The following is a 42,740-nucleotide window of genomic DNA, read 5'->3' as shown; positions in this document are numbered from 1 at the left end:
CTGCCACCGTGGCGCATTGACGCCTCGGCTTGGGCGAGTCCATCCAATTACAGGTGTGCGCTACGGCTTAACTACCCTGCATTACTCAACTAGCCATGATTTTCCAGGCGCGGTGGATCTTGCCGTTACGGGCGAAATCCGGATCGATGGTCTTGGCGGTGATTTCTTCTACCGCGTAGCGCTCGCTCAGGTTGGGCTCGAGTTCGAACTTGCGGAAGTTGTTGGAGAAGTACAACACCCCACCCGGCGCCAGGCGCGCCATGGCCAGGTCGATCAACTGCACCTGGTCACGCTGCACGTCGAAGATGCCTTCCATGCGCTTGGAGTTGGAGAACGTCGGCGGATCGATGAAGATCAGGTCATACTCGTCACGGCAGGCGTCCAGCCAGACCATCACATCGCCCTGCTCCAGACGGTTCTTGTCAGAGAAACCGTTCAGCGACAGGTTGCGGCGCGCCCAGTCCAGGTAGGTTTTCGACAGGTCGACACTGGTGGTGCTGCGCGCGCCACCCTTGGCTGCATGGACGCTGGCTGTCGCGGTGTAGCAATACAGGTTGAGGAACCGCTTGCCGGCCGCCTCTTTCTGAATCCGCATGCGCATTGGCCGGTGATCGAGGAACAGGCCTGTGTCGAGGTAATCGGTAAGGTTCACCAGCAGCTTGACGCCACCTTCGTTGACCTCGACGAACTTGCCCTGTGCCGCCTGACGCTCGTACTGCTTGGTGCCGCTCTGACGTTCGCGGCGCTTGACCACGACACGGCTCTTGTCGACGTTCAGGGCCTGGGGAATGGCAGCCAGGGCATCGAACATGCGCGCCGAGGCTTTTTCCGGATCGATGGATTTCGGCGCGGCGTATTCCTGAACGTGGACCCAATCCTGATACAGGTCGATGGCCATCGAGTACTCAGGCATGTCGGCATCGTAGACGCGGTAGCAGTCAATACCTTCACGCTTGACCCACTTACCCAAGGCCTTGAGGTTCTTTTGCAGACGATTGGCGAACATCTGCCCGCCTTCGCTCAAGCGCGGTTGCTCGATCACCACAGGAACAGGTTTGATCGGGTTGCCGTTCTTGTTGTACTTCTCGTACTTGCCCGGAGCCACGTCATTGCCGGCGACTTCGACTTCAGCCTGCTCGCGCTCTATCTGGCGTTGTTCCGGGGTGCGGCGCTCGCCTGTGACGAACTGATCCGGCGTGACCTTGATCAGCAGCAACTTGCACGGCAAGGCGCCGTTCCAGAACGAATATTGCTTGTGGCTGCGGATGCCCATGCGCTTGCCCAGGTCCGGGGCGCCGGTGAACACGGCGGCCTCCCAGTTCAGGCACGCCTGACGCAGACGTTCGCCGAGGTTCTGGTAGAGATAGAGCAAGCTCGCCTCGTCGCCCAGACGCTCGCCGTACGGCGGATTGCAGATGACCAGACCTTTCTGGTTCTGGTCCGGGCGCGGCTCGAACGTGCCGACTTCGCCCTGGTAGATCTTGATCCACTCGCTCAGACCGGCACGTTCGACGTTGTTGCGGCCCGGTTGAATCAGGCGCGGGTCAGCTTCATAACCACGAATCCACAGCGGTGGCTTGGCCAGACCGGCAGCCGCACGCTCGGTGGCTTCTTCATGCAGTTTTTTCCACAGGGCCGGGACGTGGCCCAGCCAGGCCGTGAAGCCCCACTGCTCGCGACGCAGGTTCGGTGCCATATCGGCGGCAATCATTGCCGCTTCGACGAGGAACGTACCCACACCGCACATCGGGTCAGCCAGTGCGCCGCCCTCGGCTGCAATGCGAGGCCAGCCGGAACGGATCAGGATCGCTGCCGCGAGGTTTTCCTTCAGCGGCGCAGCACCCTGCTGCAAGCGGTAGCCGCGCTGGTGCAGGCTGTGGCCCGAGAGGTCGAGAGAGAGGATCGCTTCGCCGCGGTCCAGGCGCAGGTGAATGCGCAGGTCCGGGTTGAGCTTGTCGATCGATGGACGATCGCCTTGCGGCGTGCGCAATTTGTCGACGATGGCGTCTTTGACTTTCAAGGCGCCGAAGTGGGTGTTGTCGATGCCAGAGCCGTGACCGCTGAACTCAACCGCCAGGGTGCCGTCGTTGAGCATGTGGTCTTGCCACTCGATATCGAGCACGCCGTGGTAAAGGTCTTCAGCGTCCTTCATCGGGAAACGCTTGAGCACCAGCAGCACCCGGTTCGCCAGACGCGACCACAGGCACAGACGATAAGCGGTTTCCATGGTGGCCATGCCGCGCACGGCAGAGGTGTGTTCACGTGCTTCTTCAAGGCCAAGCCCGACGGCTTCCTCGATAAGCAGGCCTTCAAGGCCTTTTGGGCAAGTGAGGAAGATTTCAAATTGGTCGGACATTGGAATTTCAAAGCCTTTAGCGAGTGAACGGGCAACGCATTGCCGGTCCGGTTTTCAATCAGGCGTTTTTCTAAAAGAACGCCCGCGTGGCACGAAGGTGTGCCGTCCCACCCTTGCTGCTCGGTTAAAAGAGCTTAGATGCAAAGACAGGTAAAAAAGTTGGGGAAACAAAATGTCATAAGGTGACCCTTCGTCGAATAATGCCTCATCGCAACGCGAGGCGTTCTCGTTAAAGGATTAGCACCGTCATCCTGCGCGGGGCCGATCATACCGGGGTTTGGTCAATAAACGCGTGTAAACATCGCGTTACTTATGGCTATACCACCTTAATGGTTACGTCCTTATGACAAAACGATCATTCCCTCGATGTGACGCATTGGTTAGAACTCAACACAGGTTGACGCCGCAACGACGTCAACAACTTGGCTCGCGACGCCGGCAGCGAGCCCCCAACGGCAGGAGTTTTTTCTGCCAGACCTCAATTGAGGTCGACGCGATAAATACAGTCAACAAGTGAGGGCAACACCCTATGAGAAGACTTAAGCGTGATCCGTTGGAAAGAGCATTTTTGCGCGGATATCAATATGGCGTTGGTGGCAAATCCCGTGAGCTTTGCCCATTTACTCTACCGTCGGTACGCCAAGCCTGGATTAACGGCTGGCGAGAAGGACGCGGCGACAACTGGGACGGTATGACCGGCACTGCGGGAATCCACAGACTCAACGAACTTCACGCCGTCGGCTAATTTACAGGGCCTAACACTCCGACACGACAATCTGATTACTGAACACCTTAACCACGCACGCCCCATCCGGGCGGCGGGCTCCGGCCCAGGGGCTCCCTCGAGGAGCCCTTTTTTATGCCTGCAAATTCACCGTAACCACAAATAAATCCCCTCACCAAACCAGCGCCCACAAGGATCAACGCAAAGCAGCGATCGCATCCACCGACTCACGAATCAATGCCGGGCCTTTATAGATGAAACCCGAGTAGATCTGCACCAAACTCGCACCCGCGGCGATTTTCTCTGCCGCGTGCTTGCCTTCGGTGATGCCGCCTGCGGCGATGATCGGCAAACGACCGGCCAATTCCGCCGCCAGTACCTTCACGGTGTGGGTGCTCTTCTCACGTACCGGTGCGCCAGACAGACCGCCCGCCTCGTCACCATGTTCCATGCCTTCGACGCCAACGCGGCTCAGGGTGGTGTTGGTCGCGATGACGGCGTCCATTCCGGTTTCGATCAACGCTTGCGCAACCTGAACGGTTTCTTCGTCGGTCATGTCCGGCGCGATCTTGATCGCCAGCGGCACATGCTTGCCGTGACGCAGCGCCAGCTCAGCCCGGCGTGTGGCCAGATCGGCCAGCAGTTGCTTGAGCGAATCACCGAACTGAAGGCTGCGCAGGCCCGGCGTATTGGGCGAGCTGACGTTAACGGTGATGTAACTGGCGTGGGCGTAGACCTTGTCCAGGCAGATCAGGTAGTCATCGACGGCCCGTTCAACCGGGGTATCGAAGTTCTTGCCGATGTTGATGCCCAGCACACCCTTGTACTTCGCCGCCGCCACACGGGCCAACAGATGATCGACGCCAAGGTTGTTGAACCCCATGCGATTGATGATCGCCTCGGCTTCCGGCAGACGGAAAATCCGTGGTTTCGGATTACCAGGCTGCGCACGCGGGGTGATGGTGCCGATTTCGACGAAACCAAAACCCAACTGGGCAAAACCGTCGATGGCCGCGCCGTTCTTGTCCAGGCCAGCCGCCAGCCCCACCGGGTTCGGGAAATCCAGCCCCATGACCGTTACCGGTTTTTTCGCCGGAGCCTTGCACAGCAAGCCGTTAAGCCCCAGACGTCCGCCGGCACCGATCAGGTCCAGGGACAGATCGTGGGAGGTTTCCGGGGAGAGTTTGAACAACAGCTGACGGGCCAGGGTGTACATGGGCGGGTTTGACTCTGGGCTGGGAAAAGTGGCGGCGATTATAGCCGGGGTGGAGGGGCGTGCGCGAGGGACTGCATCAAACGAGCGCCCGATCCACCCCAAACAAGAGAGCACTATGGCGTAGGCTGCTCCCTCAGTTGTTCAGGTGACCAGCTCCGGTCACTGCGCTGTGAACACGTCCAGATAAACGGAAAGTAGATCAGCATCAGCATTCCCATCAGGCAGATATTCAAGATATGGCCCTGACTGGTTTCACCATAGTCGGAAAGCGCCAAATCGACTGCCACCGCCCCGACAACAAGATTGATCGCCTGAAAGGCTGATGTTCGGGACGCATTGACGTTCAGAAGAGCATCAGCCAGCTGTTCACGTGAAGGCAAGCGTGCTCCCGCGCGTACTTCCAGGACACTGCGCTGCAAGGACTCCGGATCCGACAATGCTGAATCCAGACCCGCTGTCGGGGACAGCAAGGGCCAGCTTCGGCACAGGATGAAAATGAAATCGTCAATGACCGCGCCTGCCGCGTTGAGGCCACCCTGAATTACATCCGCTCCCAAACTGTAACCGAGGTCGGCCGAAAACCGTCCGGCACCACTTGGTGGCATCAGGGCACCGACCTCCGCCAGCAGAAACTGCACGGCCCCGTAGGACACCGTCGTTACCGCCGTAGCGCTCGTCGTGGCGTCGCCGGCGTTGCTCTGCAAGGAAAAGAACGCATTCGTGACATCTCGAGCGACGGTGTACACATTCGTTGCAATTACGCTGGTGAGCATGGAGGAAGATGCACCGGTCAAATGCGCCGCAATCAACGACCCCATGGTGATGCTGGCCATACACACTCGCCCAAGCCGGGTTTGCAGGTTTGCGGTTCCGGCACATTCGTCGCGTATCGCCCCCATCAGGCTCATTGCCGGACCGATCATTGTGACGGCTGCGACGGCCCATGCCTGGGAGGCTTGGGGCGAGTCGCCTTCCTGAATGGCTTGCTCAATGTAATAACTGGCGACCTGGCGCAGCACCGTGGTCGCCGCGACGATCAGGCCTGTACGAGCGGTGATGTTAAGCAGATTGAGTAATGGCTCCCTAGCGCTCCCAAGCGACTCTAAAGCCGCGCCAAGAATCGATTCCATTCGGCTTACAGGGGTTTGCTGAATATCCGCCCTGTTTAATTCGGCAGCTCGCACAAACAAATCCTCGTGCTGCGATTGCGAAGGCAAGCCTCCTTGAATGAAGAGTTTGATGTCATCCGCAAGACGTTGCGCTGTTTCGCCCAGATCTGCCTGGCAAATGTTTAACTGACGCTGCACCGCGCGATCAAGCACCTGCATCCCGATTCCGATTTGCCTTGAAGTGCCCAAAGCGCTCAGTTCGAAGTTCGGACACGCTAAGTCAAGCGCGTCTATCAATTGGCTGCGAATCGGGTTGATGGCGGCGGTTTCAACGCCTTCAGAGGCTTTAAAGATAGTTCCTGTCGACCCGCTAACCGAATTTAACATTGTGATCTCTCTATTTTAAGAAGTACTTTCCCGGACCATTCAGCCCCCCCCTCACCACTCACTCTTCTCCCACGCATCGTCTTCCATCGGCTGGAACACATCACGCATGTAGCTCTTGACGAACACATCCATAGCGAACGCCAACCCGTTGGCGCCCTTGATTTCCTTGAACAGCTGGGTCTTTTCCAGCCCTTCCTCTTTCAGCTTGACCAACACCTGAAGCGTCACCGCCAAAAGCGCTTTGGCACTGGGATAAGCAGGCGTGACGCCGTCCTCTCCCCGTAACGACCTCAAGTAGTCATAGATCGCCTTCTCTCCCTGCCCTTCCATGCTGAGCAGCTGATGGTAGAGCCGGTCAAACTCGGGGTCCGGGCGCCTTCCTCCGGCAACGTCCGGATTGGCACGCAACACACGTGACTCCAGCGTTTCAACTTCGCCAATACCGCTGTTCTGAACATTTCGTGAGCCCAAGATCGCGTCGATACTCATCGTGTCCCCGCTCCAAAACCCTTGAACAAATCATTGAGTCGCTGGATCGACGCGTCGTCGAGGGCACGCACCGACGCTGGCAAGCTTTCCAAAAGGGACAACAACCTGGGGTGCAATCGCTGGCACGTCGTCTCGATATCGAACTCGAGCAACTGATCGGCAAGGCGCACCACATACCGCTCTTGCGGTTGATACTCAAGCACCAACGCGCCGGGCCAAATGGCCTGCAACCGCTGGCGCAGATCACTGCCTTGAGGTTTGCAGCGCAGGGGTACCAGCACCTGCAAAACCTGGTCTGTGTGGCTCGCTTGATTCGCCAGCCAGCGTGCGAGCATCTCGTCCAGCCATTCGCCGCGACTCAGCAGATCGCCGAGCAGCTGGCGAGAAGCCTGAGCGAGATCCCTGCGCAGTTGCTCGCCCAGCGATTGCGATTCGAGCAGCCCCCTCGCCAGGTCTTGCGCCGCGCGCATTACACCCTCGGCGTAACCCTGATGAAAGGCCTCGGCACGGACCGCTTCGGCCTGATCGCGAGCCTGATCAACGCACGCTCGAGCCCAGCCCCGAGCCTGGTCAGCCAGGACACGACGCTGTCGCGCCGCCACGATGTCTTCGCGCGCCATGCGTGCCTCACTCGAACAGGGCAGGTCAGTCAGGGTTCGGATGGAGTCGAGCATGCTGCACCGCCAAAAAGAAAAGGGTCGGGTCGGGTTTCGCGACAGGCCATTGCTTGTGCAGGTCAACCACCTGTGGAGAAAACTGCAAAGCCAGCCGATCGAACAACGGCAGCGGCAGGTCAGCCGACCAACCTGACAATGCGTTGAAACCGGCAGCTTCAACCTGCTGGATCGGCGAGGCCGAAGACGGAATCGGCAGGCTGACGCGAGCGCCAGGATTGCAACTGGCGAAGGTGCGCAACGACCTCGGCAAATGCTGCAAAGCACCGCCTCGCGCCAGCTGGGGGAACAGCCGCCAGGCCCCCATCAACGAAGCGATTCGGGGCAGTTGTCGCCACTGCCGAACCCACATGTGTGCGATAGCGGTCTGCGGCATCGCGGGCCACGGACCTGCCTGCGGAAGGCCTTCAAACAGGATCTGATTGATTACCCGCCGGGCATCAGCTGCCTCGAACCCCGAAGGAACAGTCAGCCGCTGCGCGTGCAGGTAATCCAGCGGTTCTGTGAGAATCCGCTGCCAACGCTCAGCGCTTGACGTCACGGATCACTCCATTCAACTGCCGATACCCGAATACACCCGCACCGATAAAAAACAGCACGGCTACAAAAGCCATGACCCACAACCAGCGCGAATCACTCACTGCTGCACTCACTAGCGGCGCGACATGCTGTGTCGGCGAACGTTTAGTCAGGACCACTGATATGTTTTCGTACTCAACGCCGGCAAAGCTGTTTTTCAGGAAGCGCTTGATGTCAGAGATCAACAATTGCGGCTCGACATCTCGCTCATGAACCGCCACGGCGGACAGATGAATGGGCGCAGCCTTCCGCCCTCCTTCTCCGGCATCCAGGTCGTAACTGACATGCACCCGCGCCGACACCACCCCTTCCAGCACCCCCAGCGACTGTTCGATCCGCTGCTCCAACGCTGAGTAAAGCCGGGCTTTCTCGGCTCGAGGGGAAGCCACCAGCGAGTCACTGGGGAACATTTCCGCTACTTGCATGCGAGGTCTGGAGGGTAATGAATAGAGGTTGAGCAAGTCGACGGCCGCCGAAAAGTCGACCTTGTTGATTTTCACCGAATAGCCGGTTTTGCCAGCGTCCACTTTGGTCGCCGTAATGTTGTTGCGCTGTAGCACCGAAAGCACTTCGTTCGCTTGTTGCTGGTCAAGCCCTTCAAGCAGGCTGGGCTGACGACACCCCACCAGCGCCAGGCATATCAACATCAGCAGCGCGCCTGCCTTCATGACGCGCGCAACAGCGTTTCGGCCGCACTCACGGCTTTGCGCACCAGAACGTTGAGCAAATTGATGTCCACGTTGTACTGCCCCATTTGTTCCTGCAGCCGGGCCAACGCTTCAGGGCTGGTGATATCGGGGCTCTCAATCAGCCGGTTGATCGAAGAAACCTCCTGCCCACTGGTCACCGCGGAACTGGCGAAGGCGTCGAGTAAACGACTTTCCAGGGACACCGTCGGACCTTCCTGAGGGCCGCGCAATTCGGTGATTGCGGTCCGTTCGACAAAAGAAGAAGAGAGGCTTTGGATAGACATGCACGACACTCATCAAAAATGGCCATCGCCAGGCGGCGATGACCCGTAGGGAAAAATCAGCGAGCCGCCTGGATGATCGCCATGTCGATGTCCTTGAAGCCCTTGATCGTGTTGGTCTGGGCGTTTCGGAACACGGTATAGGAGGAAAACGCCGCTTGGTAAGCCGCGAGTTTTCCTGGATCGGACGCGTCCTTCTCGAGGTCAACCAGCGCCGCATCCAGCGCCTCTTTGAGGGTCTTTGCACCGTTTTCGAATGCTTCGGCTTGACGACCAAGGAAGTCATCGGGGAATTGAATCGGTAAGTCGATACCAGGGCCAGCCATAAATCACCTTCTACAGTTTTGTCGGAAAATGCCAAGACGATGAAGTCGTCTTGATGAAGCCCTGAGGGCCGGTCTGGAACGACTTGCCCTTGAGCGAATCGTCTTTGAGCTCGACAGTGAAGTGCACGTAACGATCACCCCATTGCCGGTAAAACCCGTCGACGTAATGGCGCGCCGCCGCCAACTCGGAATCCTGCAAGTTGCCTGCGACGGCGAACGTGACACTGTCACCGTACTCAACACGGTTGAACCCCAGCGACAGACGTTGCAAACCCTGTTCGGCGAGATCGGCCAGCAAATGGTCATCCTGCATCTGCACCGCCACATCCCGGGCATAGGGCGCCGCCTGGAGCACGACCTCAAGCAAGCGTGTTTGAGCATCAGGCGAGAGCACATTGCGCTGCGCACTGACCAGCAGCCGCGGAATCGAGGGGTTCTTCAGGTCCAGTGAGTGCCAGGCCAGTTGCGGATCATGGTCGACCAGCAGCTTCTCCAGCCGACGACGCTCCTGATCCATCACCAGCACTTTGGCGCTCAGCAGGTTATTGCGCATCAGCACCTGCCGGCTCCAGCCAGCGTCCCGTTCGGAAGCCACAAAGACGTACACCGTTTTGTCGCGCCCATGCACGACCTCAACCTCGGCGCTGGCGCCGGCGATGAGTTGGCGTACATCGGTTTCGGGGGCGTGCACCGGTACCGACCACACGCCGACCGAGGCCACCAGCAAGCTCAGCGCCAACCCGCCACTGAGCCATTTCACGAAGGTTTTTCGCGGCCACCGACGAGCGACGTCCTGATGCAAGGGGCCAGGCTGTAAAGCAACATGCTCAGGCTCCCAACGCTGATCGTGCGCATGTAAACCTATGTGCAAACCGCCCACGTGTTCGCTGCGCTGAAAAACAAGGTGCCGCGCTTGTGCCGACTCATCGAGCAGTCGCACCTGCACGCCGCTTTCATCCAGCAGCACTTCGAAATTGCATCCTCCGTGTTCCAGAGGAACGAAGATCGCATCCGCTGGCACGCTGAGCGGGCATTTCGCGTCTCCCAGAAGGTTCAGCGGTGCGACGATGAACAAAGTGCGTGGCTCACTGATCGGGAACTCGCACCCTTGCAACGGACCGTTCAAAATCCGCAGCACACAAGGTTGCAATGGGGGAACCGGCATATCCGTCACCATTCAGACTCCAGACCGTGAGTGAGCCCCCATCCTAAAAACATCAAGCTGGATGATCCTGATCGAATTCTGCTGATCGCGAATGCTCTCGATCAGAATTACCCTTCCACGCCTGTGGCGGCGACCTTGCGAGTCAACACCTGATAACGCTGCCAAACCTTTTGCGCGTAGCGAAGGCGTGCTGTCTGGCGGTCCGGAGCATGGCCGGCGTTGTACGCGCCGACGGCCGTCCAGTTGTAGCCGTATCGGGAAATAAAACCGGCCAGCACCGAAGCGCCTACTTCAACCGAGAGGCAGGGCTCATCCAGCAACCGCTGCTCGGTAATCCCTTGGGTATGCAAACGAGGCAGGTGCCAGCTGTTAATCTGCATCAGCCCGATATCGCGACTACCGTCGGCATTGGTGTTCATCGCGTCTGCGCGTTGCTGCGATTCCACGTCGGCAATGGCCTGAAGCAGTTCGGGCTCGATCCCGTGCAACTGACCGGCTCTCCCCCAACAGAACGCGTGCGCCTGCCCGATACCAAGACAGGTAAACACCAACAAACCTATTGCTCGCTGCCATGTCATGCCTGACGCATTCCACTGCCGAACGAAGCCACCTTCCGTACAGGAGAATTGGAGACCGGTGTTTGCCGCTGCAACGATCTCCAGCGTGGTGAGACCAACGCTCCCTCCACCCCGCCAGGCCATAGCGGCAAAGGCAACACAGCGACCGTTCGAGAGCGCGCCGAACGCAGCCAGTTTGCATACTGATTGCGCGCAGTGAGCGGGTTGACCCCGAAGAGTACATTCCAGGCGGCCAAGCCTTGCTCGCCGACCGCGATGTCAGTTAATGCGGCCCGTTCAAGCTCATACCAGGCGGCCTCGTACTGACCGAAATACGCCAATGTCGCCGCATGCAACATCACCAGCAAGGGATGCCCCGATGCGCCTTGCTGCAGACGCTGGCGTGCCATCAGCGCCGCGTTTTGCGGGTTGCCTGTCATCGCGATACGCACTTGCAGGACCTGCGCCCGCACGCAATCGGGGTCCAGCCGCAAGCACTTTTCAATGCACAGGGTCGCTTGATCGTTACGCCGCCAGAACCAGTGATGCCAGGCGTGAAAGTAATGAATGTCTGCCTGATCGGAGGCCAGCAAGCATCGACGGAACAGCACCTGCGCCGCATCCTCGCAACCACGCAAACTGGTGAGCAGGGCAAGACGAGACAAGGCTTGCGTGCAACAAGGGTCCAGTAACAACGCTTTGGAGATGGCCGACTCCGACTCTTCGACCGCGAGTTCCTGCTCACAGACACCCAGCATTGCCTGCCCCAACCAGGCATCAGCCAACCCACAAAGAGGCGGCGTATAGCGACTCGTCAACTGCAAGCACTGCCGAAACTGCACGATCGCGTCGCGCAGGCTTTGAGGGGTGTGCCGCTGCACACTGCACACACCGTTCAGGTAGGCCACTGCAGCCGGGTACGATGTACAAGCCGTGCCCACAATGCGTACTCCGGGCAATCGCTGCGCAATTTGGCAGGCCAACTCCCCCAGATGCGTATCCAGGCCACCGCCCTCTAAAACCTGCCCATGAATCAGCGCATGATCACCGCCACGAATCAGCTCGATCGACCATTGCCCCAACTCACCCTGGCGAATACAGCGGCCGCTCAAGTAATAATCCGGGGATAACCGCGACACCAGGTATTGCGCGTCAACGGGATAGTCATAAGCCGCCGTCAGGCTGGCTGGCATAACCCGTACAACGGTGTCGAAAATCGAAGAAAACTGCCGAATCATCGCCTCTTGCAAGTCCAGGGCGTCACCCTCGTCCATGCCACGAAAGGGCAGAACCGCGAGCGACGGCGCCGCGAGTGCCGACTCGTCAGGTGACCGGAGCTCAACCACAGGACAACTGAACCTGTAACCCTGACCGTAGACCGTGGCAATGAAGCCCTTGTTTTTCTCGAGCAACTTGCGCAATGCGTAAATGCAACGCGTCAACGACTCCTCGGCAGCATCGGCCTCGGGCCATACGGCATCCAGCAGATGATCCTTACTGATCACCGTGCCGGCCGATCCGAGCAGCAGCCGCAGCACACTCAGTTCTTTGGGAGGGACGTGTATTCCTTTACCTTCTTGCATCAGCGTTCCATCGCTTTGCAGTAGCCATTGGCCAAAAACGAACGACCTGAACGGCGTGGGATCAGTTGCACTGTCCATACTCGGAAAAATCTCTATAGGAAGGTACTGAATCGCGATCAAGCCTGTGCCTGGTCAGGCTTGGTGATGACAAGCGCCGGGACTATAGGAAGTTGAGATAAATTAATAAGTAGGAATTCTCGTATACGCACCGCTGAATATTCGACAGAAACTGTAGGAAATATCCACACCTACCTCGTACTAGAGGAGCCTCGTCGACCGTCAAAGCCCTTTCAAATTAGAGCGCTTTTTAAAGAAAAGCCTTTCCCGACTCAATAGCTTGCACTGAGCAAAGCCAGATGAGTGACAAACTAATTCACACTTCAATTCATGTAACAAATTCAGTCGCACACTTTCAGTTTACGGTATCGACGATAATTCAAAACCCTTAAAGGACGTTAGCCCTCCTGAGTCCCCGACAGTGTTTGCTCATCGTAAAATGGAGGGCGATTATAATCTTGAGACGGGCCTGTACATTTCTGATTCTCGAAGCGGAGATGGTTATGGAGACTTTAACTTTTATCAGGGGCGCGGAACAAAAAAATACCAGACAAACCTTGTCGCCCGATTAGAATTTGATCAACACAGCTTGAAAAAACTCCAAGAAACGTACCGCGAAGTCAAGGGACCTACGGCGTTCCTGAGCGAACTGCTTGCCATTCGACCTGGAATAGATCTCGACCTTTACCTAAAGAACCCTGATTTGTTTTCATACCTCTCGCCGGAGAGTCAAAACACAAACGGTTTTTTGATATCCCCCAATCTCCCTTATATTTAAACCCCTCTCACCTTAGTGCACCTAGCGAAATGAAGTACACCAAAGAGGGCATTGCCTTATGCGCATATGCTATCCATCCAAATCAAGACCTTTCGCTCATCAACATCTTTAACAAAGAAATGATGAATAGCCTTGCCCACCCCCCTTTAAAAGATACACGCACGGCCGTCGAAATTGAATTTGGCTCCCCTGTCAAATACCTTTCGAGCATTCTTGATCTGAGCGATGACGATATTCCAATGTTGACCCGGCTAGGTGAGCATCTTTTGGAGCATTTGAGTGAGGTATACCAAGTCAATCCGCTGGAGGACAAGGTGCAGCTATTTTTTCGCTTTCCAGTTGCCGAAGAGACCGCAACATTGCACCTTCATGCACGTATCAATAAAGCAGACCACCCGCTAAACGAAGCCAGATCATTTGCTTTATCAGAGGTCATCAATGCATTAAGTAATGGCAGCAATATGATTGACATGATTTTAGCCAGAAACGATGGGATCTATCACGTCGGTGCAGATGAGCCCGCCGCAAAAATAAAACATATCCCACATTCGGGCACCGTCAACAACCCTCACGCGCTTTCACTTAAGCAACCATTCGAAACCTACCGGAGTTAAACGCACCAACAACTCGATTAACTCTAATACGCAAACGGGACTGCGCTTGCATTTAGCTTTGCAAGCCAGCCCATCGACTTCTAAACCCGAAAAACTATTGGGCGCAACCAACACAACGCCGCACCGACCCACAAATATCTGAAACTACTTTCCAACTGGTTACTTCATCGGCCGGCACCACGATATGAAAATACTCATTGAGCGCCATAACCAGTTCGATGAGGCTCATGGAGTCCGCATAGAGATCCTCTACTAAACGGGAGCCATTTTCTATTGTCCGGCGGCCCGCCGAAAAGTAGCCAGATACTACCTCTACCACCTCAGCCTCTATACATGCGTTAGCATTTCTAATTTTCATAAAAGGTTATTCCCGCCGCAAAACAATCGACGCCGCACTGGTTTGAACCTCCGGTGTGGCGCCTTGTTTTCTATCAAAAATCCATTAAATATTAACGCCTATTAGAAATTCAACATCGCCTTCAACATGTCGGCAAACTGGCTAAGGTGCGACGACAGCGTCTTGTTGAAATTGTCATGGTAAGAATTGGCGTTTGAATACTTCTGCGTGAACGACTGCAGCATGTTTTTCAAACGCTCTTCCTGTGCATTGAAGCCGGTTTGCCATGCCTGAAATTTTGCAGTGTCCCAAGTGACCCAAGTTCCACTTGTCGGGAGGCTGCCCAACATGACCGTCAGGGGCCCCATGTCCATGACCACACTGTAAGTGCCATCGGCGTTTCGCTTGAGGCAGCTTTCCGGCAGGCCCAGCGCCTTGCGCCAGTTGTCGGCTTCTTCTCTGGTTGCTCCGTCCATGCCAGGCGCCGGAAACAATACGGATGCCGGGTTTGGATGTGAGTACTTCTGAATAAGCGCCTGCAACGCCGAGCGCATCTGACCCGCATTCAGCTTGACCTCTTTGCCGTCATTCGCGCCCTCGATCCACTCTTTCATCTTTGCAGTGATTTCTTTATTGAAGTCTGAAAAGAAATCCGAGTAAGCCTTAATCAGGTGCTCATAACCGGCCAGATAACCGTTTTTGATCAGGTTGATCAGTTCAAGCAGCTTGTCAAAGAAGTCGTTCGGCGAATTGATAATGGCATCAAATGCATCTGCCACCTCTGCGGGAACGGGATCGGGAATGTTGTGCAGTTCACTCAAGATACGGTTTTGCTCGTGTACCACCTGCTGATGCTGCTGATCTGTCAGCGTGCCGATCACCCCCCTCATCACCGAACAGCAGTCACTAAACTTCTGAGCCCAAAGTTTAGATCGCATGCGCTTGAGCTCAACCTGCTCAACAAACTCTGCAATTGCACTTTCTGCCGTACCGCCACTCAACAGTTCAACCGCTACTTTCATGATGTTCGGCTGACACCTGAGCATGCTTTCAAGGTGGCGTGCGAGCACTGCCAACGATCGATCAAGCGATTGGGCATGCGTGAGTCCCACTGGAACATCAGACGGTAGCTCAACCGGTGCGCCAGCGTTCATTCCGTCGCCGCAGTCGTTGAATGGGCGCCCGGGAGGCTGCAAGTTATCAGGTATTCTCATGCTCAGACTTTCCCTATGACTTCAATGCGGGACTGGAAAAGCTGCATCACCATGTCCATCAACTTTTGCAGCAACGCCGCATCAGCCGAGTCTTTCTGGCCGACCTCATCGCTCAGGCTTTTCTGCGTGTTCTGCGCGCTTTGCTGCAGCACCTCCTCTTCCCTCGCAGCGTGCTCCTTCATGCGGACGATGCTCGACACCACCTGGCTCAGACTGATGGACATCGCATTGAGCGCGCGACCGATTTCGAGTTTCTTTTCAATGCCTTTCGCGCCGATCTGGCTCAGCCAATCCGACGTCTGACCGACCTTCTGGGCCTTGAGGATTTCAGCGTCAAACCAGGCTTGCTCTTTAGGTGTCAGGACAGACCCCTGGGGTTTGAAGTCCACGATTTTTGGCCTGCCGAAATCGTCGAACACCTGAATTTTGTAAGTTGTCTCGGGGTTCCACTCATCGATCGCCCGATCGCGCTTCAAGTCTCGCTCGATGGTGTTGGCATCCAGGGAGTTGCGCTTATGCAGGTTGATATCCGCATGCTTCAGATTCTGCCCCTGAAAGGTTTTAACCATGGCAAAGCCGGCGATTGCACCGGACACCACAGCGGCTGTAATGGCGCTGTACAGTGCCGCTTTTCCCGACTCCACAATGGCAGCACCCTGAGACTTGGCGGCATCGGCAGCCATGATGCTGAAGTGCCCGCGCAGCTCGGCGTTGGTCACCCGTGCGATGTTCAGCGCGATGATGGCGGCAACCAATACATTGGCGTGTTTCTCCCAGGCGCCGGGGTCGAACGCCAGGCTGTCGCGCACCTCTTCCTTTTGCATCAGTGTGGCCGCGACGAAGTCTTGCCAATCGGACGCTGAGGGTGGGTAAGCATTGATCGCGCTTTCCAGTTGGGCCGCTGTCGGGGTGACGCCGCGGCTCTCAAGAATCTGGTTCTTCGCGATGACCTCAAGCAACCCCGGGTCACTCAACGCTATGTTTTTTCGATCTTTCGAATACTGCTCTTGGGCGACCAGCTCATTGAGACCCGCATCCAGCGGATCAATTTCTCTGGTATGAGCCGGAGGCTGTGCAGCGCTAATCGAAAACATGACGAACTCCTTCTATCTCTGATTTCAAACGTGACGCACCATTTGCAGATTGACCGAATGGCTACGCTGCATGTCCGCAAAGACCTGTTCGATCTGTCGGGTTCTATCCCGCATCGAAGTGCCATAGTCCTCGACCAGGCGAGTCAGGTAGGAGGTGATTTCTTCGCTGATCGCCATGCGCACCCGCACATCTGCCAAATGCTCAGCGGCCTTGGCCTGATGATTGCCGCTGGCAACCTGCAACCCTCCCTGTACAGCCACGCTGCCGAACTCTGTGACCGCCTGGGCGATTTCAAGATTGGCCGCGTAGCGAGCCAGGGCCACAGGGTCAGAACTGATGAAGCTGCGCAGCTGCGTCAGCAACTGGGTCAGTGTATTGCCCAACGACGATGCCACTTGCTTGAGCGCCTGCATCGCCGCAGGCGCAGCCTGAGCAACCACTGACGCCAGTTTCGAAGCGACTGCACCGACAATTGGTCCGATCACCGCAACCCCGACAATAGCCACCAGCACAACGGCCGCCAAGGTTGCGGCGATCCCCTGGATCATGCCGGCAATTTGCGCGATGTCCTTCGCCGTTTCAGGGTCAACGCCAAGGCCGATCAAGAGCCTGGTGTAGAGGTCCGTAAACAGCTTGATGGCCTCCTGCATCACGGTGGTCAGGGGTTTCATGGCTTCGGCCATGAACGACACCCCTGTGTTCTCCTTGACCACCGCATCGGCAATCATCAACGCAGCACCGATGACGCCCACCGCGATCAGCATCGGGTTGGCCGTAAGCACACCGGCGACGATGGTCGCAACGGTCAACAAGGCGCCAACAATGGTACCGATGCAGCCCATGGTTTTTTGCAGGGCCTCGGCTTTGCGCACCTCTTCCAGGTACTTATCCGACTCCAGCTTCATGTGCTCCTGAAGCCTGGCTTGCAGCTCAAGGAACAGCTCCTGATTAAGTTCTTCCTTGTTCTGCGCCGACTCACCCAACAGCTCGATGATCTTCAATCGGTTGAGCAATGCCTGCGCGCTGCTGCTCAGTGCCTTTTCCTGCGCCTCTTTGATTGCAGGGCCACCTAGCCCGGCTTCTTGCACTTTTACCGTCGCGCCCTGCAAGGTTTTTGCCGCAGCGTTAGCGCTCTCGATCAGCTTCACGTGTGCATCGACGGCTTTTTGCAAGGTCTGCGTGTGGCTCGCCAGATCGCCTTTGAGCAGATCGCGAAGCGCCAGTTCTTTTTCATATTCCGGCGATTCTGGATCAAGTTCGGCCAGACGAGCTTCACTGTCATTGAGCAGCCCCTGGAAGTGCTGTACACGCTCACGCAGTTTCTCAAGCTTTTCCTGACTGCCGCCGACGGCATCTTCTGCGGCCGCCAACGCATCGACAGCGGCCCGGTATTCAGCGCTCAGCTTGTCATGACCTTGCTGTTTCGCGCCGGCCATGGCTTGCAACATTGACAGGCGGTTTTTCAGTTTGTTGACGTCAACCTCGTTGAACAACTCACTGATCATCGCCATCAACAGCGTGAACAGGTCACCGTTGGTTTCCTGCTTGTTGCCATCCGCTCTCGGAAGTGGCGCATGAAGCTGTGGGCGCCCCGAAACCGTGGCGGAGGAACCATGCTCTCCCGCGTAGTTCACCGACATCAACCCCGCCAGTGCCTCTTGACCGGCCTTCTGGTAATCAACCGTTCTAGCCGCCTGACTGGCAGCTTTCCCGTAGATTTCAAACGCCTCGGCACGTCCGTGTGCACCTGTTGAAAACGGCATGGATGTGCTTCTTATTTCACTCATGTTCAGTGTCCTCCGAACAGTCTTTTTCTATTCGACTCAAGGCATCCAGATAGACCTGGGCCTGTTTTCGCAGATCGTCTTCAGGGGCCTGCTCGAGTACATACTCAAAACACAGCCGAGCTTTGCCGACCCTGCCCAAAGCGAGTTGACACTGGCCGGTATAGAGCATTGGCCGGTACTCATTCTTGCCTTGAGCGAACGCAATGGCGTACAGATCGATGGCTTTCTGATGGTTGTGTTTGAGCTGGTGCACGGCGGCCAGGCCCATCCAGTAATGGCTGTTGTAAAAGTCATAGATGCACAGGAAGTGAAAGAACTTTTCTGCATCGTCCAGCCGCCCCTGCTCATAGAACTGGTAGGCAAAGGCATACAAGCCATCCATGTGTTCATCACTGATGCCTTGCACGTCCTTCAACGGCGCGCCCGCCAGCACTGCATCGACGATCTGCAGCGCCACTTGTTCATCTTGTTGTTTGTCGCGACTCATCAGCCACACTCCTGAAAAAACGTCAGCGCCGCTGACGCCTGCATTGAGCCAAAGCGCCGGCCTGCACGCTGCCAAATAGCGCTCATGTCGGCGTTCGGGTGGAAGGAAAATGGGTGGGATCAGGCTTGTTCGACCTGTTCAAGCCAGATCAGCAGGCGCAGGACTTCTTCGACTTCCTGCACCTGGAGGAAGCTGTAACGCTGGTGGGTTTTGAAGATCCGTCGTGCCAGAGCGACGTCGTTGATGACGGGTACACCCACCTTCTCGGCATACGCCCGCACGGCGAGCGCGCGCTGGTTGGTTTCCATCAGGGAGATGAAGGGCAGCAGGGTGATTTCAGGACGGAAGTACACGCCGATTGCGATGTGCGTCGGGTTAGCGATGATCATGCGCGAGTTGCGCACATCGGACTTGACCTGTTCCGACAGCAACTCCCTGTGCAAGTCACGTCGGCGACTCTTGATCTGCGGATTGCCGTCCTGCTCCTTGTGTTCGCGCTTGACTGCGTCCTTGTCCATCATCTGGTCTTTCATGAACAACCAGTATTCGCTGAGCGCATCAAGTACCACGATCAGCAGCGCGCACCCCAGAAACGACAGCAGCAGTACCAGCAGTAAACGCCCCCAGATCGCGAACAGATCCGGTGCCTGGGCATACAACTGGGCGAACAGCAGTTGCCGTTGGGTGACCCAGACTATCCACAACGCCAGGGCGAAACTGCCGAGGTACAGCAGCGCCTTGACGGTGTCCTTGACCGTGCGCAGGCTGAACAGCTTCTTGAACCCATTGATCGGGTTCAATGCGCCGAGATTGAGCTTCAAGGCTTCACTGGCCAGCGCAAAACCGCTTTGCAGCAACGCGGGTAACGCGCTAGTCAGGACGCACACCAGCAGCAGGGGCAGTAACGCCTTCAGACCCACCAGCACCAGCGTCGCCGAGTACTTTTGCAGGTCGGCATCAAAGTCACTGGCGATGATGCGCCGATAGACCTCCATGACTTCCAGCAGCGAGCTGTTGAACACCATGTAGGTGATGCCACACATCGTCAGGCAGGTGACCACCAGGTCCTTGGCCTTGAAGGTCTGGCCCTTGCGCGCGGCATCGCGCAGCTTTTTACTGGTGGGCTTTTCAGTCTTGGAGGCGCTGGACGACATCACGGCCCTCCGCTTCCAGGTAGTGCTCCAACGAGTGGGATTTAACCCCCATGCGCAGGATTTCATCCGGCAGATGCGCGCCGAAATACAGCATCAACACCACGAGCGCCACCAGGCTCTTGACCGTGAGCGATACCGAGAAGGCATTCATTTGCGGCGCATAGCGCGACAGCAATCCCAGCAGCGCCTCGCTGATCAGCAACGTGGCAACCACCGGGGAGCTGATCACCAATGTCTTGCTGACCAGGGCATCGAGCAAACTGATGATCGAGGGTAGGTTCACGACACAGCCATTTACCGGCGCGCAGATGCGGTAACTGTGGCCCACGGTCTCCAGCATCAACAACATGCCTCCGCCTTCGAGGTAGACCGCTGCTGCAAACAGCTGCAGAAAATTCGCCAGTTCCGAGGTATCGACGCCGTTAGCCGGATCTACCGTGCTGCTGAGCATCGCACCGCGCTGATTGTCGATCAGGTTGCCCATGGCGTGCAGCACCCAGAATGGCCAGCACAACAGGCACCCCAGCAACACACCGATACCGGCCTCGCGCAACACCAGGCCAAAGAACGCCAGTCCATCGAGCGCGGGGAGTGGTACGCCGACGTACGTCCAGAACCCCAGCGCCACCAGCACGATGACCGCCTGACGCGGCGCGCCGGTCAGCACGCCACTGTTCAGGAACGGCAACATAAAGAAAATCGGAGCCAGCCGAGCGACCCCCAGCACCGCTGCGGCCATCAGCGCGTACAGATCGAAAAACAGTGTCACCGTCATGGGCCTAACTCAACGCCAGGCGCATGACTTCGCGGCTGAAATCCAGCAGGGTCTCGCCGTACCAGCCGGACAACAGGAACAGACACCCGGCGACCGCCATCAATTTGAAGCCGAAGGGCAGCGTTTGCTCCTGCAATTGAGTGACGGTCTGAACCAGACCGACCACCAGCCCGACCACCGTCGCGACGATGATCGGCCAGGCGACCATCAGCAGAATCAGGTACAGGGTTTTGTTGCCGGCATAAACCAGATCGTTCATCGCGCGCGCCTATGTCAGCAGGGTCAGGTATTGCTTGACCAGCCCGGTAGACAGCAGCGCCCAGCCATCCAGCGCCACAAACAACACCAGTTTGATCGGTACCGAGATGATCACCGGACTCATCATCATCATGCCCAGTGCCAGCAGGATGCTGGAGATCACCAGATCGACGATGACGAAGGGCAGGTACAGATAGAAACCGATCTTGAATGCGCTTTTGATTTCACTCAGCGCATAGGCCGGCAACAAGGCGAACAGCGACGGCTCAAGCGCCTCATCGTCAGGCAGGCCTGCTTCGGTTTCATCCTGCGCCATTTGCGCCCGCTCGAAAAACAGCGCCAGTTCCGGATCGGTGTATTTGCGCAGATAGTCCTTGTAGCCACCCAGGCCGTTCTCGGCAAAACTCACCACGGACTCAATGTCGGTGAAAGCCACCTGCTCGTCCTTGTAATAGCCGTAACCCTGCTTCATGACCGGCGTCATCACGAAAATCGCGAGCATCAGTGCGATCGCATTGAGGGCCATGTTCGACGGCACCTGCTGCAAGCCCAACGCGTTGCGCACGATGACAAACACGATGGAAAACTTGATGTAACAGGTGCCCGCTGCCACCAGGAATGGCAGCAGCGAAGCAAAGGCCAGCAACGCAATCAGTGAGACGTCATTCATCGGTGACAGTCCGATAAACCTCGAGCAATTCGACACCCAGTTGACCGTCCAGCTGGACCAGTTCACCTCGCGCGACCCGCTTGCCATGGCAGCGCACTTCGATGTGCATTTCGGTGCCGGCGGCCAGCGGGATAAGTTGGCCGGCGATAATGTTTTTCAGGGTGCCCAGTTCGATGTCGTGGGTGGCCAGAACGAACTCCAGACGTACCGGTAACTGCTCCAGCTGGCCCTCGCTGCCAGCTAGTCGGCTTGGATCGTCAACCGTGAACTCCATGTGTAACCCCTCTTTCGTGAACGAGAAAACGCCGATGCTGTGGTTCGCCAGCCGACACTGGTGAGTGAGTTGAGTGATCCGCAGCACGTCACCCTGCGCAAGGCGTGCATGGCTTGCGCGGCTGATGTCACTGCCCCCCAGAATCAGTTGCAGGCGCAGCGGCAAATCCCTCAGCCATGTACGTGATTGCGGTGATTTTTGTCGCAACGGCTCAGGTGGCAGAACCGCCACCCACAGCCGACCCGCAACGGTTTCGATCCAGGGCAACGCCTGCACGGGCAACACCTGTGGTTCGATCAATTCAATGTCCAAAAGACTGGCGCAGTGCAGTTCGTCAAGCATCTGGGGCAGCGGTCGAGGGACCGCTCGAAACAAAGAGGCGATGCTCGTCAGCGAGGACTCGACCATCAGCAGTGACGCCAATTGCGGCAGCGAATGATGCAGCCAGTCACGTGCCAGAATCAGGCCCTGCCAGCCGCCCCGCTCGCCTTTGACGCTAAACCGTAGATAACCGGACAGCGCCTGAGGCACGTCCAATCCGACGCGGTGGCCCGCGCTCAGCCAGCGCTGCACAGCCTGGGTTCGGGCATGCATCAGTTCATCGACGCGGCGTAATGCGAGCGCTCTCACGGAAGGGTTTCCGATGGTTCTTCCTGGTCGTCATCAGGCGATGGGTGTGACCCTTGATGCTGTTGTTGATTCGGGTTGTCGTTCAGCTGCCAATGGGCATTGCGGACCTGTTCAAATGGCTCGCGCAGGTGTTCAAAGACTTGAGCACTGCTGGGGCTGAGCACCAGGTTTTGTACTGACTCACCCGGCAGCCGGGTGATCGTGACTTGACCGTTGGTAGCGCCTTTGTGGAACGGAACCTGGAGAAAATCACGGTTCGGCGGCGGGGCTTTTTCCTGGGCAATGTTGGGCAATGGCAGTGGCAACGGCAGCGATGCAGGGCCTGGGACTGGCGCCGCGCTATGGACCGGGACCGGGACCGGCGCTGTGGCGGGCAAAACCACTGTCGGGGTGTTGCTCAGGCCATGAGCGAAAGGCTGTGTTTTCGAAGGGGATTCAATGGGGCGATCGGGGATTGCCGGCTCGCTTGGCGGCAAGGGTAGATCAGCCGTCACGGGCTCATTGAGCGTTACCCTGACTTCGATCGGTGGCGGTGCAGGCATCGCCACCTCAGGTTTTGGGGCGGGCATCACGCGCCTGTCGACCTGCGAGACCGCCAGGTGCAGACGTTGCAGTGTCAGCAGTTGTTCGAGGGCCACCGGCTGTGTGCGCGGCTCTTGCAACAGACGCTCACCCGCGCCCTGATCTGGCGCACGGCCCTGGAGTGTTTCCCCGCGCAACATTGCGGTCAACGGTCGTTGACGCCAGAGCATTGCTGCGACCAGGTCCGCCACGCCTTGTGGCAATTGCTCCTCCTCAACCGGAACGAGCTTTTCTTCGAGCGTTTCAACGTCCCCCTCAGCACCTGACTCAATGGGTAGGACCGATAACTGCGGCACCACGGACACTTCACTCATCGCTGCACTCCGGCCATGTCTTCCACTTCCCGATCTTCCCGGCGCACACGTTCAAGCTTCTGCGCACGCGTCATTTGCTGAACAACCCGTTCATATTTGTCGTGTTTTTGCCGAGCGCAACGCAGTTGTTCGCGTTGCGTTTGCAACGTTTCATCGACCTGTCTGCACTGCTGCTCCACGCGGTCGCGCTCCAGCTGCAGCACATGAATCTGCCGGCGGATGATGGCCTGACGTCGCAACAGCGCCAGCAGTTGCCCGTGATCCAGCGTGCAATCTTCAGCGCGATGGCTGGCCAGAAGGTTGTGCAGCGCGGCGGCCTGCTCGGCGAAATCCGCCAGCTCCTGACGCAGCGGTTGCAACTGCTGCTGCGTGCGCATCAACCCCTGCTCGAAACGTCGCTGGCGCCTCTCGCTGAAACTCAACAATCGGCGTGTGTCAGGCAATGAGTTCATTGAGGCTCCGCAGGGTCACTTCCGGTTCGCTGCATTCGTCCGTCGGCTGACGCAGCCACCGGTCCAAGGCCTCGCGGCGCTGCATGGCGTGGTCATTAGCTGCATTGGCGCCCGGGGTGTATTCCCCGAGGTCGAGAAAGATCTGCAACTGCTCAAGGCGCGCCAGAACGTCTCGCGTTGAAGACGCCAGTTGCCGGACCTGCGTATTGGTCACTTGCGTCGCGACACGGCTGACGCTGCGCAGCACATCGATGGCTGGAAAATGCCCTTTGGCGGCCAGATCACGGCTGAGGTAGACGTGCCCATCGAGGATCGAGCGAATTTCTTCGGCCATCGGATCCGGTTCATCGTCACTTTCCAGCAGTACCGTGTAGAAGGCCGTGATGCTGCCTTTGGCGGTCACACCGGGCCGTTCCAGCAAGCGCGGCAAGGCATCGAACACCGACGCGGGATAGCCGCGTCGAGCCGGCGCTTCGCCAGCGGCCAACGCCAGATCACGGCGAGCCCGGGCGTAGCGGGTCAACGAGTCCAGCAGCAGGACGACGCGTTGTCCCTGGTCACGAAAATACTCGGCGATGGTCGTCGCCTGCAGCGCTGCGTTGCAACGATCCACCGAGGAAAAATCCGAGGTCGCGAACACCACCACGCAGCGTGCTCGCTTGTCGGACTGGCGCAGATGCTCGACAAACTCGGTCACCTCGCGTCCCCGCTCGCCGATCAGGCCAATGACGAAGACGTCTGCTTCGGTGTGGCTGATCAGCATGTTGATCAACGATGTCTTGCCCGATCCAGCGGCCGCAAAAATACCGATGCGCTGACCGACGCCGCAGGTCAGCAAACCATCGATGACGCGGATGCCGGTGGTCAGTGGCACGGCGACTGGCCGACGCTGGTGGTACGCAGGCGGCTCGGCGTCCACCGGGTAGTCCTGTTCGTGAACAGCCGAAGTCGGCGCCAGGCGTTCAACGATGTTGCCGTGAGGGTCCACCACGCTGCCGAGCAACGCATCACCGCAGGCAAGGCGCAGCACCGAGCCTGTCGGCACAATCATCGATTCCCGGGAAAGCCCTCGGGCATCCCCCAGCAGACTGAGCACTACCACGCCTGGCTTGAAGCCAATGACTTGGGCTCGTGCCGCGAGTTGCGGTGATCGCCAGTGTTGACGCACCTCGCACACTTCGCCGATGACCACGTCGACCAATGCCGCCTCGATCAAGGGGCCGCTCAGGCGCAACGGGTGCGCGGCGCGGCGCTCCAGCCAGGCATTCATAGGCGCAAGATGCCGCACAGTTCTTCCAGCACCGCAACGAAGTGGTCCAGGGCCTGGGCGAAATGCTCGCCGTCGCTCAGGGCCTTTTCATTGCTCAGAAGTCGCAGTTCAAGCTGTCCTTCCACATCGCACAGGTGCAATTGCCCACTGCGGGACCAGGGGCAGCCCTGAAGTAAAATCTGCAGCAAATCGGCAGCTGCATGCCTCAGAAGCTGAGGCCCTATCTCCGTCACACTGGCCCATACCCACACCTCTTCATCCACGTAACCGACGTTGATAGCGGGCAAATCCTTCATGTGCATTTCGATAGTGCTGTGACTGTCGAAGTGCCCCAACTGCTTATCGGTGCAGCCACTGTGCCGCAGTGCTTCGCGCAACAGTTCGGCAATATCCAGGTGTTTCATAAAGATCGTTTCCTTACAGCGTCTTGATAACGTTGACCGAGATCGTTTCGGAAATTTCGCCGAACGACATCACGTCCAGTTCGCGAAACTTTCCTTCGATCAGCTTTTTGATGTAGCGCCGCACATCGATCGAACACAGCACCACCATGTCCTTTTGTGCAATGTGCAGGCTGTCCAGACCGACGCTCAGGCGGTCCATCGACTCTTCCGCTTCGGCGGGTTCGAGATTGATGAAGCTGCCGCCCGAGGTTTGCCGAATGCCCTTGCGCACCACGTCCTCAAACTCCGGCGACAGCAACAGCACGCGCAGGTCATTGCCGTGGGCGAATTTGTTACTGATGTAGCGTGCCAGCGCGCCACGGACGTGCTCGACCAGGGCCAACACGTCCTTTTCTCGCGAGGCCCAATGGGCCAGTGACTCGAGAATCAGCTTCATGTTGCGCACGGAAATACGCTCGCCGATCAGCCGTTGCAGGACCTCGGCGATCTTCTGCACGGTGACGTGGCGGTAAACTTCCTTGAGCAGGTCTGGGTAACGGTTTTCCATCTCGTCGAGCAGCTGCTTGGTTTCCTGCACACCGAAAAACTCCTGGATGTTGCGCGCCAGCAACGTCACCAGGCAGCGGTAGCATTCGTCGTAGGCCGGTCGCAGTTGATAGCCCAGCTGCTGCACCCGCTCCCTGTCATCGGCGGTAACCCAGGTCCCCCCTCGCTGATGACCGTCGGCGCCTCGTATCAGTGAAAAACCTAACGGCTCCAGTTCTGGCGAATAGTCGAGTAACCGCCAATGATCGAAATGAATATCGAATTGGTCGGCGCGCACTTCATTGATCAGCACAGCCACCTGATGCGCGGATAAAGCGTCACTGCCGCGTATCTGGGGCTCGGGAATCCGCAGTCCGTAGTCGACGAAAAACTGGCTGCGAAAGCGCACCGCCAAGCGAGCGGTGTCGAGCTCGTGCAGGCGTGAAGTGGGCACCAACAACATCAGCGGGACGGTTTCGGTGGCAATGCTGTCGATGTCTTCCAACAGGCCCAGTTCGGTTGACGCCTCCCCTGGTGTGGCGACAGAGGCGCTGGATTCAACCGGTGGCCCGGTAAGTCTTGAAGACTTGCGGTGCCGGAAAAACACCACCAGCCCCAACACCACCGCAATCGGTAAAAAAGTGATCAACGGAAAGCCCGGCAACAACCCCACACCCACCGCCAGCACCGCCGTCACCCCCAGTACAAAGGGGTTACCGAGCATCTGTGCGAGCATGTTGCGCCCAAGATTGCTGTCATCACCATTGACCCGGGTGACGATGAAACCGGCGCCGATGGCGATCAGCAATGCAGGAATCTGCGCCACCAGACCATCGCCAATGGTCAGCAAGGTGTAGGTCGACAGGGCCGTGGACATGTCCATGCCCATCTGCCCGACACCAATGGCCATGCCGCCGATGAAGTTGACGAAAATGATGATGATGCCGGCGATCGCGTCACCCTTGATGAACTTCATTGCGCCGTCGAAAGAGCCGTACAGCTGGCTTTCGCGCTCCAGTACGCTACGTTTTTCCTTGGCTTCTTCAGCGGTCAGGGCACCGGCCTTGAGGTCACCGTCGATGCTCATCTGCTTGCCGGGCATGCCGTCCAGAGAAAAGCGAGCAGCGACTTCGGCGACCCGTTCCGAGCCCTTGGTGATGACGATGAACTGGACGATGGTGACGATTGAGAAGATGACGAAGCCCACCACCAGGCTTTCGCCGATCACGAACTCACCGAACGAGGCAATGATGTCCCCGGCGTCGGCCTGGCTCAGGATCAAACGGCTGGTGCTGATCGACAGTGCCAGGCGAAACAGCGTGGTCAGCAGCAGCAAGGCCGGGAATGTGGAGAAGCTGAGGATGCGTTCGATGTAGAACGAACCCATGAACACCAGCAGCGAAATGACGATGTTGAGGCCGATCAGGAAATCCACCAGCGCGGTCGGCAGCGGGATGATCAGCATGGCGATGATCATCACCATCAACGTCAGGATCAGCAGTTCCGGGCGCGCGCTGACGTTGCGTAGAAATTGATTGAACATGGAGAGTCAGAGTCCTTGAAAACCAGCGGCGAGGCGACGTCGTTCGATGCATTCGTGGGCGAAGGCGATGTCCGCCAATTGACTGAACAACTGCGCCAGACGCTGCAGTGCTTCTTCATCGCAAAACAATTCGAGTGGCAGCCGCAGGCTGAGCCGGCGTATCACTTGCAGCAGCGCCGAGCGCTCACGGTGCTGGCTCAGAACAACGCTTTCGCCCAAAGCACCGAGTAACAGTTCGTCGAGCTCATCGGGATACGTCAGCAGGCCGAGAAGGAACACCAGCCAGTCACGCGCCTCAGCGTTGTGCTGGCAGATCAGCCGGTCACCCAGCACGCTTGTGATAAACCCGGTTTCCGCTGAGCGCAGGCGCTTGAGAGCCGTCAGCCGGGTCAGCAACTCGCCGAATTCCCTGCGCGAGCAACTGGGGTCCTGAGCACTGATGTCGGTCAGCAAGGCTGCCTCGATAAATGCCAGGACGGTCATGCGCCGGGCCTCGCCATACGTCGCGATCCAGTCCTGATAGCAACTGACCGGACCGTCGTCGGACTCCAGAAAATCCCGGTAGGTTTCACGCAGGAACCCCGCCCGCACGGCAATCGCCTTGCCGAACATTCGCGCCTTCAAGGCCGCGTTGATGCCGGCCTTCATGCGCTTTGGCGAGCCCTGTTCGAGCACCGTTTGCAACAGGGTTTCGAGCCGTTGACGCGTGCCCGCGTCGAGTTTTTTACGACGTAGCAGCTCACGCAGCACCAGGGCCAGGTCACTGTCATCAGGGAACAGGCTGCGTGCCATTTGCAGCAACCACGCGACGGGTTTGTCCCCCAGCCGCGCCAGACTGAACAACTGCCGAGCCTTGCTGACAGTGTCGTCATCCAGCACCCGTTCAAAGCTTTCGGTCATCGACTCGGACTTGAGCTCAAAATGTCGCCGGCCTCGAAATTGCGCCAATGCTGCCGACATTTCATCGCTCATCTGCACAAAGCGCTGGGTAGCAGCGGCCGTGCCGGTCTCGTCTGTTTCCAAGTCGGCATTGGGTTGCGGCTGAGGGTGCTCAGCGGCTTTTTCGCTGTTCAGTCGGGCTTGCGCGGCCCGTCCGCCGGCTGATCCAATCGGCAGCATCAGTTCTGTCCTGCGCGCAAATAGGAACGCCGAAGGCGCTCATGCTGCTCTGGAGTCATCAAGCGTGTGGCTGGGTCGAGGCTGTCCGGTTGCAGTTCGCTGGTGATTTCCTTGGGCTGAATCAGGAACACCCGCACGGTATTCGCCGAGCGGTTCTGGCGGTAACTGAACAGCCTTCCGATCCACGGGATCGAGCCCAATACCGGGATGCGTCCGATCTGCTCGCTGTGGTCGTCGCGGGTAAACCCGCCAACCAGCAGACTCTTGCCATGAGGGACTCGCGCCACCGTACTGATGCGCGTGCGGCCAACCGTCGGCAAGGCATTCGGGCGCTCGCCATCACCGGCGCTTTCGACTTCGTTGCCGTCTTCGATATTGAGCGACATCTCGATCTCGTCGACCTTGGCGAAACGCGGTAATACGTTGATCAATGTGCCGTAAGTCACGTGCTGCAACTCGACCGTGCGTTCGCCAACCAAGGGCGCATAGAAGGTGCGGTTGTTGTCAAAGATCGCCGGGACGTTTTCCTGGGTGAGGATCACGGGACGCGCAACGACGTTGGCGCGACTGGTACGCTCCAGCGCCATGATTTGAGCGACGAACGACACGCCGTCGAGCGTGGTCGCCGAGCCGGCATTGAGGGACGCGGAAAACTGGCTACCGACTTTCACCGCGCCTTGCCATTCGATGCCCAGCTGATTGAGTTCGTCCTTGTGCAGATCGATGATCCACAGTGACAACTCCACATGCCGTTTCGGCGTGTCCAGCGCAGTCACCAGGTTTTCGATAAAACGCACCTGTTCCGGCAGGCCCTTGACCAGCAGGCTGTTGGTGTCGGGATAGGCCACCACCCGGATATTCCCCGCCGCCATCTCCCGCGCAAGAATGCGCGGTGCTGCAGGGTCATCCGATGAAGACGCAGTGGCGAGGCCTTCCAGGGGAAACGCGGGCATCAGGCCCTGTGACGTCTGTGCAGTGTTTTGCGCCAACTGGGGTTCGACCTCACTCTTCTCGCCCCGCAGCAGTTGCTCAATCACGGTCGCGAGGCCAGGAATCGTGACCTGGTCATCGCGCAATTCGTATTTACGGTCGCCGACAAAGGTGTTTTGCACCTGAATGACGCCGATCTGCTGTTTGCCCAGCAGCAAATCCGAACGCTGGTTATCCATCAGCTGCGCGGCCTGCATCACCAGGTCAACGTAGATGGGAGGCCCGGAAATGTGGAACGTGCGCAGGCCGTCATGACGCATCGGGTAGCGGGCATCGTGCAGCCCGGACTGTTTCAGGAAGCCCTGGAGTCGGTTGACGGTAAGGGTTTGCAAAGACGCCATCGAGCTTTTGACTTCCGAGCCGTCATACACGTAAATCGATTGGCCATCGCTGTACCAGATCAGGCCCATTTGAGCGGCGATTCTTTCGAAGGTCTTCTGCGCCGAGCCCAGTTCGAATTCACCGGAAATCCGCTTCGCGGCGGCGGCCTTGCTCACCACAACCGTTTTGCCCAGAGGGCCGGACAACTCTGTAAAGAAGGTCCGAACGCTTTGCTCGCGAGCCACGTAGGCATTGTCCCGAGCTCCCGCATGCATTGGCGCGAGAGTCAGCGCAGCGCTTAGTAGCGCCGGTAAAAAAAACACGGGGAAAAAGCGAGAAATCATCGGTTCACTTGCTTGAGAGGTCGGTGATGTCCGCCAGACTGCTGGGTGAGAAACCCACCAGCTCGCGGATTTCCTTGGAGAAATGTGAAGACGAGGCGTAGCCGAATTCCAGCGCCACATCCGTCAGCGAACCGTCTTCAAGACTCATGTTCAATAGCGCCTGGGCCGCTCGCCAGCCGCGTAATGCAGGCTTCGCCGCACTCCCCAGCGCGTGTTGGCACAACCGGCGAAAGTGCGATACCGAGACGCCATAACGCTGCGCCAGTGCAGACAGTTTTTCGCTGTGGGTGCCCTGCTCGACCAGGAATCGAACCAGGCCGTAGCTCTCGTTGTTTCGTAGCTGGCGGGCAAAAGCCTGGTATGCGGAACTCCCGGCCAGCGCCTGTTCGATGTACCAGCGCTCAAGCGCCTTGTCGCATCGGGCGGTTTCATCGGCCACCGCCAGCACAGCCCAGGGAAACGGGCGCGAGACCTTGGCGATCAGCGTATCTCCCAAGTCGATAAAGACCTGCAGCTTCACCAGGGTGGCCTCTGCCATCGCGCGCACCTGTACATCGCCGCCGCTCAACTCTGCCGCGCCGTCCATCACGATCAATCCCTGCCAACCCGCGGGCAGCGAACAGGACAATGGGCTGTTGTGTGATGTCAGGCGCACAGGTTCATCGGCGACACGCAGGTGCAGCACCCGATCATTGAGGCGAACATCGGGCAATGTCATGGGGCAATCGCACTGGATCTGCACACCGGCCTCCTTTGCAACGCAGCGTTGGAATGGGCGGCAGGATGCGAGACGCAGCGCGTTAAATCCTGATGGAATGCTGATGGACCGCTCGCTGGCATATGCCTTGCACCATCACGTTGATCAGCGCTCATGCCAACGTCGGAATGAGTGGAAGGACAATGGCGTCGTCACCCGGCCTTGCTCGCGCAGGACGCCTGGACGACGCCATTTTTTTGGAAGGTGCACACTCGATGAATGAACCATCAGCTGGCCCGCTGGCCTGGGTCAACGGTAGCGACGCCCCGGAAAAGACCGACATCAACCTCGGTTTCATGGCGCTGAGCGACTGCGCTTCAGTGGTGGTCGCCGCGACGCAGGGCTTCGCCCAGCCGTACGGGCTCACCCTGAACCTCAAGCGCCAGGCGTCCTGGGCCAACCTTCGGGACAAACTGGTCAGTGGTGAACTGGATGCCGCGCACAGCCTGTACGGTTTGATTTATGCGGTTCACCTGGGAATTGGTGGCGTGGCGTCGACCGACATGGCCGTGCTGATGGGCCTGAATCAGAATGGTCAGAGCATCAATCTTTCCCATGGCTTGCAGGCCTTGGGCGTGACCAGTCCTGAAGCACTGGATCGCCACGTGCACCAAAGTCGCCCAAAACTCACGTTTGCCCAGACATTTCCAACCGGCACCCACGCGATGTGGCTGTATTACTGGCTGGCGAGTCAGGGCATTCATCCCTTGCAGGACGTCGACAGTGTGGTGGTGCCGCCACCGCAAATGGTTGCGCATCTGCAAGCGGGACGCATCGACGGATTCTGCGTGGGCGAGCCGTGGTCCGCCAGTGCGGTCAAACAGAACCTGGGGTTCACTCTGGCGACGACCCAGACCATCTGGCCCGATCACCCGGAGAAAGTGCTCGGCTGCACCCGCTCATTCGTTGAGCAATATCCCAATACGGCCCGGGCTTTGGTAAAGGCGATTCTGGCGGCCAGCCGTTTCATTGAGGCCAGCACCGACAACCGCCGCAGTACCGCGCAATTGCTCAGTGCCCCGCAGTATCTGGATGCACCGCTGGACTGCATCGAGCCGCGTTTGCTTGGCGACTATGACGACGGGCTCGGTCATCGCTGGCAAGACCCGCATGCCTTGCGTTTCCATGCCGGGGGTGAGGTGAACCTGCCGTATCTGTCCGATGGCATGTGGTTCATGACCCAGTTCCGTCGCTGGGGCTTATTGCATGACGATCCGGACTACCTGGCGGTGGCGCGTCAGGTACAGCAATTGGACGTGTATCGCGAGGCAGCCCTTGGTATAGGTGTCGCGGTCGGGGACAACGACATGCGCAGCAGCCAGTTGATCGACGGCAAGCACTGGGACGGCTCTGACCCGGCGGGTTATGCCCGCAGCTTCAAACTGCACGCCATGAGCAATAGCTCGCACCGATTCGCCAGCCGCTGACAGGAGATTGCGAACATGTTGCGTATCCTGCTGATCAATGACACCGCGAAAAAAGTCGGCCGCCTGAAAGCGGCCCTGACTGAAGCCGGGTTCGAGGTGATCGACGAGTCGGGGCTGACCATTGACCTGCCTTCACGCGTCGAAACGGTGCGCCCGGATGTGATTCTGATCGATACCGAGTCACCGAGCCGCGATGTCATGGAGCAAGTGGTGCTGGTGAGTCGTGACCAGCCGCGGCCGATCGTGATGTTTACCGACGAGCACGATCCCGGCGTGATGCGTCAGGCGATCAAGTCCGGCGTGAGCGCCTACATTGTCGAGGGCATTCACGCACAACGCCTGCAACCCATCCTGGACGTGGCCATGGCGCGTTTTGAGAGCGATCAGGCGCTGCGCGCTCAACTGCATGCCCGAGACCAGCAACTGGCCGAGCGCAAGCGTATAGAGCTGGCCAAAGGGCTGTTGATGAAGATGAAGGACTGTAACGAGGAGGACGCCTACACCCTGATGCGCCGCCAGGCCATGAGCCGGCAGCAGAAGCTGATTCAGGTGGCGGAGCAGATTATTGCGATGAGTGAGTTGTTGGGTTGAGGTGTTGTGGTGACTGTGAGGGCCTCATCGCGGGCAAGCCTTGCTCCCACAGGGATTGGTGTGATCACAAAATGTGTGGGAGCAAAGCTTGCTCGCGATGGAAACCACACGGTCTGCGCCTATTGGCACAAATCTCGCTAAGTAATTCTCACAGGTAACCAACGGCGGTTGCCCCACCTACGACAAAGACGTCGCTCACCCTGTTTGCCCATGGCAAATCCGGTAGCGGCGTTTTTTTGTTTTGGCCCCTTGAAAAAGGGGCCGGTGGTGCGGCCGTTTTGCGGCGTGCCATCTGTTAGCTCATGACTCCTTTTAACAGCTGAGGTGCGCGATGAATTCAAGCTTCTGGAAATCTGGCCATACCCCGACACTGTTCGCGGCCTTCCTCTATTTCGATCTGAGCTTCATGGTCTGGTACTTGCTCGGGCCGTTGGCCGTGCAGATCGCCGCAGACCTGCACCTGACCACTCAACAGCGCGGGCTGGTGGTTGCAACACCGATTCTGGCCGGGGCGGTTTTACGCTTTGTGATGGGGCTGCTGGCTGATCGACTGTCACCCAAAACCGCAGGGCTGATCGGTCAGGTGATCGTCATTTGCGCCTTATTCGGCGCCTGGAAACTCGGCATTCACAGCTACGAGCAAGCGCTGATCCTGGGCCTGTTTCTCGGCATGGCCGGCGCGTCTTTCGCCGTGGCCCTGCCGTTGGCCTCGCAGTGGTATCCACCACAACATCAAGGCAAGGCCATGGGCATTGCCGGTGCGGGCAACTCCGGCACGGTGCTCGCGGCACTGATCGCTCCGGTGCTGGCAGCGGCGTTTGGCTGGAGCAACGTATTCGGCTTCGCACTGATCCCGCTGATCCTGACGCTCATCGTCTTCGCGTGGCTGGCGAAGAACGCGCCAGAGCGACCGAAAGCCAAGTCGGTGTCGGACTATTTCAAAGCGCTGGGTGACCGGGACAGCTGGTGGTTCATGTTTTTCTACAGCGTGACGTTCGGCGGCTTCATCGGCCTGGCCAGCGCCCTGCCCGGCTACTTCAACGATCAATACGGCCTCAGCCCGGTCACTGCCGGATACTACACCGCCGCCTGCGTATTCGGCGGCAGTTTGATGCGTCCGTTGGGCGGGGCTCTGGCGGATCGTTTCGGCGGTATTCGTACCCTGCTGGGGATGTACACGGTGTCCGCAATTTGCATTGCAGCAGTGGGTTTCAACTTGCCGAGCTCCTATGCGGCCCTGGCCCTGTTCGTCTGCACCATGCTCGGTTTGGGTGCGGGCAACGGCGCGGTATTCCAATTGGTGCCACAGCGTTTTCGCCGGGAAATCGGCGTGATGACCGGTTTGATCGGCATGGCCGGCGGCATTGGCGGCTTTGCACTGGCAGCCGGCATGGGCGCGATAAAGCAAAGCACCGGTAGCTATCAGCTGGCGTTGTGGTTGTTCGCCAGCCTGGGCGTGCTGGCCTGGTTTGGTCTGCACGGGGTGAAACGTCGCTGGAGAACGACCTGGGGTTCGGCCGCAGTGACGGCGGCGCGGGTCTGACGTTTTCATGAGCCTGCAATTGAGTTTCGCCGAAGCCAGCGCCATCGGCCCTCGCGAGGAAAATCAGGACGCCGTGCGCCTGGTCACGCCGGACCCGACGCTGGCGGCGAGCAAGGGGTTTCTGTTCGCGATTGCTGACGGGGTCAGCCAGTGCCTCGATGGCGGTCTCGCGGCGCGTTCTACCTTGCAGGCTCTGGCGCTGGATTACTACGCCACCCCCGAAACCTGGGGCGTCGCCGAGTCCCTGGATCGCCTGTTGCAGGCGCAGAACCGGTGGCTACAGGCAAATGGTGGGGGCCAACCGCTTCTGACCACTGTCAGTGCGCTGGTGCTGCGCGGCAGGCGGTTTACCTTGGCGCACGTCGGCGACTGCAGAGTCTATCGCTGGCACGCCGGGCAGCTCCAGCGGATCAGCGAGGATCATGTCTGGGATCAACCGGGCATGCAGCATGTGCTCAAGCGCGCCATGGGGCTTGATCGGCACCTGGTAGTTGATTTTCTTGACGGTGAACTGCGCCTTGATGAGTGCTTCGTGTTGCTCAGCGATGGTGTCTGGGCCGTACTCGGTGACACCGTGATCGCTGCGGTTCTGCGTGATCAACCGGATTTGCACAGCGCTGCGCAAACCCTGGTTAACGCTGCGCACCTGGCCGGCAGCCAGGACAATGCCAGCGCCCTGGTGGTGCGGGTCGATGCCCTGGGTGAAACCAGCATTGGCGATGCGCTGATTCATTTGCAGCAATGGCCCCTGCCGCCGGCACTCAAGCCGGGGCAGACGTTTGAAGGCTGGCAAGTCGACGGGGTCATTGGCCAGAGCCAGCAGTCGTTGCTCTATCGGGTACGTGATGGGCAACACCAGCCCTGGCTGCTGAAAACCTTGCCGGGGCGACTGCATGATGATCACCAGGCCGGTCAGGCGTTGCTCTCGGAAGAATGGTTTCTGAAGCGCGTCGCCGGACGGCATTTTCCTGAAGTCCATGGGGTCAGCCAGCGTCAGCATTTGTACTACGTGATGCGTGAATATTCCGGTTCGACCCTGGCAAAACTGCACGCTGACGTCGGCCCCGTTCCGCTCGCTCAATGGCTGGAACTGGCTGAACGGCTGCTGCGAGCGGTCGGCATGCTGCATAGACGGCAGATCCTGCACCGCGACATCAAGCCCGAGAACCTGTTGCTGGGGGACGACGGAGAATTGCGCCTGCTGGATTTCGGCCTCGCCTACTGTTCGGGCTTGTCCGAAGACCTGCCTTCAGCGCTGCCAGGAACGCCAAGCTACATCGCGCCTGAAGCCTTTGGTGGAACACCCCCGACGCCGCAACAGGACCTCTATTCAGTGGGCGTAACGTTGTACTTCCTGCTTACCGGACACTACCCCTACGGTGAAATCGAAGCGTTTCAGCGCCCGCGTTTTGGCGCGCCGGTCAGCGCCAGCCGCTATCGGCCCGATCTGCCCGAGTGGATTGCGCAAAGTCTTGAACGCGCCGTCGCGAAGGCCCCGGAACATCGGTTTGAAACGGCAGAAGAATGGTTGTTGCTGCTGGAACAGGGAGAACGGCACAGCTTGAGCGTGCGGCCCAGGCCATTGCTGGAGCGCGAGCCGTTGAAGGTCTGGCGCACGTTGGCACTGGTCTCGTTGGCTGTGAATCTGGCGATCTTTTTGTGGACGCTGCATGGCTAACGCCGATGCTTTGTCGCAGCCGATCACTTTCATTTTCTTGAGGATAACCCTATGAACGCAAAAGTCTGGCTGGTGGGTGCGGGCCCGGGCGATCCGGAATTGCTGACGCTCAAGGCCGTAAGGGCATTGAGGGAAGCGGATGTGGTGCTGATCGATGACCTGGTCAATGTCGCTGTGCTGGAGCATTGCGCAGGCGCGCGGATCATCCCCGTGGGCAAGCGCGGTGGCTGTCGCTCCACGCCTCAGGCCTTTATTCATCGTTTGATGCTGCGTTATGCGCGCCAAGGCAAATGCGTGGTGCGGCTGAAGGGCGGTGATCCGTGCATTTTTGGTCGAGGGGGCGAGGAAGCCCAGTGGCTACGTGAACGCGGTCTAGAGGTCGAGTTGGTCAATGGCATCACTGCCGGTCTCGCCGGCGCGACGCAATGCGACATTCCGTTGACCCTGCGCGGAGTGGCTCGAGGCGTGACACTGGTGACTGCCCATACCCAGGACGGCAGCCGGTTGAACTGGCAGGCACTGGCACAAGGGGGCACAACGCTGGTGATTTACATGGGGGTGGCGAAGCTGAGCGAGATTCGGGAGCAATTGCTCGCGGGGGGAATGGCGGCGGATACGCCGGTGGCGATGATTGAAAATGCGTCACTGCCAGAGCAGCGGGAATGTCGCAGCGATCTGACAGCAATGGAGGGCGACGCCCTGGCGTTCGAGCTCAGGAGCCCGGCTATCCTGGTCATCGGTGCTGTGGCGGGTGGTGATCAGATCAAGAGATCGCAGCCTCGGTACCCTCGACAGCACCTACAGGCGAGCTCAATGGTGTTGTAGGCGTTTGCGATCTTGTCGCCCCGCGCCCGCCGTCCATGCACCGCCAAATACCCAAATCGCAGGCAAAGAAAAGCCCGGCCTAAGCCGGGCTTTTCTCAGAGCTGCGAGCTAATTACTTAGCTTGAGCTTCAACCTGCGCTTCTACGCGACGGTTTACAGCGCGACCAGCTTCAGTTTTGTTGTCAGCAACTGGGCGGGATTCGCCGTAGCCAACAGACTGAACGCGGGACGATTCAACACCGTACTGGTTGGTCAGAACTTGCTTAACGGCGTTTGCACGACGCTCAGACAGCTTCTGGTTGTAAGCGTCAGGACCGACGGAGTCAGTGTGACCTTCAACAGTAGTGGTGGTGGATGGGTACTGCTTCATGAAGTCAGCCAGGTTCTTGATGTCGCCGTAGCTGTTGGTTTTAACAACAGATTTGTCGAAATCGAACTTAACGTCCAGCTCTACACGAACAACTTCAGCAACTGCAGGGCAGCCATCAGCGTCAACAGTTACGTTGGCTGGGGTGTCCGGGCACTTGTCAACGTTGTCGCAAACGCCGTCGTTGTCGCTGTCGGAGCAGACTTCAGCTGGCGCTGGAACTGGAGCAGCAGCAGGCTTGGAGCCGCCACCGAAGTTCACACCGATACCGACGCTAGGAGCCCACTCGGTGTCGCCCTGGTCGATGTTGTATTGAGCTTCAACGCCAGCACGGGCGTAGAAGTTCTCGGTGAAGTACAGCTTGGCACCGCCGCCAACGTTGGCGAAAGTGGAACGGTTACGACCGTTCGAGCCGTTCTGATCGATGCTCTGATCGGAGAAACCAGCCGAGACGTATGGACGGACCATGTCGCCTGGGTTGTTGAAGTGGTACAGAGCGTCCAGAGCGGTGTTGGCGCCCTTGATGTTCTGGCCGCTATCGGAACGAACGTTGTGCACTTCGTCGTAGCCCAGACGCAGTTCAACGTCGTCGGTCAGGAAGTAACCTACGGAACCGCCGAAGAGGTTGCCGTTGTTCTTGAAGTTACGAGCGCTGTCGAATTGTTCTTTCTTAGCGAAGCCTTCGATTTCAACTGCGCCTTGGCCTTGTGCCAGAGCGCCGAACGAAGTGGCAGCAATAAGAGAACCAATGGCCAAGCCCAAGGTGTTTTTCAGTTTCATCCGTTAAATCCCCATCTGGTGATTGTGAAGCAGTCCCGCAAACCGGGGGACAACTCGGCGGCAAGTCTATCAGAACTTGCCTACACGTAAGAGATATTTGCGCTGAACTAAGTTTCAGCAACGCCTGCAAATTTCTCACGCAATTTGTCTAGAGCACGTTTGTAACGCATTTTTGTCGCACTCAAACCCATGTGCATGATGTCTGCGATCTCCTGAAATTCCAGCTCTGCGACAAATCGTAGCACCAGAATTTCGCGGTCGATCGGGTTCACATACACCAGCCAGCGATCAAGTCCGCCCTTTTCCTCCGGGTTCGGCGCCTTTTCTTCAGACGCCTCCTCGAGGGGGTCCAGACTCAAAGCGTCCATCAAGCGACGCTTTCGCCGTTCCTTCCGATACTGTGTGATGCATTCGTTGTACGTGATGCTATATAGCCATGTCTTGAACTTCGATTTCCCCTCGAAGTTCTTCAGTCCATACAACACCTTCAACATCACTTCCTGACAGACATCGTCCGCGTCGCGATCGTTCCCAAGATATCGTGCACAGACGTTAAATAATGTTCGTTGGTAACGCCGCATCAATTCTTCATAGGCGCGCGTTACGTGAAACAGCTCGGTATGCGAGCGCGCGACCAACTCCTCATCAGAGAGCTCGCGGGGGTCGTAGCGCGTGGAGAGCGATTGAGCTTTATTCAAAACAAGTCGGGCCGACAGTCAGGTCAATGTCCGCCGCAGCCTTTTCAGGACATTTCGCGGCGGCATACATTAGCAGGGTTTGCCGGATTAGCGGCTACTCACATGCTGCTCCAGGAGAATCCGATTGGAGAGAGAGACTAGCTCACCCTCGTCGGTCAGCAATGTGGTTTTAACCGTGCCGATCTCTTCGATCTGACCTTCGACCTCGCCAACACGCACTTCTTGCCCAACCTGATACAACTCACGCACATAGATTCCCGCAAGAATCTGACCGGCAATTTCCCGGCTTCCCAATCCCATGGCCAGCGCTACAGCCAGACCAACGGTAATCAATACAATCACAATCACATGGTTGAGCAGGTCAGTCTTGACCTCCAACTGGCTGATCGCGACCGAAATACTGATGATGATGACCAGGCCCTGAGCGATTCGCCCCAGGCCCGACGCATAATCCAGCCCTACACCTTCAGCCGCGCCACGCACCAGGCCATTGGCCAGTTGCGCCAGCAAAACCCCTACCAGCAACACCAGCGCGGCGCCGAATACTTTCGGCAAATACAGCGCAAGCATATCTAGCGTAGCTGAGACTCGCTCAAGTCCAAGAGATTCCGCAGCAGAAACAAGAAAAATCAGCAGAACGAACCAATAGACGATCTTGCCGATCAACGTGGAGATCGGTACCTGCAGGCCGGCGCGGGAGAGCAGCTTGGTCAGCCCGGTGCCTCCCATCAGGCGATCAAGGCCCAGTTTGGCCAACAATTTGGAGAGCAAAGTGTCCAGCAACTTGGCCACCACGAAGCCCAACAGCAGCACAACCAGTGCGCCGAACAGGTTCGGGATGAAGTTCGCAATCTTGGTCCACAACGCAGTCATTGCAGTGACGAGGCTCTGAGTCCAGAGATCAAGTTCCATATTCAATCAGCCTTATCAGCAGTGCGAACAGTAGGTTTGCGGTGACGGGAAACCGGCGAAATGTGGGCCGATCCGTTATTCAGGGCGATCATCAGCGCGGGCAACCAGCGGCCCAGCAGGCTGAACAGATCACCGGCACCGACCTGGCGGTTGGCGGTTTTCAGTACACGGCCAAGGCACGCATCGTCGTCCCGGGTGGACGGTGATGCCTTGAGCATGTCGCGCAAAGACTGTTCAAACGGATCGTGCATACGCACCTCTCGTGATGTCTGTGAAAGACGCGATCAAATTTGGCCGGGTCACATGGCGCATAGTCAGACCCAACGCAAACGTCGGAATAACCACCATTGCCCGAGCGCCACCAAGACCATCATCAGGCACGCAATCAGGAAGCCATAAGGGCTCGCGGAGAATGGAATTCCGCCAACGTTGATGCCCAACAGACCGGCCAGAAAACTCATCGGCAAAAAGATCCCGGTAATGATCCCGAAGCGATACATCGTGCGGTTCATGCGCACGCTCAAACGCCGGTCTTCAGCCTCCAGGACCAGCCCCACCCGCTCCCGCGTCAATTCCAGCTCTTCCAGATAACGGGTCAGGCTGTTGTTCAGCTCGTTCCAGTAATCACCGTCGTCGTCGACAAACCAGGGCAGTTTCATACGCGTCAACTGACCGAAAATATCGCGCTGCGGAGCAAGGAATCGCTTCAACGCTGCAGCCCTGCGACGGATCTGCAAAATGGCGCCGTGTTCGGGAGTGTACCGTTCGTCGGCATCCAGTTTTTCTTCTTCCTCATCGACCACTTCCGAGAGGCAACTGACCAGATCCTGCACCTTGTTGGTGAGGTACTGCGCCATATAAAGGATGAGTTCGGAGGCGGTTTTCGGGCCTTTGCCTTCCGTAAGCTGTACCAGCAACTCGTCCGTGGCTCGCAAAGGACGCAGACGCAGGGAAATGACCCGTTGCGCCGATCCAAAAATCCGTACCGAGACCATGTCTTCCGGCTCGGCTCCGGGATTGAGGTTGACCCCGCGCAAAAACAGCAGCAACTCGAAATCCGGCAACGGCAACAGCCGCGGCCGGGTGTTTTCTTCAAGCAGCAGGTCACAGCTGAATTCACTCAGACCACTGTCTTTACGCAGCCAGGTCTGGGTTTGCGGGTGACTGCGATCCCAGTGCAACCACAGGCTTTCATGGGCCTGCAGCTGCAACTCGTCGAGTTCAGTCCGGGCTATCGAACGCGCACCGCCTTTTCCATCCAGCACCAGAGCATGCACCAGCCCCCATTGCGCGTTTTCTTCCTCGAACATCCTCACCCCATTCTCGAAACCAGAACCAACGGTGCCTATTCAGGCATTTTCAGCGGGCTCGGCGAGATAATCACGCCGTTGTTGTCCGCATAGATGTAGTGGCCCGGATGGAAGGTGACGCCAGCGAACGTCACCGCAACGTTCAGGTCGCCGAGGCCGCGTCGGTCGGACTTTCTCGGGTGGCTGGCGAGCGCCTGCACGCCCAGATCGGTCTGCGCGATGATGTCGACGTCGCGGATGCAGCCGTAGATCACCAGCCCTTCCCAACCGTTCTTGGCGGCTTTTTCAGCCAGCATGTCGCCCAGCAGCGCATGACGCAGTGAACCGCCACCGTCGACAACCAATACCTTGCCATCGCCTTTGAGTTCGACCTGTTCCTTCACCCGCGAGTTGTCTTCGAAGCACTTGACGGTAACGATCTCGCCGCCGAAGGAATCACGACCTCCGAAATTGCTGAACATCGGTTCCAGCACCTGTACCAGCTCTGGATAGGCGTCGCACAAGTCAGGCGTGATGTAATGGTTCATCGAGAAACTCCTGTAAAGAGGAAGACAATCGAGGATGTCGCAAAGTGACCGGAACAGCTTGATGCGTCATATCTTAGCCGCAAGCCGATCAGAGCGAAATGCCCTTGTTAGAGCATTGGCGTCAGCTTGCCGTGGCCAGATCCGGGTTCTGACCCGTTAAAGGTGCCTGCTGATCCGCCAGCCATCGCGCCACCAGCGGCCAGACCTCGGCCTGGGCCGCTTTGCTGACCAGCATCTCGACATGACCGAAATTGTCGCCGAAGCCTTGTTCACGGCCCAGGTTGATAAATTGCTTGTTCTCGGAGCCGATCTGATCGAACAGCTTGCGGCAAGCCCACGTCGGGTCCTGATGATCGCCCGCGGCACTGACGGTCAGCACCGGCACGTGAACGTCGGCCAGCCCTGCCCACCAGTCCTTGTCCGCGTCGCCAAAACGCCCGAACAAGCCGTACCAGCGCATGCTTTCCAGGGCCAGACCGATGGGCTCGTCTTCCGGACCGCGCTTGAGGCGAGAACCGGACAGTTGGGCAAAACGCTTGAGAATGAAGCGTCCGCTCCACTCCACTGGCGGAATTTTCAGCGGCCAGTAGGTGCGGCTGACCTGAGTACCAAAAAACGCTGCAGAAGCCACGACAGACTCGTCAATGTACTGCCCACCCAGCGCCGCCGCGAGGGTGATGCCGCCCAGCGAATGGCCGATCCAGTGCGGCGCCTGACCACTCTGCTCGTGCACGAACGCGCCGATGGCAGGCAGATCGTAACGGGCGTAGTCGGCAACACGGTTCTTGCGATAGTTCTGGTTGCGCTGAGACAGGCCGTGACCGCGCATCTCCGGAATCCATACGTCGAAACCGAGGCGTGTCAGATACGCACCCAGACCCAGCCCTTTCGGGGAAAACCAGAACCGACGATTGGAAAAGCTGCCATGGAGCAAAATGACCGGCACGCCGCGCACGGACGACTCGTCCGCCATGCCGAGTCGCGTCACCGCCAGCTCGACGGTGCCGTCAGGGCTGTTGGCGGGTTTCAAACGATAGACGTCTTCGCTCAGATCACCGCGCCGCTCGGCGCTGATCAGGGCGACAGGAAATAGGTTGCTGCTGCTTTGCATAATGCTCTTGCACAAAAAAGGGCGGCATCCAGAGGAGCCCGCCCTACTTGAATCTCAGAACAGCCCGCCCTCTGTAGGAGCGAGC

General features: G+C 58.2%; 45 protein-coding genes. 8 read left to right on the top strand and 37 right to left on the bottom strand.

What is annotated here, in order from left to right:
* Positions 1 to 85: 85 nt before the first annotated feature.
* The gene (rlmKL, locus tag AC3ZVB_RS02380) at positions 86 to 2,356 is read right to left on the bottom strand and encodes a bifunctional 23S rRNA (guanine(2069)-N(7))-methyltransferase RlmK/23S rRNA (guanine(2445)-N(2))-methyltransferase RlmL (protein ID WP_162438358.1); all 2,271 of its coding nucleotides are present in this window, start codon (positions 2,354 to 2,356) and stop codon (positions 86 to 88) included.
* A 529-nt stretch (positions 2,357 to 2,885) separates the two neighbouring features.
* On the opposite strand from rlmKL, the gene rmf reads away from it, so the two are divergent.
* Complete coding sequence (gene rmf, locus AC3ZVB_RS02375) at positions 2,886 to 3,101, top strand: ribosome modulation factor (RefSeq protein ID WP_003223300.1); 216 nt, start codon at positions 2,886 to 2,888, stop codon at positions 3,099 to 3,101.
* A gap of 175 nt (positions 3,102 to 3,276) precedes the next feature.
* Here rmf and AC3ZVB_RS02370 read toward each other — a convergent pair whose 3' ends face one another.
* From AC3ZVB_RS02370 to AC3ZVB_RS02320, 11 genes are all read right to left on the bottom strand, one after another.
* Positions 3,277 to 4,296, bottom strand: a complete 1,020-nt coding sequence (locus tag AC3ZVB_RS02370; protein WP_162438357.1) for a quinone-dependent dihydroorotate dehydrogenase — start codon at positions 4,294 to 4,296, stop codon at positions 3,277 to 3,279.
* Positions 4,297 to 4,409: 113 nt separating this feature from the next.
* Complete coding sequence (locus AC3ZVB_RS02365) at positions 4,410 to 5,792, bottom strand: hypothetical protein (protein WP_490145676.1); 1,383 nt, start codon at positions 5,790 to 5,792, stop codon at positions 4,410 to 4,412.
* Between the two features lie 51 nt (positions 5,793 to 5,843).
* Positions 5,844 to 6,281 carry a hypothetical protein gene (locus AC3ZVB_RS02360; protein WP_490145675.1) on the bottom strand — a complete coding sequence of 146 codons (438 nt, stop codon included), beginning with the start codon at positions 6,279 to 6,281 and terminating at the stop codon, positions 5,844 to 5,846.
* Positions 6,278 to 6,955: an oxygen-regulated invasion protein OrgB gene (locus AC3ZVB_RS02355; protein ID WP_490145674.1), complete on the bottom strand. Its 678-nt coding sequence runs from the start codon at positions 6,953 to 6,955 to the stop codon at positions 6,278 to 6,280. The genes AC3ZVB_RS02360 and AC3ZVB_RS02355 overlap by 4 nt, the downstream gene beginning before the upstream one ends.
* Positions 6,927 to 7,496 (bottom strand): secretion system protein, encoded by a 570-nt coding sequence (locus tag AC3ZVB_RS02350; RefSeq protein WP_490145673.1) that lies wholly within the window; start codon positions 7,494 to 7,496, stop codon positions 6,927 to 6,929. The genes AC3ZVB_RS02355 and AC3ZVB_RS02350 overlap by 29 nt, the downstream gene beginning before the upstream one ends.
* Positions 7,480 to 8,202, bottom strand: coding sequence for an EscJ/YscJ/HrcJ family type III secretion inner membrane ring protein (locus AC3ZVB_RS02345; protein ID WP_490145672.1), 723 nt, complete (start codon positions 8,200 to 8,202; stop codon positions 7,480 to 7,482). Before AC3ZVB_RS02345 ends, AC3ZVB_RS02350 begins: the two co-directional genes overlap by 17 nt.
* Positions 8,199 to 8,507, bottom strand: coding sequence for a type III secretion system inner rod subunit SctI (sctI, locus tag AC3ZVB_RS02340; RefSeq protein WP_490145671.1), 309 nt, complete (start codon positions 8,505 to 8,507; stop codon positions 8,199 to 8,201). The genes AC3ZVB_RS02345 and sctI overlap by 4 nt, the downstream gene beginning before the upstream one ends.
* A gap of 56 nt (positions 8,508 to 8,563) precedes the next feature.
* On the bottom strand, positions 8,564 to 8,830 hold the full coding sequence (sctF, locus tag AC3ZVB_RS02335; protein ID WP_490145670.1) for a type III secretion system needle filament subunit SctF: 267 nt from the start codon (positions 8,828 to 8,830) through the stop codon (positions 8,564 to 8,566).
* Positions 8,831 to 8,840: 10 nt separating this feature from the next.
* Positions 8,841 to 9,995, bottom strand: coding sequence for a PrgH/EprH family type III secretion apparatus protein (locus AC3ZVB_RS02330; RefSeq protein ID WP_247266926.1), 1,155 nt, complete (start codon positions 9,993 to 9,995; stop codon positions 8,841 to 8,843).
* A gap of 107 nt (positions 9,996 to 10,102) precedes the next feature.
* Positions 10,103 to 10,573, bottom strand: coding sequence for a transglycosylase SLT domain-containing protein (locus AC3ZVB_RS02325; RefSeq protein WP_490145669.1), 471 nt, complete (start codon positions 10,571 to 10,573; stop codon positions 10,103 to 10,105).
* On the bottom strand, positions 10,570 to 12,135 hold the full coding sequence (locus AC3ZVB_RS02320) for a winged helix-turn-helix domain-containing protein (RefSeq protein ID WP_490145668.1): 1,566 nt from the start codon (positions 12,133 to 12,135) through the stop codon (positions 10,570 to 10,572). Before AC3ZVB_RS02320 ends, AC3ZVB_RS02325 begins: the two co-directional genes overlap by 4 nt.
* A 478-nt stretch (positions 12,136 to 12,613) precedes the next feature.
* Here AC3ZVB_RS02320 and AC3ZVB_RS02315 point away from each other — a divergent pair, with 478 nt between their 5' ends.
* Positions 12,614 to 12,970: a hypothetical protein gene (locus AC3ZVB_RS02315; RefSeq protein WP_490145667.1), complete on the top strand. Its 357-nt coding sequence runs from the start codon at positions 12,614 to 12,616 to the stop codon at positions 12,968 to 12,970.
* Positions 12,971 to 12,999: 29 nt separating this feature from the next.
* The gene (locus AC3ZVB_RS02310; RefSeq protein WP_490145666.1) at positions 13,000 to 13,584 is read left to right on the top strand and encodes a hypothetical protein; all 585 of its coding nucleotides are present in this window, start codon (positions 13,000 to 13,002) and stop codon (positions 13,582 to 13,584) included.
* 94 nt (positions 13,585 to 13,678) lie between these two features.
* On the opposite strand, the gene AC3ZVB_RS02305 is transcribed toward AC3ZVB_RS02310, so the two are convergent.
* The 18 genes from AC3ZVB_RS02305 to AC3ZVB_RS02220 form a co-directional block, all read right to left on the bottom strand.
* Positions 13,679 to 13,942 carry a phosphopantetheine-binding protein gene (locus tag AC3ZVB_RS02305; protein WP_490145665.1) on the bottom strand — a complete coding sequence of 88 codons (264 nt, stop codon included), beginning with the start codon at positions 13,940 to 13,942 and terminating at the stop codon, positions 13,679 to 13,681.
* A 101-nt stretch (positions 13,943 to 14,043) separates the two neighbouring features.
* Complete coding sequence (locus AC3ZVB_RS02300; RefSeq protein WP_490145664.1) at positions 14,044 to 15,135, bottom strand: IpaD/SipD/SspD family type III secretion system needle tip protein; 1,092 nt, start codon at positions 15,133 to 15,135, stop codon at positions 14,044 to 14,046.
* Positions 15,136 to 15,137: 2 nt separating this feature from the next.
* Positions 15,138 to 16,229, bottom strand: coding sequence for an IpaC/SipC family type III secretion system effector (locus AC3ZVB_RS02295; RefSeq protein WP_490145663.1), 1,092 nt, complete (start codon positions 16,227 to 16,229; stop codon positions 15,138 to 15,140).
* A gap of 24 nt (positions 16,230 to 16,253) precedes the next feature.
* Positions 16,254 to 18,017, bottom strand: a complete 1,764-nt coding sequence (gene sctE, locus AC3ZVB_RS02290; protein ID WP_490145662.1) for a type III secretion system translocon subunit SseC family protein — start codon at positions 18,015 to 18,017, stop codon at positions 16,254 to 16,256.
* A complete protein-coding gene (gene sicA, locus AC3ZVB_RS02285) occupies positions 18,010 to 18,504 on the bottom strand; it encodes a type III secretion system translocator chaperone SicA (protein WP_490145661.1) in 495 nt (164 codons plus the stop codon). The genes sctE and sicA overlap by 8 nt, the downstream gene beginning before the upstream one ends.
* 119 nt (positions 18,505 to 18,623) lie before the next feature.
* Positions 18,624 to 19,658 carry an EscU/YscU/HrcU family type III secretion system export apparatus switch protein gene (locus AC3ZVB_RS02280; RefSeq protein WP_162438339.1) on the bottom strand — a complete coding sequence of 345 codons (1,035 nt, stop codon included), beginning with the start codon at positions 19,656 to 19,658 and terminating at the stop codon, positions 18,624 to 18,626.
* Positions 19,633 to 20,433 (bottom strand): type III secretion system export apparatus subunit SctT, encoded by an 801-nt coding sequence (gene sctT / locus AC3ZVB_RS02275; protein ID WP_162438338.1) that lies wholly within the window; start codon positions 20,431 to 20,433, stop codon positions 19,633 to 19,635. Before sctT ends, AC3ZVB_RS02280 begins: the two co-directional genes overlap by 26 nt.
* 4 nt (positions 20,434 to 20,437) lie before the next feature.
* Positions 20,438 to 20,692: an EscS/YscS/HrcS family type III secretion system export apparatus protein gene (locus AC3ZVB_RS02270; RefSeq protein WP_194690514.1), complete on the bottom strand. Its 255-nt coding sequence runs from the start codon at positions 20,690 to 20,692 to the stop codon at positions 20,438 to 20,440.
* Between the two features lie 9 nt (positions 20,693 to 20,701).
* Positions 20,702 to 21,361 carry an EscR/YscR/HrcR family type III secretion system export apparatus protein gene (locus tag AC3ZVB_RS02265; protein WP_490145660.1) on the bottom strand — a complete coding sequence of 220 codons (660 nt, stop codon included), beginning with the start codon at positions 21,359 to 21,361 and terminating at the stop codon, positions 20,702 to 20,704.
* Positions 21,354 to 22,265, bottom strand: coding sequence for a FliM/FliN family flagellar motor switch protein (locus tag AC3ZVB_RS02260; protein WP_490145659.1), 912 nt, complete (start codon positions 22,263 to 22,265; stop codon positions 21,354 to 21,356). Before AC3ZVB_RS02260 ends, AC3ZVB_RS02265 begins: the two co-directional genes overlap by 8 nt.
* A complete protein-coding gene (locus tag AC3ZVB_RS02255) occupies positions 22,262 to 23,161 on the bottom strand; it encodes a SpaN/EivJ family type III secretion system needle length determinant (RefSeq protein ID WP_194690516.1) in 900 nt (299 codons plus the stop codon). Before AC3ZVB_RS02255 ends, AC3ZVB_RS02260 begins: the two co-directional genes overlap by 4 nt.
* Entirely contained in the window at positions 23,158 to 23,613 is a 456-nt protein-coding gene (locus AC3ZVB_RS02250) for a type III secretion protein (protein ID WP_490145658.1), read from the bottom strand. The genes AC3ZVB_RS02255 and AC3ZVB_RS02250 overlap by 4 nt, the downstream gene beginning before the upstream one ends.
* Positions 23,597 to 24,883 (bottom strand): type III secretion system ATPase SctN, encoded by a 1,287-nt coding sequence (gene sctN, locus AC3ZVB_RS02245; RefSeq protein WP_490145657.1) that lies wholly within the window; start codon positions 24,881 to 24,883, stop codon positions 23,597 to 23,599. Before sctN ends, AC3ZVB_RS02250 begins: the two co-directional genes overlap by 17 nt.
* Positions 24,880 to 25,287, bottom strand: coding sequence for an InvB/SpaK family type III secretion system chaperone (locus AC3ZVB_RS02240; protein WP_490145656.1), 408 nt, complete (start codon positions 25,285 to 25,287; stop codon positions 24,880 to 24,882). The genes sctN and AC3ZVB_RS02240 overlap by 4 nt, the downstream gene beginning before the upstream one ends.
* A 13-nt stretch (positions 25,288 to 25,300) precedes the next feature.
* Positions 25,301 to 27,355: an EscV/YscV/HrcV family type III secretion system export apparatus protein gene (locus AC3ZVB_RS02235; protein ID WP_490145655.1), complete on the bottom strand. Its 2,055-nt coding sequence runs from the start codon at positions 27,353 to 27,355 to the stop codon at positions 25,301 to 25,303.
* 6 nt (positions 27,356 to 27,361) lie between these two features.
* The gene (gene sctW / locus AC3ZVB_RS02230; protein ID WP_490145684.1) at positions 27,362 to 28,477 is read right to left on the bottom strand and encodes a type III secretion system gatekeeper subunit SctW; all 1,116 of its coding nucleotides are present in this window, start codon (positions 28,475 to 28,477) and stop codon (positions 27,362 to 27,364) included.
* Positions 28,474 to 30,129 carry a type III secretion system outer membrane ring subunit SctC gene (gene sctC / locus AC3ZVB_RS02225; protein ID WP_194690520.1) on the bottom strand — a complete coding sequence of 552 codons (1,656 nt, stop codon included), beginning with the start codon at positions 30,127 to 30,129 and terminating at the stop codon, positions 28,474 to 28,476. The genes sctW and sctC overlap by 4 nt, the downstream gene beginning before the upstream one ends.
* A gap of 4 nt (positions 30,130 to 30,133) precedes the next feature.
* Positions 30,134 to 30,847 carry a helix-turn-helix domain-containing protein gene (locus AC3ZVB_RS02220; RefSeq protein ID WP_162438328.1) on the bottom strand — a complete coding sequence of 238 codons (714 nt, stop codon included), beginning with the start codon at positions 30,845 to 30,847 and terminating at the stop codon, positions 30,134 to 30,136.
* 254 nt (positions 30,848 to 31,101) lie between these two features.
* On the opposite strand from AC3ZVB_RS02220, the gene AC3ZVB_RS02215 reads away from it, so the two are divergent.
* From AC3ZVB_RS02215 to cobA, 5 genes are all read left to right on the top strand, one after another.
* Positions 31,102 to 32,313 (top strand): CmpA/NrtA family ABC transporter substrate-binding protein, encoded by a 1,212-nt coding sequence (locus AC3ZVB_RS02215; protein ID WP_490145654.1) that lies wholly within the window; start codon positions 31,102 to 31,104, stop codon positions 32,311 to 32,313.
* 15 nt (positions 32,314 to 32,328) lie between these two features.
* Positions 32,329 to 32,904, top strand: a complete 576-nt coding sequence (locus tag AC3ZVB_RS02210; protein WP_162438326.1) for an ANTAR domain-containing response regulator — start codon at positions 32,329 to 32,331, stop codon at positions 32,902 to 32,904.
* A 331-nt stretch (positions 32,905 to 33,235) separates the two neighbouring features.
* The gene (locus AC3ZVB_RS02205) at positions 33,236 to 34,447 is read left to right on the top strand and encodes a nitrate/nitrite transporter (RefSeq protein ID WP_490145653.1); all 1,212 of its coding nucleotides are present in this window, start codon (positions 33,236 to 33,238) and stop codon (positions 34,445 to 34,447) included.
* Positions 34,448 to 34,454: 7 nt separating this feature from the next.
* On the top strand, positions 34,455 to 36,125 hold the full coding sequence (locus AC3ZVB_RS02200) for a bifunctional protein-serine/threonine kinase/phosphatase (RefSeq protein WP_490145652.1): 1,671 nt from the start codon (positions 34,455 to 34,457) through the stop codon (positions 36,123 to 36,125).
* Between the two features lie 51 nt (positions 36,126 to 36,176).
* Positions 36,177 to 36,950 (top strand): uroporphyrinogen-III C-methyltransferase, encoded by a 774-nt coding sequence (cobA, locus tag AC3ZVB_RS02195; RefSeq protein WP_490145651.1) that lies wholly within the window; start codon positions 36,177 to 36,179, stop codon positions 36,948 to 36,950.
* A gap of 112 nt (positions 36,951 to 37,062) precedes the next feature.
* Here the strand turns inward: cobA and AC3ZVB_RS02190 are convergent, their stop codons facing one another.
* The 7 genes from AC3ZVB_RS02190 to AC3ZVB_RS02160 all read right to left on the bottom strand — a co-directional run bounded on the left by AC3ZVB_RS02190 (position 37,063) and on the right by AC3ZVB_RS02160 (position 42,655).
* A complete protein-coding gene (locus AC3ZVB_RS02190; protein WP_162438322.1) occupies positions 37,063 to 38,097 on the bottom strand; it encodes an OmpA family protein in 1,035 nt (344 codons plus the stop codon).
* Positions 38,098 to 38,204: 107 nt separating this feature from the next.
* The gene (gene sigX / locus AC3ZVB_RS02185) at positions 38,205 to 38,795 is read right to left on the bottom strand and encodes an RNA polymerase sigma factor SigX (protein ID WP_028621383.1); all 591 of its coding nucleotides are present in this window, start codon (positions 38,793 to 38,795) and stop codon (positions 38,205 to 38,207) included.
* Between the two features lie 87 nt (positions 38,796 to 38,882).
* Positions 38,883 to 39,707, bottom strand: a complete 825-nt coding sequence (locus AC3ZVB_RS02180) for a mechanosensitive ion channel family protein (RefSeq protein WP_162438321.1) — start codon at positions 39,705 to 39,707, stop codon at positions 38,883 to 38,885.
* A 2-nt stretch (positions 39,708 to 39,709) separates the two neighbouring features.
* Complete coding sequence (locus tag AC3ZVB_RS02175; RefSeq protein WP_162438320.1) at positions 39,710 to 39,958, bottom strand: CrfX protein; 249 nt, start codon at positions 39,956 to 39,958, stop codon at positions 39,710 to 39,712.
* A 63-nt stretch (positions 39,959 to 40,021) separates the two neighbouring features.
* Positions 40,022 to 41,017, bottom strand: a complete 996-nt coding sequence (locus AC3ZVB_RS02170; RefSeq protein ID WP_162438319.1) for a zinc transporter ZntB — start codon at positions 41,015 to 41,017, stop codon at positions 40,022 to 40,024.
* A gap of 35 nt (positions 41,018 to 41,052) precedes the next feature.
* Entirely contained in the window at positions 41,053 to 41,544 is a 492-nt protein-coding gene (gene rraA / locus AC3ZVB_RS02165) for a ribonuclease E activity regulator RraA (RefSeq protein ID WP_194690527.1), read from the bottom strand.
* A gap of 121 nt (positions 41,545 to 41,665) precedes the next feature.
* The gene (locus AC3ZVB_RS02160; RefSeq protein ID WP_162438317.1) at positions 41,666 to 42,655 is read right to left on the bottom strand and encodes an alpha/beta fold hydrolase; all 990 of its coding nucleotides are present in this window, start codon (positions 42,653 to 42,655) and stop codon (positions 41,666 to 41,668) included.
* Between the last annotated feature and the right edge of the window lie 85 nt (positions 42,656 to 42,740).

This window comes from Pseudomonas sp. MDV22-iso1 (assembly GCF_058145095.1).
This window is presented reverse-complemented; position numbering and strand designations above follow the sequence as displayed.

What these genes read in the sequence shown, in the direction of transcription:
- AC3ZVB_RS02320 (WP_490145668.1), bottom strand. Translation starts at nt 12,135, where the DNA reads ATGCAAGAAGGTAAAGGAATACACGTCCCTCCCAAAGAACTGAGTGTG.
- AC3ZVB_RS02310 (WP_490145666.1), top strand. Translation starts at nt 13,000, where the DNA reads ATGAAGTACACCAAAGAGGGCATTGCCTTATGCGCATATGCTATCCAT.
- AC3ZVB_RS02295 (WP_490145663.1), bottom strand. Translation starts at nt 16,229, where the DNA reads ATGTTTTCGATTAGCGCTGCACAGCCTCCGGCTCATACCAGAGAAATT.
- AC3ZVB_RS02370 (WP_162438357.1), bottom strand. Translation starts at nt 4,296, where the DNA reads ATGTACACCCTGGCCCGTCAGCTGTTGTTCAAACTCTCCCCGGAAACC.
- cobA (WP_490145651.1), top strand. Translation starts at nt 36,177, where the DNA reads ATGAACGCAAAAGTCTGGCTGGTGGGTGCGGGCCCGGGCGATCCGGAA.
- AC3ZVB_RS02170 (WP_162438319.1), bottom strand. Translation starts at nt 41,017, where the DNA reads ATGTTCGAGGAAGAAAACGCGCAATGGGGGCTGGTGCATGCTCTGGTG.
- AC3ZVB_RS02235 (WP_490145655.1), bottom strand. Translation starts at nt 27,355, where the DNA reads ATGTTCAATCAATTTCTACGCAACGTCAGCGCGCGCCCGGAACTGCTG.
- AC3ZVB_RS02180 (WP_162438321.1), bottom strand. Translation starts at nt 39,707, where the DNA reads ATGGAACTTGATCTCTGGACTCAGAGCCTCGTCACTGCAATGACTGCG.
- AC3ZVB_RS02265 (WP_490145660.1), bottom strand. Translation starts at nt 21,361, where the DNA reads ATGAATGACGTCTCACTGATTGCGTTGCTGGCCTTTGCTTCGCTGCTG.
- AC3ZVB_RS02205 (WP_490145653.1), top strand. Translation starts at nt 33,236, where the DNA reads ATGAATTCAAGCTTCTGGAAATCTGGCCATACCCCGACACTGTTCGCG.
- rlmKL (WP_162438358.1), bottom strand. Translation starts at nt 2,356, where the DNA reads ATGTCCGACCAATTTGAAATCTTCCTCACTTGCCCAAAAGGCCTTGAA.
- AC3ZVB_RS02220 (WP_162438328.1), bottom strand. Translation starts at nt 30,847, where the DNA reads ATGACATTGCCCGATGTTCGCCTCAATGATCGGGTGCTGCACCTGCGT.
- sicA (WP_490145661.1), bottom strand. Translation starts at nt 18,504, where the DNA reads ATGAGTCGCGACAAACAACAAGATGAACAAGTGGCGCTGCAGATCGTC.
- AC3ZVB_RS02280 (WP_162438339.1), bottom strand. Translation starts at nt 19,658, where the DNA reads ATGTCGTCCAGCGCCTCCAAGACTGAAAAGCCCACCAGTAAAAAGCTG.
- AC3ZVB_RS02345 (WP_490145672.1), bottom strand. Translation starts at nt 8,202, where the DNA reads ATGAAGGCAGGCGCGCTGCTGATGTTGATATGCCTGGCGCTGGTGGGG.
- sctI (WP_490145671.1), bottom strand. Translation starts at nt 8,507, where the DNA reads ATGTCTATCCAAAGCCTCTCTTCTTCTTTTGTCGAACGGACCGCAATC.
- AC3ZVB_RS02215 (WP_490145654.1), top strand. Translation starts at nt 31,102, where the DNA reads ATGAATGAACCATCAGCTGGCCCGCTGGCCTGGGTCAACGGTAGCGAC.
- AC3ZVB_RS02210 (WP_162438326.1), top strand. Translation starts at nt 32,329, where the DNA reads ATGTTGCGTATCCTGCTGATCAATGACACCGCGAAAAAAGTCGGCCGC.
- AC3ZVB_RS02360 (WP_490145675.1), bottom strand. Translation starts at nt 6,281, where the DNA reads ATGAGTATCGACGCGATCTTGGGCTCACGAAATGTTCAGAACAGCGGT.
- AC3ZVB_RS02325 (WP_490145669.1), bottom strand. Translation starts at nt 10,573, where the DNA reads ATGACATGGCAGCGAGCAATAGGTTTGTTGGTGTTTACCTGTCTTGGT.
- AC3ZVB_RS02160 (WP_162438317.1), bottom strand. Translation starts at nt 42,655, where the DNA reads ATGCAAAGCAGCAGCAACCTATTTCCTGTCGCCCTGATCAGCGCCGAG.
- AC3ZVB_RS02240 (WP_490145656.1), bottom strand. Translation starts at nt 25,287, where the DNA reads ATGAAACACCTGGATATTGCCGAACTGTTGCGCGAAGCACTGCGGCAC.
- AC3ZVB_RS02270 (WP_194690514.1), bottom strand. Translation starts at nt 20,692, where the DNA reads ATGAACGATCTGGTTTATGCCGGCAACAAAACCCTGTACCTGATTCTG.
- sctE (WP_490145662.1), bottom strand. Translation starts at nt 18,017, where the DNA reads ATGAGTGAAATAAGAAGCACATCCATGCCGTTTTCAACAGGTGCACAC.
- AC3ZVB_RS02250 (WP_490145658.1), bottom strand. Translation starts at nt 23,613, where the DNA reads ATGAACTCATTGCCTGACACACGCCGATTGTTGAGTTTCAGCGAGAGG.
- AC3ZVB_RS02305 (WP_490145665.1), bottom strand. Translation starts at nt 13,942, where the DNA reads ATGAAAATTAGAAATGCTAACGCATGTATAGAGGCTGAGGTGGTAGAG.
- rmf (WP_003223300.1), top strand. Translation starts at nt 2,886, where the DNA reads ATGAGAAGACTTAAGCGTGATCCGTTGGAAAGAGCATTTTTGCGCGGA.
- rraA (WP_194690527.1), bottom strand. Translation starts at nt 41,544, where the DNA reads ATGAACCATTACATCACGCCTGACTTGTGCGACGCCTATCCAGAGCTG.
- AC3ZVB_RS02200 (WP_490145652.1), top strand. Translation starts at nt 34,455, where the DNA reads ATGAGCCTGCAATTGAGTTTCGCCGAAGCCAGCGCCATCGGCCCTCGC.
- AC3ZVB_RS02175 (WP_162438320.1), bottom strand. Translation starts at nt 39,958, where the DNA reads ATGCACGATCCGTTTGAACAGTCTTTGCGCGACATGCTCAAGGCATCA.
- AC3ZVB_RS02300 (WP_490145664.1), bottom strand. Translation starts at nt 15,135, where the DNA reads ATGAGAATACCTGATAACTTGCAGCCTCCCGGGCGCCCATTCAACGAC.
- AC3ZVB_RS02365 (WP_490145676.1), bottom strand. Translation starts at nt 5,792, where the DNA reads ATGTTAAATTCGGTTAGCGGGTCGACAGGAACTATCTTTAAAGCCTCT.
- AC3ZVB_RS02355 (WP_490145674.1), bottom strand. Translation starts at nt 6,955, where the DNA reads ATGCTCGACTCCATCCGAACCCTGACTGACCTGCCCTGTTCGAGTGAG.
- sctF (WP_490145670.1), bottom strand. Translation starts at nt 8,830, where the DNA reads ATGGCTGGCCCTGGTATCGACTTACCGATTCAATTCCCCGATGACTTC.
- AC3ZVB_RS02190 (WP_162438322.1), bottom strand. Translation starts at nt 38,097, where the DNA reads ATGAAACTGAAAAACACCTTGGGCTTGGCCATTGGTTCTCTTATTGCT.
- AC3ZVB_RS02255 (WP_194690516.1), bottom strand. Translation starts at nt 23,161, where the DNA reads ATGAGTGAAGTGTCCGTGGTGCCGCAGTTATCGGTCCTACCCATTGAG.
- sctT (WP_162438338.1), bottom strand. Translation starts at nt 20,433, where the DNA reads ATGACGGTGACACTGTTTTTCGATCTGTACGCGCTGATGGCCGCAGCG.
- AC3ZVB_RS02330 (WP_247266926.1), bottom strand. Translation starts at nt 9,995, where the DNA reads ATGCCGGTTCCCCCATTGCAACCTTGTGTGCTGCGGATTTTGAACGGT.
- sctC (WP_194690520.1), bottom strand. Translation starts at nt 30,129, where the DNA reads ATGATTTCTCGCTTTTTCCCCGTGTTTTTTTTACCGGCGCTACTAAGC.
- sctN (WP_490145657.1), bottom strand. Translation starts at nt 24,883, where the DNA reads ATGAATGCCTGGCTGGAGCGCCGCGCCGCGCACCCGTTGCGCCTGAGC.